The sequence below is a fragment of the Corynebacterium sp. MSK035 genome (assembly GCF_030232615.1).
GTDB classification, from domain to species: domain Bacteria; phylum Actinomycetota; class Actinomycetes; order Mycobacteriales; family Mycobacteriaceae; genus Corynebacterium; species Corynebacterium jeikeium_D.
Window position 1 is genome coordinate 1 of sequence record NZ_JASPJP010000013.1, and the last position, 57,671, is coordinate 57,671.

Below are 57,671 nucleotides of genomic sequence, written 5' to 3' on the forward strand. Positions count from 1 at the left end.
CAAAAAAGTATTAGTTAGTACATCGGCACACTATTGAGTTCTCACACAACACACACCCACGAAGACAACCACCCCAAACCAGGGCAACCACCACGTGAGCAGCGAGAGAAAACATTAACAAACAATTAACCAGAAAGTCAAACCAACGACTCCCAGCGGCTAACCGCACGAAAACATTTCCCCCACATCAACCAACCAAACACATAAACTGCCTGGCCACGCTGACCTCCAAATACATTACACACATGCCCCTATTTAAGCGAATCCGCTGGTAGAACCTGGAAAACGAATCACTTTAGTTAACTCTGTACGCCAGATTTGAGCCTTCCTACGGCTCGGGCGCTACTTTTCAGCAACTCAGCAATCGACCAATTACTTAGTCAGAGCCGCCTTGTCACCTGCGAGTCGTCGCCAAGCAGTGGCAGACGCGACCCCCATCAGCGCACCCGCACCCAGAAACACGCTGCCTGCACCCATCGCGGTAGCACCCAAACCAGCAACCGGCGGCAGGATGACCTGCGCCAAGCGGTTACCCATCAGTCGGATGGATAGCGCCTGAGCGCGCACCTCGGCATCCACCAGGGAGCTCACCCACGTCATTGACATGGGCATGACAAAACCCCACGCCAAGCCACAGATACCAACTGCGACAACCATCAGCCACGCACTCTGTAGCCACGGCATTGCCAAAAGCGGCAGGACACCGGCACAAACTGCAATGATAAGGACTCGATTGCGATTAGCTCGGTGCAAAACAGTCGGCATGAGGGCTCGGGAAATAATCGCGAGGCCACTACGCGCACCAAGGATTACCGTCACCTCGGCAACACTAAAGCCCAGTTCGCGTCCCAGCACCGGCACATATGCCGTCAACAGGTCAATGGCTACGATGACCGCAATTGATACAGCCATGGCGCTGGACATGCCGTCGATACGCAGGATGCTTAAGACCGATGCGCCGCTGGCTTCGGCCTGCCCCGGCCGCCTCTCGTCCATCCGGCTGCGGTCGCTAACAGTCGACGCCGGGGATTGCTCAGTTGAGCTAGCAGCTTGCACTTCGGCGGCTGCATTCGCTTCGTGCCGTCGATAAGCAGTTGCGACCGGCCAGCCGATGACCAGGGCGACCGCGCCGATTCCCGTCATCACCCAGAGCGCGAAAGTTGTAGCGGTCATAGTGCTGCCGTCGTGGTTGGGAGTGAGCAGACCTGCACCGACAATGCCGAGGAACTGCCCGACGGAAATTCCGAGCGTGAAATAAGCAAAGAGGCTATCGAGCCCGGCGACGCCGCCACGCAGGTGCGAAACCATGCCTTGAGCGGCGATGAGCGTGGTCATGTGGGCAAAACCCAGGGCCACGTAGCCGAGCAGAAGAATAGGTAGGTTCGGCGAGAGCGCCATTACTGCTGCCGCGATGACGGTGGCGACGAGACCGGAGTACATGACTTCGGTGGCGCGATGACTGTCGACAAGCTTGCCGGCGGGAAGCGCAATAATAAGAGGTACAAGTGAAAATGCGGCAGTGAACCAGCCGACGGTGGCGGCGGAACCGCCAAAATCGAGGACTCGCCAAGAAAGCAGCACGCGACCGCCGTTGAAAACCGCTTGTCCCAACACAGTAATGAGAACCAATAGGCCGAACCAGCGTCTCATACCTGTTTGTAACTCCCCTTCTCCTGTGTGGTCGTACTCTTCGCGGGGCGATTTCTTTGCACGTCAATACCTAAATTGATCGGTGCCTTCTCGTCGACTCGCACTCCTGCCAACCCGCGAAGAGCGGTCAAAGTGATGCGGCTTATTAAGAATAGTCCCTGAAGTTAAACATGTTTAGCGCATAGAATGAATTATTCGGGCATCCTTGTCGATGTAACCGGTTTGCTTATTTAGTTAATAAAGAATCAGGAATTAGGAGCCATGCTTGAACGCACATTGGTGTTCGTCGATACGTCATATTTATTGGCGAGCTTTTACAACTCGTGGGAAACCGGAGCCCGCGGGCAATTAGAAATCGACCTTAGAGAAGTAGTTAGTGTCCTTGACCGAATGATTAACCAGCAGCTGAACCAGCCAGTTCAGCGGCAACTTTGGTACGACGGCATCCCGGAGTCGGGGCCGCATCGTTACCAGCGCTCACTGCGCACGATCGATGGTGTGCAGCTGCGCGCAGGTCAACTCATTGAATGGGGTGACCGACGGACGCAGAAGGCCGTCGATACTCGGCTCGTCGCAGACATGGTTGTCGCCGGCCTGCGCAACCAAGTTTCCGATATCGTGCTGGTCTCGGGCGATGCGGACATGCTGCCCGGCGTCGCTGAGGCTTCGGCTGCCGGTGTGCGTGTGCATCTCTACGGCTTCGGCTGGGACTCCATGTCCGGTGCACTTCGCCATGCCTGCGATTCGACGACAATCCTCGATCCCCGCGAGGACTTCGCCGACGCCATGCAGCTCAATGTCCTCGAAGGCCCAATCCCGCCGGTCGTCCGCACGAATAAGCCGCTGGGCGATGCCGAACCAATCGAAGATCTCGGCGCTACCTGCGTGCCGGATACGCGCATCACTCCTCCGGGCGAGGGCTCGCTTGACGACGGCACGGAGAACACTCCCTCCGCCGCCGACGGTGACGCTGCTTCGCCGGAGGCCGGCACTCCGGAGGTTCCGCAGGACCAGCGCGTTGTGCCATCCCCCACGGCTGACAGCGACTCCGACTGTCGCAGCGAAGACAATGCCGCAGCCACGCCGACGGCCAAGGCCGACTCGCCGAAGTTCAACGAGGTCGAGCACGCGGCCAAGATGGGTGCCCGGGAAATCCCGGCGCAGGCTGAGCACCGCGCTGAGGTAGAGCGCACCGGCGGTTCGGAAGCTACACGGGTGGATTCCGCTGCTTCGGGCGTTTCGGCTGCCTCACCAGCGCAGCCAACGCAGCCAGCACAGCCTTCTCCAGCGACCATGCCCGGCGCGACAGTCAACACTGGCAGTGGGGCTGGTAACGACACTGTGAACAACACCGGAGCCGAGCATGCAGGCGCGTCTGCCTCCGATTCCGCGTCGTCGACTGCAACCGGCAGTGGGGAGTCGGCGACGGAGTCGTCGACAAGCGAAGACGGTGCCAACACGAGTACGCCGAAACCAAGCCCGCGGCCGAATCCTTCGATGATGGCGCCAAGGAGGAAGCTGCGTAGTCGATACGTGCCCCTGCCGAACGAGGTGTGGGCATCCGCGGGTTTTCAGACGCCGTTCGATGTGGGACAGCAGTACGCGAACTGGTGGTACGAGAATATTGCAAACGAGCAGGCGCGCGATAGTGCCCACTTGCTCTCTGGTGGTGGGCTGCCACCGGACATTGATCGTCCGCTGCTGCAGTTTGCGTGCGAAACCCTGCACGAATACACGCTGACGGAGACGCAGCGCGTCAATCTGCGCGATGGTTTCCACGCCGGTATCCGCGGAGTGCTGCTCGCGCGGAAGAACGGCGAATTGGAGTAATAGCGCGCCTCACGGATTCGGCAGTTTCGGTGGCTTCAGCACTGCTGGCGCTACTGTCGCTGCTGGCGCTGCTGGTGCGAGAAAGTGTCGGGGTTTATGTCAGTTTAGGGTGGTTTTTCCCGCTCAAACTGACATAAACCCCGACACTTTCTTGTTGGCGATTGTTGGCAACTGGTGAACGCTACTTCGCTTCGTCTGCGTCCGTTGTGGTGTCCTCGACAGCCTCGGCGGACTCGGCGGACTCCAGCTCGCCGGCGTTATCCTTCGCGGCAGAACCGGATTCGAGAGCAGCGTTTTCATTATTCATCTGGGCACGAATTTCGGCCAGACGCATGTCAGCAGCGGCATCGCGAGTCGAAGTCTCGATCTCAGCCATGCGACCTGCTTGTGAGGATTCCGCGAGCTCCTGAGCGCCCAACGCATTGGCGTAGCGGCCTTCAATCTTCTCACGGACCGAATCCAAAGTCGGCACATTCGGATCCTCGGAAATACCCTGCATGCTCTGGAGAGTCTTCGACGCGGTCTCTTGCATCTTGGCCTGATCCGCCTGCGACTCCAGCTTGCGGATATCCTGCTTAATCTGCTCGTAGCGAGCCTGCGACTGCTGCGCCTGACGCTGTGCCTCCTCAGCAGCAGATACGGCCTGCTGGTGGAGCTGCGTAGTATTTTCTAGCTCCTTTTCAACATTCACCAGCTGAGTGGCAAACACCTCAGCAGTGCTTTCCATCTTCTGTGCAGTGGCTTCATCGCCCTTGGCACGAGCTTGATCCGCATTGGCGAGTGCCTGCCGGGTGTTCTCGGTAATCTTGTCACGCTCAGAGGTCAACCGCCCCAGCTGCATTTCCAGCTGATTGCGGTTGCCGATGATAGCCGCAGCCTGACGCTGAATCTCCTGATGGCGCTGACGCTCGGCCTCAGCTGCCTGTGCAATCTGAACCTTAGGATCCGCATTGTCTTCGATCTTCTTATCGAACGAAGACATCATGTACTTCCAGCCCTTGGCAAATGGATTAGCCATGCAAATCCAACCTTCCTCAACATATGCGGAATAACTAATCGGAACCGAGAAGATTCCATCTCTTAAAAAATTGTACGTGAGCTAGCTCGCTCTCTCTCGGCAAACGGAAAGAGCTGGTTACCGACAAGCAAGACTCCCCCAGAGTTGTAAACTCTCTAAACATGGTTCATTGCCCTCAACGCGCGTACCGCGGACTGGCCGCGAGTCTCGCCGCGGTAATTACTCTGTCAGCAACTGCGCCGCTGGCTAACGCGACAGTCACCGCAACTGCTGACTCCACCGATACCGGTGCATTTTCGCAGGTAGTCGTAGCAGCTCCATCGTCAACGGAGCCGGCTAAGCCCTCCGACGCAAAAACCAAGAAGACCACCGAAAAGCCAGCTGAAAAGGCTCCCGAGAAGAGCACAGGGCGAACCGCAGAGAAGTCGGCGGAACAGTCGGCTGAGAAGTCGACCGAGAAAACCTCTTCACCGACATCGGAAACGTCCTCGACGGAGCCGTCGGAAAGCACTGTGAAAAGTGAGCCGAAGGAGTTTCCCCCACTTGTGCCAGGGGCGAAGACCCAGTGGGGCCTTGGCGTGCAAACTCGTCTCGACGAAGTGACCGAGAACTTCGATGCTAAGGGCGGCATGCTCGGCATGGGCATTCTGGATCGCCAGACCGGTGAGTTCATCTGCAACTCACACTGTGATGATGTTTTTCGCCTCGCCAGCCTGATGAAGGTATTCGTCGCCGACGTTGTGGCCTATTCCAACTACACGCAGCCGAAGAAGGGCGAGATCGTCGCTGGCGAGGGCGATATGCCGGTTGAGGGCAACCCCGACGCCATGCTGCGCGACGACATGATTCGATACTCCAACAACGAAGCAACTGACGAGCTGTGGGATTCCTACGGCGGTGTACGCATCGTTGACAATGTCCGACAGCGCTACGGCCTCTCGGATAAGACTGTCGGCTCACCTATGTGGGGAGCCACCACCAGTACGCCAGCCGACATGGTTGCCTACTTTGACCGGATGCTGAGCGAAGAAGGCGGGCTGAGCGACACGGAGACCAAATACATGCGTCAGCTGATGTACTCACTGCCGCGCTACTCCTACGGCGATGCAGACCAGAACTTCGGTCTGCGTGCAGCGCTACCGAAGGAAACGATTGCCAACAAGTCCGGTTGGTACGAAGAGCAGCACACCACTGCCGGATTCCTTGGCGACGATGACCGTTACGCTATCGCGGTTCTGGGCAAAAACCTGACCGCCAACGAACTCACCGAAGCTGTCAAGCACGTGTTCCCAGACGGGCAGGTTCTGCCAACAGGTGAGAAGGAGACAAAGCACGCCCGCACCAGCGCACCACTGTCGATTGAGGAGGACTCAAACAAAGTCGCTCCAGCCCTGTGGGCGCTAGTAGCAGCACTCGCTGGCTTTGGTATTGGCTGGCTCATTCGTGGCCAGCGCGCGGACTAGATACAAAAAGCCCCCCGCGCGCTTGAGGGCTAGTTCAGGCGCGGGGGCTTACGCGGAAGTGCTCCAAGTCGGAAAACGCACAGTATGCGGGCTGAACCGCAGAGTTTACTCGGTAGCGCTATCCTGTGCGGCCTGCTCGGCAATTTGCGCACGGACATCATCCATGTTCAGCTCCGAAGCCTGGCCAACCAGATCGCTCAGGGCGGCCTCCGGCAGCACACCAGAGTGCTGGAAGAGCAGGATTCCCTCGCGGAAAACAAACAGCGTCGGAATCGACTGAATGCCCAGGGCTGCCGAAACCTCCTGGTTGGCATCGGTGTCCAGCTTTGCGAACACTACCTCTGAGTGCTTCTCGGAAGCCTTCTCATAAATCGGGGCGAACTGGCGGCACGGACCGCACCAGGATGCCCAGGCATCAACGAGCACAATGTCGTTGTTCTGAATGGTCTCGGCGAAAGTCTCGTTCGTAATATCAACAGTTGCCATGGGTCTAACTCCTCTTACTCTTTAACGTCGTGTTCTAACTTCACGTTCTTTACGTAGGTTTTTACCCGTTAGTCTCCCACAACGCACGCGGGGGTCGTTTCATTCCCGCCGGGTTCGCGGGAACGTCGTAAAGCGGCGCGTGCTAGTGGTTGATGCGGACAGTGTTGGCCTGTTTACCCAGGCCATCGATGGTGATGACCATTTCCTGACCATCCTGAAGGTAGGTCTGCGGGCTCATGCCGTGGCCAACACCCGCCGCCGTTCCCGTGGAGATGACATCGCCCGGGTTTAGCTGCACGAACTGTGAGATGTAGGCGATCAACTTTGCCGGGGAGAAAACAAGGTCCGCAATCGGTGCATCCTGGCGCAGCTCTCCGTCGACGTATGTGCGCACCCGCGCGGAGTCCGCATCGAAAGCATCAGCCGTGAGCATCCACGGCCCGAAAGCACTGGCGCGCTGCAACGTCTTCCCCTGTAGCCACTGCGCGGTGGCATACTGGAAATCGCGCTGGGTGAAGTCATTCATAATCGCGTACCCAGCGATAGCGTCCTGTGCCTGCTCCTCCGACACCCGCAGGCAGGTCTCGCCGACGATAACCGCGAGCTCGCCTTCGTAATCGAGCTTCTCCGCGCAGGCCTCCGGCACTCGGATGTCATCCTTCGCGCCAGCGACGGCATCGGCAAACTTCGCGAATAACGTCGGCACCTCGGGGCGCTGGTGTCCCATCTCATCGATGTGCGCGGCATAGTTCAGGCCGACGCAGACGATCTTGCCCGGCCGCGTGATCAGCGGTGCGAACGCCCACGCGCTCTCCGCCATGACGTTGTCAGGGTTGTTCCCCGCCTCCGCCAAGAGTTCTTCCGCTTCACGACGCCACGTTGGCCGCGCTAACACATCTCCGAGACAGTGGTCATCAAAAAGGACCGCTACGCCGTCGCCGAGAACAGCGGCGCGGGTTGCACCCTGGTATCGCAACGTTGCTAGACGCATGGCTTTCTCATTTCTTCATGGCTATTCTCTGTGTCACTTCTGCCGCCTGATCGGCTCCCGGTTCCACGCTACCGCCTTGTTGAGCTGAATTAGGAAGCAGGTTCGCTCTTAGGCTGCCGCGGAGCCTCGCCTTCAGGCAGGGAAGAAGGATTCTGACTGCGCTGAAGGGCACGCTGCCCCGGCGTAGTCATGCGCGCTACCCACGCAGGACGGACAAAGAGCCACCCGGCACCGATGGCAAGCAGCAACCTGTGCAGACCAAGACACAGCATCGCCGCAATAATAGTCACCAGCGGCGTCATGATGACCAAGTGTGGGTCCTTCGGCAGGATGAGGTCGCAAATAATCATGACCACAACCAACATTGGAATGTGCATGAGGAAGATAGGCAGCGTTCGGCCGCCAACCTTTTCAAAAGGCACAACTAGGCGAGTGTTCTGCAGCATCGCCATGACATTGATTGCAGCCAGTGCGCCTGTGGTGGACAGGTACACGCGGGTGAAGCCGACGTTGCCTTCGTTAAAGCTCGAGTAGGTCGCCTGCACCCAGATTGCCACCGACAGGAACGCCGTCAGCGTCACTAGCAGTGAGAGACCGCTGCGACGCTGTGCCATCCGGAAAATCCACGGCGCACCGTACATGCCCAGCACGTAGAAGAACAGCATTTTGCTGACGAAGTCCCACGACCAGCTGGACGAGGCAAAAGGTGCCCATGCACTAATGAGGCCTGTAACGATGAGCTGAATCACCGGATGTACCCAGCGAAATGCTCGTGTGAGAATTGCAAACAGCGCCAGCGCCCACAGGAACCACAGGTAGGAAGTTGGTTCGATGATCGCGTGAAGCGTGTTGTAAATTCGCGGCCCCCACGCGCTGTGGTCCGTGATCGGCGGCGGAGATACTATGCCATCGGCATCCACGTGCGTATATGGCATGAGGAAAAGCACGAAGTCACGCAGTGGCACCCAAATCACGTAGAGATAGACCATCACCCAGATTCGGCGATTGGCTAACTTATGCCACGACTCCTTGAGTGCCTTACCGGCGAACAGACCAGATAACAGGAAAAACAGCGGCATACGGATTGGTCCGAGGAAGAAGTTAATCCCCGCCCACTGCGCCGTGTAGTAACCGTGCGCTTGCAGCTCTGTGATGGCATGGCCAAGCACAACTAAAAGAATGCACAGCCCCTTAGCCGCATCTACCCAACCGACGCGCTGTTTCGGCGCACTCTTCTGCCTTTTCGCTTTGGCCTCCGCTGCCACGGGAGCGGCAGTTGGTGACATAGTGCTTCCCCGCTTCCCGACGACTCCGCGTAACCCTCAAAACCTTCAAAACCATCAACGCACGAAAACTCGCCCTATTGACTGTCACTCACCTTACCTAGCCACCCGGATTGCACTAATTCTGGGTGGCTAGGCCAGGCACCTAGAGAGAACCGCTGGGCTCCTCCGCCAGGTTGGCGAACCTGGAGTAATGCAGCTGGTGGGCCACAGCAATGCTTCCGGTCGGTCCACCACGGTGCTTTGCGACGATAATATCCGCCTCACCAGCACGTTCATGGTCAGCCTCCTGCGAGTCCGGCCGGTAAATCAGCATGACGATATCGGCATCCTGCTCCAGCGAACCCGACTCACGCAGGTCCGAGACCTGTGGCTTCTTATCTGTGCGAGCTTCCGGACCACGATTCAGCTGCGAAATTGCAATCAGCGGTACCTCGAGCTCCTTCGCCAACAACTTGAGCTGACGGGAGAACTCCGAGACCTCTTGCTGCCTGGACTCGACTTTTTTACCCGAGCTCATCAGCTGCAGGTAGTCGACCACGATCATCTTCAGATCGTGCTTCTGCTTCAGCTGACGTGCCTTCGCGCGAATTTCCATCATGGTCAGGTTCGGCGAGTCATCAATAAACAGCGGAGCATCACGAATCTTGTCGCCGACCTCGACCAGCTTTGTCCAGTCCCGCTCATCCAGGTCACCGGAGCGCAAAGATGCCATGTTGATCTTCGCCTCTGCGGACATGATGCGCATCATGATTTCGTTGCGCGACATTTCCAACGAGAAAATTGCGCTGGTCATGCCGTTGCGAATCGAGGCCGAACGCATGAAGTCCATTGCAAGCGTGGACTTACCCACACCCGGACGGGCCGCAATAATCACCATCTGACCTGGGTGAAGGCCATTTGTCAGCTTGTCCAGGTTGGTAATCCCCGTCGGCACACCCTGCGCCAGACCGCCGTTTTGGGTAATAAGATCCAGTTCCTCCAGCGTGTCATCCAGGACATCGGCGATGGGAACGTAGTCATTCTTCGTGTTCTCACGTCCAACGCTGAAAATGAGCTGCTGCGCCTCATCCACCAGCTGCTCCGGCTCCGTGTCCTCCGCGCCCGCATAGCCAATCTGGGCGATTTTCGTGCCGGCCTCTACCAGGCGACGGATTGTCGCCTTCTCCGCAACAATGCGGGCATAGAACTGCGCATTCGCCGCCGTTGGCACCAGGGAGGCCAAGGTGTGCAGGTACAGCGGACCACCGATGCGCTCCAGGTCTCCAGTTCGATCCAGACGACCTGCCAGCAAAATGGGGTCAATTTCCGAGGACTCACCGTAGAGGTGCAAAATCGCCGAGTAAATCGTCTGGTGCGCTGGCCGGTAGAAATCCTCCGGCGTCAGCTGCTCGTACACATCCGCAACGACCTCTGAGTTCAGCAGCATCGCGCCGAGCACACTCTGCTCCGCCTCGATATTGTGCGGCGGGGTGCGCTCAAAAGTCGCGCCCGCGACCGCACTCGCACGAGCGCCACGACCACGGTCTCGCTCCCAGTCCCGCGCCCCAGATCCGCTTGCCGACGATCCGTTGCCCGAGCTCTGCGAGAAGGAATACTCCTCCGGTGGCGCATCCTCTACCGGCGGTTCCGGGGGCAGCGGAACGTCATCGAAGGAATCATCGTGGGAATTTACCGAGTAGGAGGACGCCTCGTCCCCTGCTCCGGAATGACCACCATCACCTACAGGCTGACTCATCGTGAGCAGCTCCTCCCCTTCTGGACCACTTAGGTGCCTTTTCAACCCTGTTGCTGACTGACCGTCACACTCAATATGTCTGTTCCGACCGCCAGCAGTGGACACCTGACTACCTACCGCAGTTATACCTGTTCGAGCGGATTGATGGACCTGTAAAAGTACCCTTGGAGTCCCCAGAAAACAATCTTCTACGGTGTTTATCCCCGAAGTTATCCACAGCACCTGTGGATAAGCCTGGGGAGAACATGTGCACAATCAAGAAAAGTCCAGGTGAACGGTCCGTAACCCTAAACCGCCGCTTGAATGTTAACGGGGGTAGCGGAGTTTCAATCCGAAAATATTCTATCTACGCAGGTCAGTGCGTATTTGCCTTAATCCTGCACAAATGTAATCCTCTGCTACCCCTTTAGCATCGATGCTGCTCATGCGGAGATTATTAACGATGAATTAATAAAAATCTCGCGCTCTCCAGAAAAGTTATCCACGGCAGCCAGGCAAGTTACCCACAGGTCTATCCACAGCAATCGTCGTTAGCCTGTGGACAAGTCGTAGACGCTCTTTCCAGCACCTGCGTAAAAGGCTTTAAACCAGCCTTAAACCACGAAAAGCCCCGACCTTTCACTACGAAAGATCAGAGCTTCACGTGTGCTGTTGTCATTGGGCCTCAGAGCCCGCGCAGTCTTTAAACGCGGTGCTCGTCAGCCGCCGTCAAAGTAAAAACTCTAAACCGCGAACTTACGCGGCGACGACCTGTACGGAAACATGCGCGGTAATCTGCGGGTGCAGCGCGATGTCAACGGTGTGCTTACCAAGGGACTTGATCTGGCTCGGAGCAAGCACGACTGCGCGCTTGTCGATAGCCTGACCGGAAGCCTTACGAACTGCATCGGCGATGTCACCCTTGGTGACAGAACCGAACAGCTTGCCATTTTCCGAAGCCTTCACAGCAACGGAGACGTTGTCGAGCGAATCAATCTTCTGCTTGACTTCACGTGCATGGTCGAGGTCGCGGATAGCGCGAGCCTCCTGGGCACGACGAATGCCCTCGATCTGCTTTTCTGCGCCGCGGGTGGCAACAATTGCCAGTCCGCGAGGAAGCAGGTAGTTACGTCCGTAGCCGGCCTTGACCTCAACGATGTCGCCTGCGACACCGAGCTTGTCAACGTCGGCGGTGAGGATCAGCTTCATGATCCCTGCCTTTCGCTGGATATGTCTTTAAAAGATTTTGAGAATTGTGGATGCTAAATCTGCTGCAAACTAGTCACGTAGTGCCGTGGCTGGAAGGAGTTTAGAACGGAGGCTCATCGCCGCCGAAGCCGCCACCGGCCGGAGGAGCTGAGTTCCACGGATCTTCCGCAGGAGCTCCGCCACCAAAACCGCGATCGCTCTGTCCACCCTGGTTGCCCTGGTTTCCACCAAAGCCACCGCCGAAACCACCACCGGCATTTCCACCCTGGCCGCGGTTGCCGCCGCCAAAGTTTCCACCGCCGTTGCGTGGAGTGCGCGTGACCTGAGCTCGAGCGAACTTCAGGGACGGGCCCACCTCATCGACCTCAACCTCAAAGACGGTACGACGCTCGCCCTCGCGGGTCTCGTAACTGCGCTGGCGCAGACGACCCTGGACGATGACGCGCATGCCCTTGGAGAGACTTTCGACAGCGTTCTCCGCTGCCTCACGCCACAGGCTGCAGGTGAGGAACATGCCCTCGCCGTCAACCCACTGGCCATCTCGGTACACCCGCGGAGTCGACGCAACGCGGAAATTCGCCACGGCGGTGCCATTCTGGGTGTACTTAAGCTCCGGGTCAGCAACCAAGTTGCCAACCACCGTGATTTGTACGTCTCCCTGAGCCATGCTTCTTCTCCTCGGTTGTATTCTGTCGAGCTGATGATGGGGCTTTCGCCCGCTATCCTACGACTTTCGCATTACCGGTGTGTCCCATTCGAGCACTCTGGTTACGCAAATATGACGCAGATTAACGATCAACCCGCAGCACCTTGGTGCGCAGGATGCTGTCGTTCAGATTCAGACGACGGTCGAGTTCCAGCACGGTTGCGGACTCGCAGGTGAGGTCGACGACAACGTAGATGCCGTCTTCCTTCTTCTCGATCGGGTAGGCGAGGTGGCGCTTACCCCAGATGTCCACCTTCTCCACCTTGCCGTTCTCCTTGCGGACAACGTCGAGGTACTTCTCCAGGGACGGGCCTACGGTGCGCTCATCCTGAGACGGATCGATAATAATCATTACTTCGTAGTGACGCACGGACCTCATCACCTCCTATGGTCTAGTTCTTGTATTTCGGCTACACAGCGTGGTGCGCTGGCACTGTCTTTCATGCCAACCGCTATGCAGCAGGAGGATCGTTGCGTCAAGCAACCCTGCCAGGGTACCGCAGGCAGAGGTATATGTCCTAATCGCAGGCGCCATCGGCAAGCAGTACTGGCAAGCGGTGTCAGGGCGCCGAATAGAAAGAGACGCACACAGAGCTACTGCGTGCGCCTCTTTGAATTGTGAAGTTGTCGCGTGCTTGGTGGGCAGTTAACGCTCTAGCAACTGACTACCTGGCCTGCGTCCTACATTGATGTCGAGGAAGCATGTGCCAACGCAATAATCACCGGAATGACTGTCGCGAATAGGAAAGCTGCCAGGCACAGAGCCCAAATGATTGCCGGTTTCCACTTCTGCATGAAGCCCCAAAAGGCCGTGCCGAACATCAGGAAGCCAATCGCGACGCAGACGATGGTGAAAATCACCCACGTGTCCACTTACTGTCCACCTCCAGGGTTACCGGGGTCTCCGCCGCCTTCATTGCCACCGCCGAAACCACCGCCTCCCGGAATCGGGATGGGCAGTAGGTCAGCGATTCCGCCGCCACCGCCTCCGCCATCGCCACCCGGAACCGGAAGCGGTGCAGGCTGCTCCTCGGAGGACTCAGAGGTCGACTCCTCGGCCGACTCCTCTTCTGTGGTCTCCGGGGCATAGCCCTGGTCATAGCCAGAGTCAGAGGTCGACGGCGCCTGGTACTGCGGCGCACCTGCGACACCACCGATTGGCTCCGGCTTGGTGAAGTACTCAAAGTCCTCGTTAGACAGTGCGTTATCCATGGTGTACTTCCACAGATCGCCCGGGGTTTGCGAGCCGTACATGATGCCACCATAGGAGTTGTAGAGCGCCGAACCATCGACGTTGCCAACCCACACTGCAGTCGACAGCTGCGGTGTCGAACCGATCATCCACGCATCCTTGTTCTGGCCGGTGTCACCCAACTGCGTAGTACCGGTCTTGGCGGCCGACGGGCGACCACCACTCAAGGGCTTGTTGCTGTAACCGGCAATAGGCTCCATGGCCGATATCATATTGGTGGCCACTGCCTTGGAAACTCGACGGTCGCCCTTGTCAGCGTTGGACTCGTAAACAATCTCGCCCTTGGAGTTTTCGACCTTCTCTACGAAGTGAGTCTGCTGATAGACGCCATCGTTAGTCAGGGTAGCCAGACCAACGGCCATATCCAGCGGACGTGAGAGGTACTGACCCAGGGCGATACCGTCCTGCGAGTGACCGTTGTCGTCCATCAGAGTCTTTTCAATACCCGGGATGGACTCAGCCACGCCCAGACGATGAGCCATTTTGGCGGTGTCATCCGGACCATTCTTCAGGTCGCGCTGCAGGCGAATAAACGGGGTGTTCAGCGACTGCTTCAGGGACTCATAAAGCGGAAGCACGCCACCGCCGGCACCGCCGTCGTTGTGCAGAGTGACGTTACCGGACTGCACAGGTGCCGAAGAGTACTGCGCGGTCAGTGGAATACCTTGATCGAGAGCTGCTGCCAGCGCAAAAATCTTGAAAGTAGAGCCGGTCTGCAGACCGCTGTTTGCGTAGTCCCAACCAGTCGGATCGTCGCCACCGTAGTAGGCGCGGACAGCACCGGTCTTCGGCTCCACCGAAACGATGGCGGCACGCAAACCCGTTGACTGATCGACGTAGTTTTCCATCGCATCCAGGGCAGCCTGCTGCACCGTCGGGTCAATGGTCGTCGTAATGCGTAGACCGCCAGTGTTGACCTCCTGCTCGGAGATACCTTCGCGCTCCAACTCAGCCAGAACCTGATTCTTAATCATGGCAGCCGGGCCGGGCTCCGGAGCCTGCTTCGGCGCCAACGCCGGATCGATGGTCTCCGGGTACTGCATTCCCGCGCGGTCCTGCGGCGAGACGATGTTCATCTCCACCAGGCCATCGAGGACGTAGTTCCAACGCTGCTCAGCCTCCGGGCGGTTAGTCCACGGATCCAGTGCAGATGGACGCTGAATCGAGGCTGCCAGCACAGCACCCTCTTCGGCATTCAGCTCACCGACTTCCTTACCGAAGTAGGCCTTCGACGCTGCCGCGATACCGTATGCGTTACGACCAAAGTAAATCGTGTTGAGGTAGGCCTCAAGGATTTCGTCCTTAGTCCACTCCCGCGCCATCTTCGCCGACATGACCAGTTCCTTGGCCTTACGGGTCAGCGTGCGCTCATTGCCCACCACAGCATTCTTGACGTACTGCTGCGTAATGGTCGAGCCGCCACCGGCACTGGAATTACCAGTCACGACTCCCAGAGCCGCACGGGCATAACCAGTCAAGGAAAAACCCGGGTTGGTATAGAAATCACGATCCTCAGCTGCCAGCACTGCATTGCGTACAGCATCCGGCACCTTGTCGATAGTGATGTTGCTTCGGTTACCGCCCTCGGGGACGATGCGCGTGATTTCCTTTTCACCACTGCGGTCATAAATCACCGCAATCTGGCTATTGGCCAACTCCTCTGGCTCCGGCACGTCCGTTGTCGCATAAGCAACACCGAACACAACTACCGGCAACAGCACGACCAGCGCCACGGCTAGACCGAGCCACGCTAAAATTCGCCGCTTATTATCAGTCGGCTGTTCTTCTTGCGCCATCGAGCTTTCCTCTTCATGGTCATCTGGTTCATGGTCATCTGGGGCGTACTGCCCCTTCTCCGGGTCCGGCTCGCTTGCCGACGTCATCTCTGAATCGGTAGCCAGACCCTCGTCACTGCCACCGACCGAAACAGCATCAATGCTGTCGCTGGAATCGTCGTCAAGCGATGCGTCATCGGAGCGTGCGTGCGTATTGAAGGAATCAGCATCCGGCTGATCCCACCACTCGCCTGATGAATTAGAACCCTGGCCCTCGTGAGGGCTGTTAGGACCGCCTGGGCTATCGGGTCGATCATTGCTCACGGGTGCTCTCCCTAGTTTTCTGACTCTTCTCGAGCTGCCTGAAGTGTCCGGGTCAGGAAACTCCACTTGCAGTCGGGGCACACCTCAACTTCTTTGACGGTGCACGAACCATATTCATTAACTATTGCGGATAATTCGTTTTCAGTACAAGCAGAGCCGGAACGACGGCCCAAGTTTTCTCCGAACACCCAGAATACGAGTCGGAGGTCGAATTTGCGACATACTGGGCACTCTTCCTGGGGCTTTCTGCCGTGAAAACGCGCGGCAGCGACCAGCCGAGCATCGGCATCACAGAGTGATTTCCGTGAAATCTCCCCTGCACGCCACTGCTCCAATAACTGCTTCTTGAGCAAGGAGTGATCGATCTCGCCCTGCCATGTCATCACGAAGACAGATTAGCAGGCGCGTGCGGGCTGATTTCACCCCCGCTTTATCGGTAAACACATGCCCCCTCACGGTTCGGGCATCGGCAAAAAACGCATAAAGGTATAACGTCACGCTCGTTACCTCAATGCGTGCACCCACTCACGGCCGCACCGCTGGCGTAAGGCCCTGGCGCGGGGTCCTGATGCTAGGTCCTGATGCGAGTTCCCGGTGTGAGTTCCCGGCGCGAGGTCAAAGCCTCCGAGCACATAGTTTCAAGGAGAATTACCAAATGAGTTCAATTCGCGTCGCTATCGTCGGCGTCGGCAACTGCGCTTCCTCCCTGGTGCAGGGTGTCGAGTTCTACCGCGATGCAAAGCCCGATGAGACCATTCCTGGCCTCATGCACGTCGTCTTCGGCGACTACCACGTCTCCGATGTCGAGTTCGTCGCAGCTTTCGATGTTGACGACAAGAAGGTCGGCAAGGACCTCTCCGAGGCCTTTGTTTCCTCCGAGAACTGCACCATCAAGATTGCCGATGTCCCGACTCTCGGCGTTGAGGTTCAGCGCGGCCCGACCCTGGATGGCGTTGGCAAGTACTACGCGGACACCATCGACGAATCCCCGGCTGAACCGGTCGACGTTGTTCAGGCGCTGAAGGATGCCAAGGTCGATGTCCTGGTCTCCTACCTGCCGGTCGGTTCAGAACAGGCTGACAAGTTCTACGCACAGTGCGCCATTGACGCTGGTGTAGCTTTCGTCAATGCCCTGCCGGTCTTCATCGCTTCCGACCCGGAGTGGGCCAAGAAGTTCGAAGACGCAGGGGTTCCGATTGTCGGCGACGACATCAAGAGCCAGGTCGGCGCAACCATCACCCACCGCGTCATGGCCAAGCTATTTGAGGACCGCGGTGTTCGCCTCGAGCGCACCCTGCAGCTCAACGTCGGCGGCAACATGGACTTCAAGAACATGCTCGAGCGCGACCGCCTCGAGTCCAAGAAGATCTCCAAGACCCAGGCCGTCACCTCCAATCTCACCGGTCCGCTGGCCGGCAAGATCGACGACCGCAACGTCCACATCGGCCCGTCGGACTGGGTGGACTGGCTGGATGACCGCAAGTGGGCCTACGTCCGACTCGAGGGCAAGGCCTTCGGCGAGGTGCCGCTGAACCTTGAGTACAAGCTCGAGGTCTGGGACTCCCCGAACTCCGCTGGCATCATCATCGATGCTGTTCGCGCTGCCAAGATCGCCAAGGATCGCGGCATCGGCGGCCCGGTCTACGCCGCTTCTTCCTACCTGATGAAGTCCCCGCCGAAGCAGCTTGCCGACGATGTTGCGCGAGCACAGCTCGAAGCATTCATCAAGGGCGAAGACTAAAAGGTACAAGCACTCAAAAGTACAAGCGAGCAGCTCCGAGAGCATGTGCCTTGAAAAGTGCCAGCCGGTTACCCATGCGGTAGCCGCTGGCGCTTTTGTGCTTCTCTAGCCTCCCCGCGCCCTCCCACGCTCTTCTCGTCCTCCTCGCCCTACTCGCTGCTGCGCCCATCTCGTCCCCGCCATGGATGCGTGCGCTGCAGTCGTCGTAAAGCTGACAGCAATACACCCGCGAGGGTTGATCCGCGAGATATATCACAAGCCAAAAGGGTTCGCGAGAGTAGCCGCATGGCTACCTCCAACCCAAAGTTCTAAGTACAGAAGAAGTGACACTTTAGGGGGTTTCTGCCAGCACCGAAAAAACCTTATACGCAGATAGGTTTAATGCTTTGTACTGGGGCTTTAGATGATTGGTGGAAGATTCCTGGTGATTTCATTGCCGAAATCACCAGTTGTAGAAAAATAAATAGCACCCCAAATAAATTTCGTATTGGCAACTAGCACTGTTCGCATATAACATCGTCGCTATGACATTATCTTCGGGCTCGATTGGCAATCCTGATGCCGTTACTCCTCTGTCGCTCGCTAAGCGCATTCGCCCTCTTCTGACTCGCGCTGAGCTGCTCTACAGCCGCCGCTCCTCGGAGTCCCAGCTCAGCCGCGCGCAGCTGTCCATCATGATGACCCTGGAGGCACTGGGTGCCTGCCGTATCAGCCAGTTGGCTGAGGCCGAGGCCATCCGCATGCCCACCGCCTCCAACGCCGTGCACCACTTGGAGGTCGCCGGCATGGTGGAGCGCGTCCGCGACAGCAAAGACCGTCGTGGCGTCCGCGTTGAACTGACCGACCGTGGCCGTGAAGAGCTGCACCGCGTTTCTGAAGAGCGCGATCAGCAGATGGCTGAGATGTTCAGCACGCTGAGCCAGGAAGAGCTGGAATTTGGCGCTGGTCTTGAGACGATTCTGTCCAAGATCCTCGAAAACTACCCGGAGCACCCAAAGACAAACCCAAACGTCTAGTCTCTTTTCCAGCTAGCCCTGCCCGCTTTAAGCCCACAGGCAGGATACATAGCTTTTACACTTCCTCGGTGCCGTTTTAAATATGCCCGCCTATCCACGTAGGCTATTACCCAGAAGCACCACTTGGATATTTCTGAGTAATCACAGGAGGATTAGCGATGGCTTCCCGCCCGCTTCGTATCATGATTGCGTGGCGTCCAGGCGAGTACGGCACCGAAACGCTTGCTTACGCCGCTTGGTTAGCTCGCACCACGAAGGTGCAGATTCGCGTTGTCAGCGCACTGTCGCGCGGCTGGCCGCTGACCTCACTGGCTCGGTTGAGCACCAATGACTCCTGGGTTTCCCACGAAACCGAGTCTCTTGAAAAAATCATCAAGGATGAGCTAAAGCTCGCTGGCCTGCGCAAGGGCATGCTTGACGACGATGCCGTGCGGATCATCGAATCCTCCAGCGAATCCACAACTATCTGCAACGAAGCCGAAGAATTCGAAGCCGATGTGGTTTTGCTTGGCACCCGCCGAAGCAATACCAAGGACTGGGCCGCCAAGAACCGCAGTCGCTTTACTGCGGGATCAACCTCGGATGCGCTGCTGCATTACTCGCCAATCCCGCTGGGATTGGCGATTCCCGGCGCGAAGCTTTCTAAGCACGGTGTGACCCGTGTCAGCATTTGCTACATTGACACCCCACAGTCGCACCACGCATTGAATAAAGCTGCTGACCTGGCATATCGCTGGGAAGTTCCCCTGCGTTTGGTCTCGTTTACGCCGCGTGGTGCGACCATGTACCCGACGGAGAACGGCTACGGCCCCTCCTCTGACCTGATGATTGAGTGGCGCGAGCAGGCTATGGGGCTGCTCGACCGCGGTATGGACCGCGCGCATACCCGTTACCCAGACCTTTCCATTGATGCGGAAGTAGCCTCCGGCAACGGTTGGGAAGAGGCCATTCAGTCCATCAAGTGGAAAAAGGGAGACTTGCTCGTTTTGGGTTCGTCTACTCTTGGCCCATTCGGGCGAATTTTCATCGGCTCGTCGACTAACCACATCGTTCGTCACAGCCCGGTGCCAATGCTGATTACTCCGGCCTAGTATGGCAGGCACATCAGACGGCATTTAGAGGCGAGGGGAGCAGATGGTGGATAATTCACCGAAGCGCAGTACACCAGAGCGCAATGAGGATGAAATCTTCGACGAGCTTGAGCGCAAGATGTATTCCGGCAAGCGCGCCTACATCTACACCGCGGGTGTGATTCTTACGACGCTGCTCGCGGGCCTCATTATTGGCATCGCCGGCGCCATTGTCGGTGGCCCCACCTGTGATGCGGGTAAGTCCAGCTTCCTCTGCTCCCGCACTTGGGAGATCCTTTTCCCCGTTGTCCCGGGCGTAATCTCCCTGGTCGGCTGCCTTTTGGGCTTCTGGCAGACCTACGTGGAGTGGAAGAACTTCCGCAACTGGCGCGCGTGGCTCGCTATGTGCTGGGTGCTCATGCCCTTCACTTTGATGTGGATGCTCTCCACATTCGGCGTCCTGATTCTGGGCGTTAAGTAGGGGTAAGAGGCGGCCAGCCTCGGAGCCACCCCTTGAGGCTTTTGCGAGAAAGTCTCAAGCGAGAAAGTGTCTGGGTTTATGTCAAATTTGAGCCGATTTTAGGCTTCAAACTGACATAAACCCAGACACTTTCTTGTAGGCATTAGCCTCCCGGCTACTTCTTCACAACTAGATTGACCATCTTGCCCGGAACGACAATGACCTTCACGATATTGCCACCGGCGTTCTCCACAGCTGCGACAACCTTTTCGTCGGCACGCGCGGCGGCCTCGATGTCCTCGCGGGAAGCATCGGTAGCCACGTCAATGCGAGCGCGAACCTTGCCGTTGATCTGAACTGGCAGCTCAACGGTGTCGTCGACCAGCCACTTTTCGTCAACTGCCGGCCACGGACCGTGTGCCAGGGACTCGGTGTGGCCGAGACGGCTCCACAGTTCCTCCGCGATGTGCGGTGCCACAGGGCCAAGCATGAGGGCCAGCGGTTCCACGGCGGCGCGCGGGGCACCGGTCGAACCGTAGGTCTTAGTCAGGTAGTTGACGTACTCAATGAGCTTTGCGACGGCCGTGTTGTCACGCAGCTCTGCGTAGTCAGAGGTAACCCCTTCCACGGTGCGGTTGAGCGCCTTGAGGTCGTCGTCGGAAAGCGCTGCGTCCGTGACGGCGAGCTCACCGGAGTCCTCATTGACCACCAGGCGCCAAGCGCGCTGGAGGAAGCGCTGCGAGCCGACTAGATCCTTCGTCGCCCACGGGCGGGAGGTGTCCAGCGGACCCATGGCCATCTCGTAGACGCGCAGGGTGTCAGCGCCGTAGTTGTCGCAGACCTCGTCGGGGGAGACGGCGTTCTTCAGGGACTTGCCCATCTTGCCGTACTCCTGGAAGACCTCCAGGTCAGAGCCGTCTTCGGCGCCGCCCGGGATGAGGAACTTACCATCGCGCTCAACAACCTGATCCGCCGGCTGGTAGACACCACGGGCATCGGTGTAGGCGTAAGCCTGGATGTAGCCCTGGTTGAACAGACGGCGGTACGGCTCCTTGGAGGTCACGTAGCCGAGGTCGAAGAGGACCTTGTGCCAGAAGCGGGAGTAGAGCAGGTGCAGCACTGCGTGCTCGACGCCACCGACGTAGAGGTCGACGCCGCCTGGGTCGTCCTTACCGTGAGTCTCCGGGCGAGGGCCGGTCCAGTAGCGCTCGTTTTCCAGGTCAACGAACTCCTCAGCGTTATTCGGGTCGATGTAGCGCAGCTGGTACCAGGAGGAACCTGCCCAGTTCGGCATGACATTGGTGTCACGGCGGTACTTCTTCTTGCCATCGCCGAGATCGAGCTCGACATTGACCCAGTCAGTGGCCTTGTCCAGTGGAGCCTTTGGCTCGGTGTCAGCATCGTCCGGGTCGAAGGTGACCGGCTTGTAGTCCTCGACCTCTGGCAACTCGACCGGAAGCATGGACTCGGGCAGCGCGTGGGCGTGACCGTCCTCGTCGTAGACGATGGGGAAGGGCTCGCCCCAGTAGCGCTGGCGGGCGAATAGCCAGTCGCGCAGTTTGTACTGGACCTTCTCGTGACCAGCACCTTCCTTCTCCAACCACTCAATGACGGTGGCGATGGCGGTGTCCTTGTCCAGGCCATTGATGTCCAGGCCGGAATCATTGGCGGAGTTCACGCACGTACCGTTACCGACGTACGCCTCCTTTGCAATGTCACCACCTGCAACAACCTCGCGGATTGGCAGACCGAAGGCAGTGGCGAACTCGTAGTCGCGCTCATCGTGGGCCGGGACAGCCATGATGGCACCGGTGCCGTAGCCAATCAAGACATAGTCGGAAATGAATACCGGCACCTGCTCACCGCTCACCGGGTTGGTGGCGTAAGCGCCCAGGAAGACACCGGTCTTTTCCTTGTTCTCCTGGCGTTCCAGGTCGGACTTGGAGGCAATTGCGGCGCGGTAAGCGGCGACGGCCTCGGCTGGGGTTTCCTTGCCGAAGGTCCAGCGCTCATCCACGCCCTCGTAGGAACCGCTGCCGGCTTCGACCAGCTGATCCACCAGCTCGTGCTCAGGAGCAAGCACCATGTAGGAGGCTCCGAAGAGAGTGTCCGGGCGAGTGGTGAAGACCCTGATCTTGGTGGAGACCTTCGGGCCGACCTCGGCTGTGAAGTCGACCTCGGCACCGCGGGAGCGGCCGATCCAGTTGCGCTGCATGGACTTGACCTTGTCCGGCCAGTCCAGCAGCTCCAGGTCGTCGACCAGGCGGTCAGCGTATGCGGTGATGCGCATCATCCACTGGCCCAGCCGCTTGCGGAACACCGGGAAGTTACCGCGCTCCGAACGGCCCTCGGCGGTCACTTCTTCGTTGGACAGCACAGTGCCGAGGCCCGGACACCAGTTGACCATCGAATTCGACTGGTAAACCAGACGGAACTCATCCACGGCTTCGCGCTGCTCGGTCTCGCTGAGCTCAGCGTAGACGCGACCGTCCTTGGTAGCCATCTCGCCCGACTCCAAGAGTGGAATCAGCTCATCGATGCGACGGGCCTTCTTCTGATCCTCATCGAACCAGGCGTTGTAAATCTGCAGGAAAATCCACTGCGTCCACTTGTAGTAGTCCTGGTCAGTGGTCGCGAAAACACGGCGGCGGTCATGGCCAAGTCCCAGGCGGCCCAGCTGTCGCTCCATGTTGGCGATATTCGTTTCCGTCGTCACGCGCGGGTGCGTACCGGTCTGGATTGCGAACTGCTCCGCCGGCAGACCGAAGGCGTCGTAGCCCAGGGTGTGCAGCACGTTTGCGCCCTGCATGCGGTGGAAGCGCGCGAAGACGTCGGTGGCGATGTATCCCAGCGGGTGGCCTACGTGCAGACCGACACCGGACGGGTACGGGAACATGTCCTGGACGAAAAGCTTGTCCTTCGGCGGAGTCGAGCCGTCGGCAGCTGCCAAATCGCCCACCGGGTTGGGGGCGTAGAAGGTGCCGTTATCTTTCCAATACGCCTGCCACTTTCCCTCTAGCTGAGTCGCCAGCTCGGGGGAGTAGCGGTAGTCGGTGGCTTCTGCCGAGGACGAGGACTTTTCGCTGTTGGTCATGGTCTCACAGTCTAATAGGTGCGTTTGGCACGTGCTCAACCACCTATATAAATTGGAAGCATGATTGTCATCCCTGTAATTACCCTGGTTCTGGCTGTTTGCATAGCCGTTGTCGCTGGTTTGGCATGGTCGGCGAAGCTACCGGGTAATAACTGGATCGGAATTCGTGCGCCTGAGGCTCGAAAGTCCCAGGAAAACTGGGATATTACGCACCGCGTTGCCGGCCCGCCGTGGGCTGTGTCCGCTGTCGCTTTCCTCGGTGCCACCATGCTCGGCTTCCTCGCCATCCGCCCGGAGGCCTCTGGTTGGATGTGGCTGTGGTACGCCGTCGCTCTGCTCGCCGGTATCGCCATGCTCGGCATTGGTGCGGCTATCGGCTCGCACACCATCGCGCTTTACGACGCCAAGGTCTCCGCCGAGTCCGGCTCCGGTTGTGGGTGCGGTGACGGTGACAGCGGCTGTGGCTGTGACTCCGCCGCCACTGATGCCGCCGACACTGCGGCTGATGATGCCTGCTGCTCCGACAACCCGGCAGCAGACTGCGGTGTCTCCGGTGGCTGCAGCTCCTGTGGCCTGGAAGGACTGTGCACGGACAAGGGCTCATCCGCGAATGCCACTTTCAAGCCTGTGGACAAGGATGCGCTGCGCAAGGCAGCTGAGCAGAAGAAGTAAAAAATTATTGCAGAGAAAAGCTTCTGCAAAATAGTAAGACAACATCTGGTTGCCCACTAAGCTATTTGTCCATGTGGCAACGAATTGTGAATTGGCGTCCAGATCCCCTCATCGTCGGTATCGTTGCTGCAGCGATACTGGCGATTATTTTTCCTGCAAGCGGCACTACCGCTGAGGTTTTCAGCTGGGCCACAAAGATCGCCATTGGCTTCTTGTTCTTCCTCTATGGCGCGCGCCTGAGCCCGCAGGATGCGTTGGCCGGTGTTAAGCATTGGCGGCTGCACATAACCATTCTGGCTTTCACATTCGTGCTGTTCCCAATCCTCGGCCTGCTGATGAAACCCCTGGATTGGATTCTTTCTCCTGGCCTCTACCTGGGCATTTTGTACATGACGCTGGCACCGTCGACGGTGCAGTCGAGTGTGAACTTCACGTCCATCGCCAAGGGCAATGTCGCCGGCGCCATCGTCAGTGCCTCGGCATCTAACCTGCTGGGCATTGTGGTCACACCGGTGCTGGTGATGCTGTTGATGGCCACCGGTGGCGGCATTCATGTGGATTCGTCGGTGTTCTTGGATATTTCGCTGCAGTTGCTGCTGCCATTCGCAATCGGCCAGCTCACTCGCCGTTGGACCCTGAAGTTTGCCGCCGCGAAGACGACTAAGAACGTTGACCGCCTATCCATCGCAATGGTCGTTTACGCAGCCTTCTCCGAGGGCATGGTGCAGGGCATCTGGTCGAAGGTGCCGGCAGGGGACATTGTCATCCTGTGTGTGCTTTCGGTCGTGCTGGTGGAATTCGTTTTGCGGTTGTCCGGATTCATCGCAAATAAGATGGGCTTCGACCGCAAGGACCGCATTGCGATTCAGTTCTGCGGTTCGAAGAAGTCCCTGGCCACCGGTCTGCCCATGGCTGCCGTTATCTTCGGTGCCGATGCCAGCCTCTACATTTTGCCGCTGATGATTTTCCACCAGATTCAGCTGATGATCTGTGCGGTCTACGCCGCTCGCTGGGGCAAGGAAGCAGAAGCTGAGCCGGAGCCACAACCCGCTTAACGCGGTCTAGCGCATGGACCCGAGGGGCGAATCCGGCTTGGCACATATACTGGGGCGCACAACATAAGGTTCGGTTTTAAACGAGCAAACGAAAGTGTGAGATTCAGCATGGCTAACGAGAATCCGGCTCCGTTCTCCCCGGAACAGCGCGCCGCAGAAGAGACCGCGATCAATGAGTTCTGGTCGTGGTGGAACTCTTTTGGCGCCGATGCGCTCGACTCGATGTTTAGTGTCCAGCTCGGTATCGATGGTGCCCCGAACGCCGCCGATGTGGACATTATTGATGTCCAGAAGGAGGTCGGCGGCCGCATCGCCGCTATTAATGACCGGCTCATCTGGGGGTTTGAGGCTGGCGCTCCGTATTCTCGCCACCTTCTGACTGTTAGCGCTGCCGGCGATCCGGAGCTGCGCCCGGTCGCTCGCCGTTGGCTGGAGGCCGCGCCTGACGACGGCGCGGTGTGGTCTTTCACCGACCTCCGCCAGGCGGATCCGGCGATGAAGCTGTCGCTGGGGGATGTCGCAGCTACGTTGGTTGCACAGGGTGCTCTCGAGGCCGATGCTCCCGCCGAGGTCGATCCGGCAGACGCCCGCGTGGCTGTTAGCAGTGGTCATGGGGCAGTGGACGTTCGCCTATTCCACCCGCTGTTCCCGGCAATTGCTCAGTTGGAGGACGGTGAGCGCTTGGTAGCTCAGCTAGGTTTCACACTGCTGCAGCTGGCTCTGGGAGAGGAGGACTTCGGCCTGTGGCTGCGCGGTTTCGCCTTCGCTGGCGAGGAGCCGGAAGATGCTATCCCGCTACCGGAGCTGGGCGGTGTCGTCGAGCAGCTCGCGGAAGAGTGCCCGGAGTGGCTCACCATTGATGCCGAAGCCAACGGCCAGCCGCTCGTCGTCGCTACTCGCGCTCCGATTACGCAGCTGGTGAGCCCGACTATGACGCAGCATGTGCTGATTCAGCTCATGCTCGCTCACATTGACGACAAGGGCTTGCCGACGGACGAGTCGAAGGAATCCCTCTCCGAGTTCAATACCGCTGCCGCTGAAGCCATCGCTGAGGACAAGGGTATTTTTGTTGCAACTGAGCAATCCGATGGCATGGCTCTGATGCACTTCTTTATTGACCCGGCATCTGATGCGGAGGCGGGTCTGCAAGCTGTTGCGGAGACGTGGACCGAGGGAGAGCATGTCATCGATACCGCTTACGATCCAGCTTGGCAGCGCGTCGGTCACCTGCGCGTGTAGATTGGTTTTTTGTTATGAACGCTCGTCATCGTCTTACTCCACGGCCTTCCCGCGCGATTCGCATGGGTCTTACCGGTGTCATCGCTGTCACCAGCCTTCCGCTGGCAGCTGGAAACGTCGCTGCGGCTCCGCAGCCAAAACTGACTCCGCAGGGCACTATTGATGCTCCGGGGCGAACCCAGATCAGCTTTACCCACACCCCAAGTGGCACGCACTACGGTACGGCGAACGAGAATGAAGCTCGTCCGGGGCTTTCGATTGTCAAGCTCTACATTGCGGACTACGTCTTCAAACATGGCACAGAAGCGGACAAGGCGAAGGCCACAGAGATGATTCGCTACTCCGATGACAATATCGCCAGTGAGCTCTATGGCCGTTACCCGGATTCCATCAACGCCACTGCGCGTGAATACGGCCTCAGCAACACCCACGATGCAGGTCACTGGGGAAATTCAACTACGTCCAGCGCGGACACTGTGAAGTTCCTGGAGGCCAAGAAGCGTGAGAACACTTCTGACCCGGTTCTGGTTGCTATGAGCACCGCGTCACCTGTGGCAGCGGATGACTACCGTCAGGATTACGGCACCGCCACGCTGCCGGGTGTTATTGGCACAAAGTGGGGTTGGTCCGATGACCGCCAGAGCGTTCACGCCTCGGCATCCATTGGACCTGACTTCAGCGTCGCTGCTAACACCTACGGCACGAAGGAAACTCACACCAGCGATGTTCAGAATGCCTTCGACGGCACGCTGGGCACTCCATCGCTGCCGGACATCCCAGGCGTCCCGAACCTGCCCGAGAGCCCAAATCTCGGCGAACTACTGAATCTGCCGGAATCCCCGCAGCTGCCCCAGATTCCGGGACTACCGGACTTCACTGGTCAGGTACCGGCACAGTTCTAGCCACTGCCGCTAGCCACTGGTCCGCTGGCACCGTCCCACACACAGCGCACCTCACGCGACAAGGTTCACGAGGACCATATACAGCGCCGTGCCTACAAAAATCGAAATCACGGTGTTGCGCCGCCACCAGTGCAGGCCAACGGTGACGGCCAGCGCTACGGGCACGGCCCAGGCAGCGCCGGGGTCGCCACTCTCACCGCTGAGTCCTAGCCGCCCGAAGACGGTGTAGGCAACCAACGCCACCATGACTCCAACCGGCATGGTCGTGCCGAGGAACTCGAACAGGGGAGACCCCTTCAGAGTGCGCACGAATGCAAACGGCAGCGCACGCAGCGCAAGAGTCACCGTACCCATCGCAAAGAGCGCGGCAAGCACATAGCCGGAATCGGGCATCGCGGTCATGCTCGCTCTCCCTCCGTCGTACGCTGATTGCTTGCCGACGTCATGCGCATCACCCGATCCACCCGCGGTGACCACACGCGCAACAGCAGCAGGCCGAAGTACATCAGCAGTCCGATAACCAGCATCTGGTTCGGGTTAATCAGCCAGCCCACCAGCGTGCAGACGATAGCGGACAGGGGCAGTGACCAGTCCTTAGAAGTCTCAAACGCGTCCATGGCCAGCACCGTAAAGAGCGCCACCAGTGCGAACTCGGCACCGCGGATACCCTCGGGCAGTGCTGCGCCGGTTAGCGCCCCGACAATGCCGGAGCCCACCCACAATAACTGGCAGAGAATCTGAATCGTCAGCAGTCGGTGGCCCGACATCTTTTCGGTCGGATTTGCTGCAGAGACGATGGCATACGACTCGTCGGTAAGCGCGTATGTGGAATATGCGCGGCCGAGACGAGACTGTATCCGGTCGCGTGGGAACGTCAGTCCGTAGAAGACGTGGCGGAAGTTGACCATAAAGGACGTCACGGCACAGCCGAGCAGACCCGTATGCGCCATAACCAGGCCGACAGCGAGGAATTCCATCGACCCGGCGTAGACCACGAAGGAGAAGATGGGGGCCCACCACCAGCTAAAGCCAGTTTGTGCGATGAGCAGGCCGAATGCGAGCCCTAGCGGAATGAGTCCCATGCCCACGGGCAGTGTCTGCCGGATGCCGGCAGCTATGTCGGTGCGGTCGCTGTTTCCTGTGGCGCTACTTCCTTCAGCCCTGTTTCCTTCGGTATTGATGTGCTCACTCATCTAGTTGTCACGTACATCTACGGGATAGGTGCCATACAGTGGCAGCGGCCAGGGCTGACGGCGCATGCAATCACCCCAGATGTCCGCGGCAGCAGGCGCGAGTACATCTGAGGGCAGGGCAGGGGCGACGTACCAGTCACCGCGCTCGAGCTCGTCTTCCAGCTGCCCCGGATCCCAGCCTGCGTAACCGGCGAAGATGCGTGCGCCATCTATGCGGTCGCGTACGCCCTCCGGCTCCGCACCGAGGTTGACCAGCGCAAACCTGTGAGCGATGCGTTCCATCAGCGGGGCACCGGTAATACTGTCGGTCTCCTCTGGGAGGGTGGCACCATTTCGCACCACACCAATGCAGATTGGCTGTGTCTGGTTGACCGGACCCCCGACGTAGAGCACCGGCGGCTTGGCCATCAGCGGCGCCCAAGGCTCGAGCACATTGTGCACCGGCGTCTGCGAACGCTGCGTGAGATCGACACCAAGGGTGCCGTGTTCATCGTGCTCAATAAGGAAAATCACCGAGCGGGAAAACTCCGGCGAGAGCATGCCGGGTGCTGCGAGCAGCAGCATCCCGGCAGCCGGGTCGTTGCGCTCAAGGCTGGTAAAAAGCCGGTCGCCGTAGAGATTTTCCGGATTAATCGATGCCATTAGCTCTCACTTTCGCTTTCAGCCTGCTCACCGGACTGCTCGTACCACCATTTCTTCAGCGCCAAGATAGCATCTTCACGCTCCAGCGGACCGGACTCCAATCGCAGCTCTTTCAGGTAATTCCAGGCCTGTCCGACTTCTTTGCCGGGCTTCAGGTCCAGAATTTCCATGATTTCGTTGCCATCCAGGTCGGGGCGGACGCGTGCGAGGTCCTCCTGCTCGGCGAGCTCCTTGATTCGCGCTTCCAGGCTGTCGCAGGCTCGTGCGAGGCGTGCTGCTTTACGACGGTTTCTCGTCGTACAGTCGGCCCGCACGATTTTGTTGAGTCGTTCCAACAGATCTCCGGCGTCGTTGACATAACGTCGCACCGCCGAGTCCGTCCACTTGCCTTCGCCGTAGCCGTGGAAGCGCATGTGCAGGTAGACCAACTGCGAGATTTCGTGGTTGGTCTTCTTCGGGAACTTCAGTTTCCGAAGGCGGCGCCGCACCAGCTTCGCACCAACCACTTCGTGCTGGTAAAAGGTGACGTTTCCCTGCTCGTTGTAGGCACGGGTAGCGGGTTTGCCGCAGTCGTGCAGCAGTGCCGCCCATCGCAGTACGAGGTCCGGTTCACCGGGTTCTTCCTGGTCAATAGCTTGCCGCATGACCTGCAGAGAGTGTTGGTAGACATCCTTGTGCTGGCGGTGTTCATCCTGCGTCATGCGCATGTCGGAAATCTCCGGCAGCACGCGGTCGGCCAACCCCGATTCCACCATCAGGTCGATACCTCGGCTTGGGTCCGCACCCAGGATGAGCTTGTTCAGCTCGGTGGAGATGCGCTCGACCGTGATGCGGTCAATTTCGCTGGACATTTCCTTCAACGCCTTGAGCACACGCGGTGCCACGTCGAACCCCAGCTGGGATGCGAAGCGGCAGGCACGCAGCATCCGCAGGGGGTCGTCGCCAAAACTGACCTCCGGCGCCCCCGGGGTGTCCAACACACCCGCGACAAGATCCTCGAAACCTCCGAGCGGGTCGAGGAAGGTGCGGGTGCCGTCACCATGGAGCTCCACGGCGATGGCGTTACAGCGGAAGTCACGGCGAATTAGATCGCCCTCCAGCGTGTCACCGAAAGTGACCTCCGGATTGCGGCTGACCTGGTCATACGTATCCGCACGGAATGTGGTGATCTCCACCTGACGGCCATGCCGTTCCGCGGAGAGTGTGCCGAATTCAATGCCGGTATCCCAGACAATATCCGCCCAGTCATCGAGGATCGCGCGCGTCACTTCCGGGCGCGCGTCGGTGGTGAAATCGAGATCCACGCCCAGTCGCCCTAAGAGAGCATCGCGCACAGAACCGCCCACGAGGTACAGGCGATGGCCGGCTGCACTAAACGCAGCTGCCAGCGAATCGAGGATCTCAGACTCCTTGGCGATCGCCTGATCCGCCACTGCCAGCATTGCCGTCCTGCGCACCTTTGGGTCCGCGTCAGCAGCCGCCGGAGTAGCACCGGGAGGTGTAGTCCCCCCGGGCTGGTCACCATTTGTCGTTGAAGGAGTCGATTGTGTCACGACCGACACAATACCCGCTTATACCTATAAACCCGGTAGTCTAAGTGGAATGAACAACGTGGTACGCAATGACAACTCGGCGGCGAAGAGCCGTCGACGTCGTCGGCGACCGCGCAGAAGAGGTGGCGTTTCCTCGTCCACCAACACGAGCAACGCTACTACCAGCGGAAATTCTGCAAAACGTAGTGGCTCCAGTGCCAATGGCCCCAAATCGGCCAAGCCAAACTCCGGTGGCGCCAAGAAATCTTCCAAATCACCGAAGTCGGCACGACCCTCGAAGCAGTCGAACAACCGCGGTGGCCGTAAGAACGGTCAGGATAGGAACAATCGCCGTCGTCACGCACAGACGAAGCGCACGAACAATCGCCGCGCGCACTCGTCGCGCGCGCAAAATGCAGCGCCGATGCAGACCTCGATTGAGACTTCGGCGGGCGGACTGGTCGTCTCGGGGCTTGCCGAGGCGGTCGGAGATGGCGGCAAGGTCAACCTGTCACGGATTTATGTCGCGCTCATTGGTCGGCACGATCGTCGCGGGCGCCTGCTGTGGTCGATGCCTAAGGGCCATGTCGAACCCGGCGAAGCTTTCGCTTCCACCGCCGAACGTGAGGTGTGGGAAGAAACGGGCATTCGCGGCGAGGTCATCGAAGAGCTCGGTGTGATTGACTACTGGTTTGTCTCCGATGGCACGCGGATTCACAAGACCGTGCACCATCACCTTCTGCGCTACGTCGATGGCGATTTGAACGACGAAGACCCCGAGGTCACCCAGGTCATGTGGGTCCCTGTAGACACCCTGGTGGAACGGTTGGCCTACGCTGACGAACGCAAACTGGCCCGGCGCGCGCACAATCTGCTGCCCGATCTCGCCCGCGCGGAAAAGCGAGCAGGCCGGCAGACGCCGAGGTGATTGCGCATGTTCAGGTTGCAGTTGCCAAGAAATGTTGTTCGTAAAGTCACGGCCGCTTCCGCAGCGCTCATACTGTGCTTGCCGACGACCGTTGCGCCCCCAGCTTTTGCGCAAGATGAGCAGTTGTGGGGCAGTGGCACCAATCGTGTCGGTGAACAGGGCCCCCTTCGGCTTTCGATAACCAGCTTCACTCCGCATGTCGCGGCTCTGCATTCGACACTGACCATCAAGGTGCAGGTGCACAACACCTCCGATGCGGATATCAGCAATGTTGCGCTGCGCCCACAGCGGGCCGGCGCACTGGCTTCCTCTGCAGATGCGCGGACGATTCTCGCTGAGCCTGAATCAGTGTTTGATGTGGCTGGGACCTTCAGTGCCCCCATCGAGCTGAAAGCGGGGGAGAAGCGTGAGGTTACGCTAAGTGTTCCTATCTCCGCACCGTCCCCAGAAGGACTCGACATCACGGAAGCCGGCACGTTTCCGCTGCTCATCAATGCTAACGGGCAACCGGCAGATGACATCGACCGCCTGCTGGCGGAAACACGCGCACTGCTACCGGTGACGGATCCGCAAGCCGCAGGTGATGAGCCGGAACCGCCTGCCGGTGATGAGAACGACAACGATGAGACCGACAATTCCGATGCGCCCACCCGCCGCGACCCAGTGCCGTTTTCGCTGATTTGGCCCATCAGCCAGCCAGTGCCACTGGTCGGCGGTGAGACCGGTGACGCACCCTCGTCGCCGAATCTCATCCTCACCGACAATTCTTTGGCCGAGTCTCTCGAACGCGGTGGCCGCCTCGACGGTTTGCTCACCTCGTTGGAAAAGGGCTTTGCCGGCCCGGATGGGCAGAGGTTGCGGGAATCGACCTGCATCGCCATCGACCCGGAGACCCTCGACGCAATCTCCAGGATGACCCGCGAATACTGGATTGGCACCAGCCGCCCAAGTCCTGTGGAGTCCTCTCCGCGACTGCGGGATTCCTGGGGAAACGCGGATGACACCAATCTCACGCATATGCCCGCCAGTGACAATGCTGCCGCCTGGCTCAATCGGCTGCACGATCTCACACAGGACACCTGCACACTGTCACTGCCGTGGGGCGGCACCGATGCCAGCGCCGTGGCTCGCGTGGGGGATCACGAGCTTTCGATGGAGGCACTCGCCGCTGGTCGGCAGACTATCGCCAAGCATTTGGACGTTCAGGCACTGCCGGGCCTCTATTTGCCGGCCGAGGGATACGTGACGTCGGAAAGCGCCCCGCTGTACTCGGCGGCCACGGCCCTGAACGGGACCACCCCGGAGCGCGCATTCGAAAACCGCGTAGATACCAGCGAGACGATGCCACCCTCGCCCACTCCACCCGAAGCCGCGCACGACACCACCGTGTTAGTCGCAGACAACACCGCCTTCACCGCCGATGGTCAGACACTGCGCCCCGGCCATAGTGGCGTGCTTGCCGACGGTAGCCGCGCCTTCGCCCTCCCTGGGGCACTGACAACCTCTCTGGCTGCAACAGGACGGTCTCCCCAGACTGTGGCGTATTCGAATTTGCTCGGACGCTACGATTTCCGAATCGACTCCGAGGCTGCACGGATGCAGACAGCGATTGGCACTCTGTTCCAATCACTGACTGATTCGGATGACCCTCGCGCGGCTGTGGTGGCAGCACCACCGTCCGGTTGGGATCCACGCGCTAGCGACGCTGAAGATTTCATGGCCGCGGTCCGGAAAGCCGTGGACGATAACCTGGCTGAGCTGACTCCGCTGATGGACTCCATCACCACTTCAGCTCACGACCTGGATGCGGGCTCGGTTACTCCAATTGACGAACTTGCCGATCCCGCGCCAGTGAGTGAGACGCTCGTGGAGAAGGCTCAACTGGCCTCCCGCGAAATCACGGACCTGACCACAATCATGTCCAACGATCCCAATGTCGCACTGACACGGTATGAATTCACCCGTCCCCTGCGGCACGACTTGCTGCGCTCGTTTACAACTCTCGGCCGGCGAAATCAGCTGCAGTCAACTGACGTGCAGCGGCGGAGCGAAGAACTCAGCGACCAGGCACTGATTATGAATCGACGCCTGCGCAATTCGGTGACGTTGGTAGCTCCCGGCGGTGTCTACACCCGCGCAACGCAGCTGTCGCCGATTGCGGTGCTGGCTCGTAATGGCCTGCCGCTGCCGGTTCCCGCGTTCGTGCGCGTCGGCGCTGGAGATTCGGTGTTGGAGGAGAAGTATGAGGCCGCCATCCCCGCCAAGGGGTCGGTGACTGTTCAGTTCACTCCGAAGTCGGGTGATGATGCAGAATCCACTCCGGCAACCAATGCTCCAGAGGGAGACCGGCCACGGGATAGTGGAGACAACTCCCACAATCTGTTGCTGTGGCTCGAATCACCTGGCGGCACGCCGATTTCTCGATCAGTGAGTATTTCCGTGCAATCGGGCGCTTCGGTTGGGGTTTTGGCTATCGTGACCCTCGTCATCGTCACTGTTGGTGGGTTTTTTGCCGCAAAACGGTCACAGTACTTTCGGAAATAGACCCCCTTTTAAGCAACAATAGGACATGTGACTGACTCAGACGCGCATAAATCTGGACTTCGAGGCCGCATTCGTCGCCCCGCGCCACCGGCTCCGGTTCCGGCGGCGCGGCCAACGGCTGAATCTCAGCCGGCCGAAGCGGCCCCGGACCTAACTCGCGTATCCGGCCATAAGGCAAATGCCGATACCGCCACTGACGCGATGACGGAATCGGCATCACCATCGCCAGCAAAGGCGGCAACTGCGACAGCAACCGCTTCCAGCGATTCCTCCGCAGGCTCGACGGCGGACGCAAATCAGGGACAGTCGAACTCGGACATCGTCGCCTCCACGGGCTCGATGGCAATCGCTACCCTGATTTCGCGCATTACGGGTTTTTTGCGAAACCTGCTCATCGGCGCGACGCTGGGTCCGGCTGTGGCTTCAGCCTTCAACGTCGCCAACACACTGCCGAACCTGATTACGGAAATCGTCCTCGGCGCAGTGCTGACTTCTCTGGTGGTGCCAGTGTTGGTGCGCGCGGAGAAGGAGGATCCAGATCACGGTGCCGCCTTCATTAGACGTCTCTTGACTGTCTCTATGACGCTGTTGGCAGTGGTGACGGTGCTGGCGGTGATAGGTGCGCCACTGTTGACCAGATTGAGCCTTAACGAGGCCGGTAAGGTCAACGTTCCGCTGGCAACGTCATTTGCGTTCTTACTATTGCCGCAGATTATCTTCTACGGCATATTTGCGCTGCTCATGGCGGTGCTAAACACCAAGGGAATCTTTAAACCCGGTGCGTGGGCACCTGTCGCCAACAACGTCGTGGCCATTGCCACGCTCTTGCTATATCTGTTCCTGCCCGGCCAATTGAGTCCGGATTCGGACGGTTCACTCTCCGATCCGCACATCCTGCTTTTGGGTCTTGGTACCACCCTGGGTGTCGTCATTCAGGCAGCCATCATGATTCCCTACCTCAAGCGCGCGGGCATTGATTTGCGTCCGCTGTGGGGTATCGACGACCGCATCAAACAGTTCACCGGCATGGGTGTCGCGATTATTACCTACGTGGCAATTTCCCAGGCTGGTTACTTCATCACCACCAATATTGCCTCGACTGCCTCCAAGGCCGCGCCGACGATTTACCAGCAGGCGTGGCTGCTGTTGCAGGTGCCCTACGGCATCATCGGCGTTACCTTGCTGACCGCCATCATGCCGCGACTGTCCCGCAATGCAGCCGACGGCAATGATGGGGCAGTGGTCCGCGATCTGTCCATCGGTACGCGCCTGACCATGATTGCGCTGGTGCCGATCGTCGCATTCTTCACCGCATTCGGCCGCCCCATCGCCGTCGGTCTTTTTGCGTATCTGGAGTTCCCCCGCGAAACCGCAGAGATTCTCGGCTGGACGCTGTCCTTCTCGGCGTTCTCGCTTATTCCATACGCCATTGTGCTTTTGCACTTGCGTGTTTTCTACGCCCGTGAAGAGGCCTGGACCCCGACTTTCATCATCCTCGGCATTACCACCGTCAAGGTGATTCTGTCGTTCTTCGCTCCTCGTCTGGCTTCTGACGATGAGACCGTCGTCGTGTTGCTCGGTGCCGCCAACGGTTTCGGTTTCGTCGCCGGCGCGGTAATTGGCTTCTTGCTCTTGCGCCGCACTCTCGGACACTTGGACAGTAAGGCGACCGTCCACACCGTGCTGTGGGCACTGGGGGCGTCGCTTGTCGGTGTCGCCGTTGCTTGGGGCGCATTCGCATTGACCGACCTTGTGCTGTTCGATTTCTTCGGTTCCTTCGGCGTGCTGCTGCAGACCATCGTCACCGGCGTGGTCTTCCTCATCGGTACCGGCCTGGTGCTCGCTCAGGCTCCATTGGAAGAGGTCCGCGTTCTGGGTGGCTTCCTCGGCCGCATCCCGGGTCTACGCCGCTTTGCTCCGCAGCCTCATGCAGCCGACAATGCCGTCGCCGACCGTGAGGATATGGAGCGCGAACGTGGCTTCGCCGCTGATGCTTTCTCGATTGCCCCGTCGAACCTGATCGGCGAGGCCACGGGTCTGGCAAACGAGGGCTTCACCGCTTCGCCGCTGCTGCCACCGATGCCGACGCAGGGTTCTCGCCCAACCCGCTATGTACCCGGCGAGATGGTCTCAGGTGGTCGTTTCCGTCTGCGTTCTGAAGTCGCAACCTACCCAGGTCTGCGCCTGTGGCGTGCCATGGATATGGGCGATCCCGACAACTCAGATGTCGCACTTGTCTTCGTCGACACGATTGCACTGCCGTACTACGACACTTCGCCATCGGTTGCCGCCCAGAAGATTGCCACGACGACCAATGAGCTGCGTGACCTGGCTGGCACCGGGATGTCCCGCATTCATAGTGTGGCGAAGACACGCACCGAGGTGCTCATCGTCGCCGACTGGACCAGCAGTATCGGTATTGAGCGGTTCGATCAGGCCGCCCACCCGGATGCCCTGGCACTCGCAATAGCATCACTTGCCGAGACAATCGCCGACGCCCACGAATCTGGGCGCTGCCTTGGCCTGACAAACAAGCCTGGACAATTGCGCATCAGCAGCGACGGCCACATCTACGACGCTTTCCCCGTCGTTTTGCCCGATAGCTCGCAACGTTCGGACTACAACGCGTTGCTTTCTGTCATCGACGAGCTGTTCTACAACGTGCCAAATATCCCCTCCGATATTTCTGCTGCCATCGACCGCGCGAAGCAGGTTCGCCCGGAGAACTTCAACCAACAGGAGTCGCCAGCTCGCACACTCGCGGAGGATTTGCGCACTGCAGCGCTCGGCCCCGACTCTTCGGAGTTTCTCGCAATCGACCCCGACACCGGTGCGCGCGAATCCGTCGATGCCGACGGTGTAGCCCAATCAAACGCTCGCCACACCAAGAATCGCACCCGCGCATTCAGCACCGGCGCAGTCGTTGTCGGTGTAGTCATTGTCGGTGCACTTGTCGCCGCGGGCATCTTTGGTCTGGTTAACCGTTCCTCGGACGCACCGATTAACTCCGAGTCCGTACGACGCGGCCCGGCTCCGATCACGACGCTTTCGCTTGCCGACGCTAACGAGTGGCAGGCCGACAGCGACAACCCGGCAGCCGGTCCAGACAATCCGGACATGGCTGAGCTGACCATCGATAGTGACGAGGAAAGCTTCTGGGTAACTTCGACTTACCTCAGCCAGTTCGGCAATCGTCCAGAGGACTTCAAACCTGGCGTTGGTATTCGGGTCACTCTGGATGAACCGGCAACCATTCGAGAACTTAAGGTCGCGGCGACCCCGGGCGCACACATTGAAGTTCGCGGCCTACGAGATGCTGACTCGACGAACTTGGATGACACAACGGTTCTCGGAAGCGCTACTGCCACCTCAGATACGACGACCATTGAAATCGATAGCCGCGACACTGAGTGGAAGAACCTTGTTGTCTGGATCTCCGGCTTGCCGACGGCTGCGGAAGCGGTAGCCGACAGCGACTCAGACACTGACGCTGATACAGATGCTGATGCTGATGCTGAGTCGCAGAATTCCGATGCGGACAACCCACTTGTCGGCGACCGCAATCTGGCTGAGCAATCTCCGGATTCGTTGCTGCCAGTTGCTATTGGCGACATTCAGGTGCGTGGTACGGAATAACGCTCTGAGCTTGCCTTAGGTGGCAACAGTTCAAGTTGTCCCAAGTTATCCACAGCTACTGGGACGTTTTGAAATTCATCCACAGCCCGCGGTCTCCACAGCAGTTTTGCCAAGCGGAGAGCGCGGGTTTCGTGTTTGCATAGGAGCCATGAACTTTGGGGGAAGAAATCGAATTGGGGACAGTCACCGTAAGGCCCGCATGGGTCGGCGACTGGGGGATTGTGGCGTCGTCGGTATGCAAAAGCATGCATCTGCGGACGAGGTCGATCGTGAATTATTGAAGGCGCACCTGGCGGGGGATCGTCGCGCGTTCGCGGTGTTGGCACGGCGTTATTATCCGCAGTTGGTAGCGATGGCGCGGCGCTATCGTCGGGATGATTTCGATCCCTTGGATGGGGTACAGGAGGGGCTGGCGCGGGCAATTGCGGGGGCGGCGAATTTTCGCGGGCGTTCGACGGTGGCGACGTGGCTGACGTGCATCGTGAAGAATGCGTGTATTGACCACAACCGCGGTCGTTTCGGGGAGATCCCTCTCTGCGATAAGGAGGAGGATTTTGAGACGTTTATGAGTTCACAGCCGATTCCCTGCCCGGATGTTCCGCTACGTGTGACTATGGCCGCCGCATTGGAGCAGCTGCCAACGGATCAACGGGATGCCCTGCTGTACTTGGACATCTTTGGATATTCGCTGCAGGAGACCTCTCGCAGTATTGGGCAGCCGAGCGGGACGTTGAAGTCTCGGCGGGCGCGGGCGCGTCGTACGCTTCGGCGACAATTGGAAGAAGTGCAGGTGGCCTAACAACTGCGGAGCAGGGGAGAGGCTGGGGGAATAGAGATGGCTAACCTCACGTTGGTTGAGGTGGCTGGTTCCGGTAATTTCTTTCCCGGAGCTGAAAAATTTGCTTACTACTGAGCATCACTGTGCGCCATGTGATGTGAGAGATAAAAATTATAGGAGTCTTCATGAGCGATATCGTTCACGACCTGATCATCGTCGGTTCCGGTCCCGCCGGTTACACGGCTGCCACCTACGCAGCCCGTGCCGACCTGAAGCCTGTGGTGTTCGAGGGCATCGAGTTTGGCGGCCTGCTTATGACGACTACCGATGTGGAGAACTACCCAGGTTTCTCCGAGGGCATCATGGGCCCAGAGCTGATGGATCAGATGCGCGCACAGGCAGAGCGCTTCGGCGCTGACCTGCGCATGGAGATTGTCGATCGCATGGATCTCACCGGCGATATCAAGTCTGTCTGGGTTGGCGAAGAAGAGCACAAGGCTCACGCTGTCATCCTGGCAACCGGTGCCGCTCCGCGTTATGTGGGTGCTCCGGGTGAGCAGGCGCTGCTTGGTCATGGTGTCAGCGCTTGTGCCACCTGTGATGGTTTCTTCTTCCGCGACCACGATATCGCCGTCATCGGCGGCGGTGACTCCGCAATGGAAGAGGCAACCTTCCTTACCAAGTTCGCCCGCTCGGTGACGATTGTCCATCGCCGCGATGAGTTCCGTGCGTCGAAGATCATGGTCGAGCGCGCGCAGAACAATGACAAGATTCGCTTTGCGACGAACAAGGTTGTGTCCCAGGTTCTTGGTGAGGACAAGGGTTCGGTTACCGGTCTCGAGCTGGAAGACACCGTCACTGGTGAGAAGTCCGTCCTGGATGTGACTGCCATGTTCGTAGCAATTGGCCACGAGCCACGTTCGCAGATGGTTCGCAATCAGCTGGATTGCGATGAGAATGGCTACATTCAGGTAGCCGCTCCGAGCACCCAGACCTCTCTCAAGGGCGTCTTTGCGGCGGGCGATGTTGTTGACTCGCATTACCAGCAGGCAATTACCGCCGCTGGTTCTGGCTGCAAGGCTGCGCTGGATGCTGAGCACTACTTGGAAACTGTTGCTCGGTAGCTGACAGCAGGGCAGTCGCACTAGCTGGATAAACACCTAATAGTTGGGGTATCGCAATTGTTGGATAAGCCCTACGATTGCAGATATCCAACTATGGGGAATATCCGATAGCCGGTAAGCCCAATTGTTGTTAGCTGTAGCTCAATCAGGGCGCAGCAGGACGTGTTATAGCCCGGTACGCCCCGTACTCATCGAGCACTTGCAGCGTTCTCAAGAACACCATTAATTAACAATTTAGTACTTCACTCGCACCACCGGAAGCCCTAATTTTTGACGCCTTGAGCGCCAAATCCGTACGCGAGGCTGAAGAAGCTAGGTTGAAAAATTAGAATCAAGACCACAAAACAAAACCACTAAGAACTCAAACGAGCTCATTCTAAGGAGAAGAATTTCATGGCTCCGGTAACCGTCACCGCCAACACCTTTAAGTCCGATGTCCTCGAATCCGATAAGCCGGTGCTTGTTGATTTCTGGGCAGAGTGGTGTGGCCCGTGTAAGAAGATTGCTCCCGTTTTGGACGAGGTTGCGACCGAGCTCGATGGCAAGGCCGTCATCGCCAAGGTCAACGTTGATGAGGAGCGTGCACTGGCTGGCATGTTCCAGATCATGTCCATCCCAAGCCTGCTCCTATTCAAGGACGGCAAGAAGGTCGAAGAGATTCGCGGAGTCCGCCCGAAGGGCGAAATCACGTCGCTCATCGAAAAGCACCTTTAAAAGAACTTGGGGTTGCTCCTTATCCGATACGAGGTTACGACTGCCCACCCGCCACTTCGCTATTGCCACCTTCGTTGGACACACCCCATTATGATGTGACTGAAGTTGTGGTTGTGATTTAGAGTTAGTCCTGGGGTTCTGCCGTCGGGCTAGCCGACGCGCCCTCGTAACAATCAATTCGCGCCTGCGACCTGGTAATCTTGCTGGAAATGGCGGTTTACGTCTTCCTTAATACCGTGAAGGAACCAGGTTGCCGCCAACTTGAGAGGTATTGCTGACCATATCCTCTGAGAGTGCGCGAGATTTCTTAACTGAAGTTTCGTTTAGCTCACTGGCCAGTAATACTGATTAAGTGTTGTGAGGACCCACAACGGCCTAAACATAATTGTGGAGTTCGGAAGGGAGTTTTCGTGCCAGAGTTTCTGAAGGTGGGCGATAGGTCACCTCGTGTAGCCGAGGTACGTTCTACCCTGGCTCGTCTTGGGCTTCTGCCCAATTGGGAGGGCTCAGCCGCGGAGGAGAACTCGCCTCAGTGGTCTGGTGACGATGACCTCTTTGATGAGGATATGCGCAACGCTCTCCTGGCGTTCCAACAGTCCCGCGGTGTCTATGCCGACGGGATCATCCGCGACAGCACCCTGCGCCTACTGCGAGAAGCCTCGTACACTCTGGGCACCCGCGTACTGTCCTACGATCCACTGTCACAAATGACCGGTGAGGACGTAGGCGTTCTCCAAGCTACCTTGCAGGAACTCGGCTTCCACGATGCCCGAGTAGACGGCCACTTTGGCCCGAAGACCGATGCCTCTGTACGTGAATACCAGCTCAATTACGGGCTGGAGCCCGACGGTATCTGTGGTCCCGTTACTCTCCGGGCGCTCAGCTACTTGGGCAGGAGGGTTACTGGTGGCTCTGTAAACGCCTTCCACGAGAAGGAAATACTGCGCACGATGGGGCCGAAGCTCTCTGGAAAGCGCATTGTCATTGATCCAGGTCTTGGGGCAGGGGAGCCCGGCATTGTGGTCGACGGCCCTTACGGTCAGATTTCTGAAGAAGAGATTCTTTGGGATTTGGCCTCTCGCATTGAGGGTCGCCTTGTCGCGGCAGGTGCAGAGACTATTCTGTCTCGTCCTCGTACCGACAATCCGTCCATCGAGGATCGCGCTGAGATGGCCAACGCATTTGGCGCTGACGTCTTCATCTCCCTGCAGGCCGACCACTATCACAACAACCGCGCCAGCGGTATTGCGACTTTTTACTTTGGCTCGATGAAGGGCTCCAACTCCATTCTGGGCGAACAGCTCTCTGGCCTTATCCAGCGAGAGATTGTTGCCCGTACGAGCCTGGTAGACTGCCGCTCGCACGCCCGTACCTGGGATCTCCTCCGTCTGACCAGGATGCCCACGGTGGAAGTCGCCGTTGGTTACCTGACCAACGAGGATGACGTCGCAATTCTTTCTTCCCCAGATCAGCGTGACGTAATTGCCGAATCTATCGTTGTCGCTGTAAAGCGTCTGTACCTGGGCGATGAAGAGCAGCAGCCAATGACCGGCGCTTACAGCTTTGCGCAGCTGATTGAAGAGGAAAAAGCCTAAACACGGCTGATCAATCAAACCCGGCGCTAAAGACTGAACAGCTTTGAGCGCATAAAGGGTTCTTTCGCACTTAGATCCAACGCATGGCCGATTTCTTCGTCCCAATCCAATTCCGCATCCAACTCGATACGGAGTTTCGGATGAATCGGATGTGGAGTGACCACCCGAAACCCGGAGTCAAGAAGGGTTCGCGTACGAATCAAATCACCGGCGTTATGGTTAATCGCCGCCAACGAATCTGAAATACACGGCTTAGGATTTAGCTTTTCTTCAAGTTGCGCTTCGAAATCAGCGATTAGGTTCTCCGTACCGTCGTCAGGCGTTGGCGACGACGGCGTAAATGCCGACATAGAATCCGCCGTGCCACTGCAACCAAACGCTTCTACCGCTGAAATCCCGCGCAGCGCGAGCTTGTGCAGAGCGGTCACAATGAGCACGCGGAGCATGTCATCGTCAACCTCTAAAGCGTTGTAATGCAGACTCGTCAGCGCAATCGCATCCAGCGATATTGGTCCGGAAGGCATGGAAAATGTCGTCGGGCAGAAGCGTGGCGGAGCAAAGAGCAGCGTGCCGACGGTCTCAGGTTTCCCATCGATAAGTGATGCCGGTGGCTTTCGTCGTAGCGAATATCCGCACGGTCCCCAGGAAAGGTAGACGGTATTGAGCCATGCTTCCTTCTCCAAGCGCACCTGGGCGGCTAAATCAGGGCTTAAATCGCCATTTAAGAGGTTTTCACTAGCTCCGCCTGGCCGAGTAGGGGGTTGGCCGTCCGAATGCTTTAAATCACCGTTAGGCGCTTCATCCTCTTCTGGCGTGCTGGGGTCCAAATTAGGTTCGCGCGGCTCAGTCGAGAACTGGGGTAGGGCAGTTGCTGTACGGATATGCTCCATGCCCTGTTCCCAAAACAGGCTTAACATCGTCTCTGGATAGATTCCCTCGATGTCGGCCAGCGAAATTTTCTCGATGAATACTTCAGTCACAGTAACCGGGTTTACTCTTCGTCGAGATGCATCAGTGACATGATGCGATCAAAGTCCTCGAGGTTGCCGAATTCGATAACGATTTTGCCCTTACGCTTGCCCATCTGGGCAGTCACCTTCGTATCAAAAGAATTGGACAGGCGGTCAGCCCAATTGTGAAGGACCTCCGGCTGCGGAGTGGGCTCACGGTGCTGCTTTTTCGGTCGCTCGCCGGCATTGAGTAATGTCACTGCTTCTTCGGTCGCACGGACGGATAGTCCTTCAGCAACAATTCGCTCGGCGAGGCGCTGCTGTTCTTCCTTACCTGCCTTAACTCCAAGCAAGGCACGTGCGTGACCAGCCGACAGAACACCGACCGCTACTCGTCGCTGTACCTCCACCGGCAACTGCAAGAGTCGAATCATGTTGGTAATAACGGGCCGCGAGCGACCGATTCGATCCGCCAGCTCTGCCTGAGTTACACCAAACTCTTCGAGTAGCTGCTGGTACGCAGCGGCCTCTTCGAGTGGGTTCAGCTGAACGCGATGGATGTTCTCTAGTAGGGCATCGCGAAGCATGTCCTGGTTTGGAGTATCGCGAACGATGGCGGGAATCGTGTCGACCCCAGCTCGCTGAGAAGCACGCCAGCGACGTTCACCCATGATGATTTCAAACTCGGGTTGCGGCGCGTTCGGATCTTCCTTGCGCGCTGCCTCGAGTGCGGCCGCACGACTATCCTCAGAGATTGGTCGTACGATAATCGGCTGCAATAGACCGAACTCACGAATAGAGTGAGCGAGCTCATTTAGGGGCTCCTCATCGAAGACCTCTCGTGGCTGCTTCGGGTTCGGCGTGATCAGCTTCAAGTTGATCTCGCGATAGGTCGCGCCAAACTCGTTTGCGGCCGAAGCGTCAACATCGGTAGCCTCGGCGCTGCCATGGTCCGCTGCTCCCGACGTCGTCGAGGGCAATGTTTCACGTGAAACATCACTAGACTTACCAATAACCTTATCGTCACTGTGACGTTTCTGCGCCTCATTGGTATGAGGTTTGCTCTGGCCGGATTTTGCAGATTTTCCGGCGTTTTTGCCTTCAGTCAACGAGGTGCCGGATCCCGTCGCGGCTGCCCCCAGTACGTCGGCAACTCCGCTACTTCCAGGCTGCTTCGTCCCCTGGGTACGGCGGGGACCGAAGATAATATCCGCGGCACTCTCACCTACCGAGGGGTTAGCCGCCGGAGCAGTTGGGATCAGCGCGGCGATACCGCGACCGAGCCCTCCCTTGCGGTTCTCCTTTTTTTGATTCGACATCGGTAACTACTCCTAGTGGCTTTAATTTGTCTCAGTGGAATTGGACGGGGTAGGGGAGGAAGCTGGTTTTTGCCCAATCGCACTTCCACCCGGAACTGCGGAATAGTCGCCACGCGTTGCCAATTCCTTCGCGGCGTCAAGATAAGCAACTGCGCCCCGAGACCCTGGATCGTAGGAAATTACGGTCTGCGAATATCCCGGCGCCTCCGATACCTTCACGGATCGAGGGATGAGATTACGTAGCACAACCTCACCGAAGTAGTTACGAACCTCATTGGCAACTTCTTCCGAAAGCTTGGTGCGGCCATCGAACATAGTGAGCAGCACAGCAGAAATATGTAGCTCCGGATTGAGATGCTGACGAATCATCTGCACGTTATTCATCAGCTGAGTCACACCCTCCAAGGCGTAAAACTCACACTGAATCGGAATCAAAACCTCGTTGGCGGCAGTCATCGAATTCAGAGTCAACAGACCGAGCGAAGGAGGGCAGTCAATAATGAGAAAGTCAAAGCCGTTGTCAATCAGGTACTGATCTGACACTGCATCGAGAAGTCGGCGCTCACGGTTCAGGAGCGAGACCAGCTCAATCTCGGAGCCCGCCAAGTCCAACGTCGCTGGCACACAAAAGAGATTCTCAGATTCAGGGGAACGCTGGATGACATCGTCAATCTGTAGTTCGCCAATTAGAAGCTCATACGTCGACGGGGTCCCGGAAACATGCTCAATCCCCAGGGCCGTAGAAGCATTTCCCTGCGGGTCATTATCGATGACTAGCACCTTGAGACCATGCCGCGCGAGCGCCGACGCGATGTTGACTGCCGAAGTGGTCTTGCCCACGCCACCCTTCTGGTTGGCGATAGTAATACGGCGCGGGCGTTCGGGGCGTGGAAGCGATAAACGGTTCGGGGCCTTAACTTGCGCTGCCCGTTGAGCTGCCGCAGCGATGGGTGTGTCTTGCCAGGACTTCCGGCTCATTAACTATTCCCCTTACAAGCACAGCAATCACCAATCATGGCCACTGGAGTGCGAATAAAAACTTAGTAACTATCTGCAAAAGCGTAATCATCAAGCCCCAACAAGCGTTAGACGCCGACGATTGTGGAAATGTTTCACGTGAAACATCCACCTTGGCCGGTAGGACTTTGCCATACCGCGATACTTATCCCACTCTAGCCCGACGGCACTACGCGCCTCAATGTCGAAACCAAAACACAAGCGAACCGGCAGTGGAGTAGGGGAGGGGGACTTACAACCTACTTCTTCTGAATAATCACGGCGTACGTCGAAGTTCCCAACACGGAACCGCCAACCTCTACAACGCGGGGATTAGTTCCCTTCGCCTTGGCAATAAGCTTTGCGTCCCGATCAATCTCCTCTTGCGCAGTTCCACCCTTCAGTGCAACCATCGCGCCTCCGGATTTAACTAAAGGAAGCGACCAGCCCGCCAATTTCCCAAGAGGGGCAACAGCGCGAGAAGTGACGACATCTACTTGGCCAACCTCAGCGCGAACCACTTTCTCCTCAGCGCGGCCGCGAACCACGGTCACATTGTCCAGCTCGAGATCTTCCACAACTTCGTTCAAGAAAGTCGTACGGCGCAGCAATGGTTCTACAAGAACCACCTTCAAATCTGGTCGTGCAAGAGCAAGCGGAATCCCGGGCAAGCCTGCCCCCGAACCAATGTCCGCAACTACAAGCCCTTTGCCTATCGCTTCTCCAACTACCGCAGAATTGATAATGTGCCGATCCCACAGCTTTGGAGTTTCACGTGGCCCAATCAAACCTCGGACTGTAGCCTCCTCAGCCAACCATGAGTGGTAGCGGTATGCTCGATCGGCATTCCCTCCAAACACGGTATCTATCACCGAACGCAGATCCGCATCGACCAAACCTGCGGAGGCTTCTTGATTATCGACGTCTTTCGCGGAGTTACTCAACAGTTCCACTAACCTTTCCAATGGGGCAGCTGTGCCGTCACCCGTCGAGCTTTTCATTACCCCTAGTGTACGACAGTGCAACAGCGATGTTTCACGTGAAACATTGATCAAAGTTGGATGCCAAACTCCAGGCCCCGGAGAAAATTACATGCCTGTAATAACAGTGACGTTGTTTGCTCGATAGAGCACGAAGGCAAGCAAAAACGCCCCGCATCAACTGCGGGGCGTTTCGATTAATTAACTTATGTAGACGAAGGGCGATTCCACTTCAGCTATTTCTTTTTCCGCTTCCGGTTCTTCCGATTTGCGGGTTTCTGTCCTGGCGCTGGCTTCGAGGCTGGGCCCTGCTGTCCCTTCCCCGAATTACCATCCGGAAGATGGCTAGAAGCCTTGTTCGCTGCAGAAGCCTCACCAGACTGCAACTGCTGCGCTTTCTGCGCTGCCTGGCGCTTGCCGCCCTTCTTCGGGTTGATTGGCTTCTGGCCAACCTTCGGAGCGAGCTTCTCCTGTGCCTCGCGCTTGGCAGCCTTCTTGGCTGCGACAGCTTCCTTCTCTTCCTCATCCAGCTTGCCGAAGATGTAGCGCTGCTGGAAGTAGGTCCAGACGTTGTTAGTCACCATGTAGACAAGAAGACCGATGTGCCAGAAAGCACCGGTAACAAGAATCATGATTGGGAAGAACCAAAGCATCATCTTGTTCATCATGTCCATCTGCTGCCCCATAGGGCCTTCCTGGCGCTTCACCAGACCGGCTTCCTGGCGGGCACGCGTGCGCTCAACAGACATACGAGCGTTGAAGTGCGTTGCCAGTGCCGCGACAACAATCAGCGGGATAGCAACGATCATGATGTCCATGCGGGTGAAGTCTGCAGGCGTACCAGGCACGGTAAAGGCTGCGTATTGATCCTCACCCATTCCAACCGAACTGGACAGTGGAGCATTGAGCACACGAGCCAGGAGGAAGGACCGCACCTCATCTACACCGAAGATGTAGTTAGGCGTATTCCAATTCTGCTCCACCGACATGCCGAGCGCATTGCCCGACGTACCCGTTCGGTTAAACGAACGCAGCACGTGGAAAAGACCGATGAACACAGGCATCTGAACCAGAATCGGCAGACAGCCGCCGAGCGGGTTGACACCCATTTCCTTCTGTAGCTGGCGCATAGCAAGAGCCTGAGCCTGCTGATCATTCTTGTACTTCTCCTTGATCGCCTGCATCTCAGGAGCGAGTTGCTGCATCTTGATGGCAGAACGCTGCTGGTTCAGCATCGGCTTAAACAGGAGGATACGGATGGTGACCACAAGCAAAATAATGGCCAGCACCCACGAGATACCCGAGGAGGGATCGAATAGGAAACCTGAGGCCTTATGCCAGAACCACAGGATGGCCGAAATCGGCCCATACACGAAATTGAGCACGGTCTAAGATCACTCCGTTCTTTAGGGGGCAGCGCACTCGCGCCTTCGTCTACAAAGCCCGGTCAAAGGCTAAGCATTACTAGAGGTTACCTGTGCATTCGCTTTAACCACGAACCCAGGCCGGGGAATGTAGCTGGAACTGGATCCCAGCCGCCCGGATGCCAGGGTGCGCAACGGAAGATACGCAGGAGAGTCAGCCACAGGCCACGAATAGCTCCGAAGCGGCGCACGGCCTCAAGACCATATGCGGAGCACGTCGGTTCAAAACGACATGTGCTCGTTGGCTTCAGATTAGAGATACGGCGGCGGTAGAAGAGAATCGCCCTCTCAGCCACACGTGCACCGGGGGCCTGGGCGAGGGGGCCGTCGTCAAGCGAATTAGCGCCGACGTTCGTATGTAGCGAGTGCCGATTGCACATCGTGGGACAGCTCCTGGCTGGTGGCTGTGGCAGAAGCGGGCAGCGCGCGAACGACAATGTCCATAGTGGACGGGAGATCCTGCGCGGCCGCAGCCATAACATGGCGGAGCTTGCGGGATACAGCGTGACGAGTCACGGCGTTGCCCACAGCTTTAGATACGACAAGACCGACACGTGGACCACCAAACCTGGCAATCTGCGTATCGGTCTTATCTTCACCGCCAGAAGCGGCGGTGTCACGAATATGCAAGACCAACGTCTTGCGTCCGATTCGGCGTCCACGTCGTACGGTGACCGTGAAGTCACGCGAAGAACGCAGCTTATTGCTCTGAGGGAGCACCGAAATCGGTGTCCTCTTACTTAAGCGGACAGGCGGGCACGGCCCTTGCTGCGGCGTGCTGCCACAACGGCGCGACCGGAACGGGTACGCATACGGGTACGGAAGCCGTGCACGCGTGCACGACGGCGGTTATTCGGCTGGAACGTCCGCTTCGACACGGTTGACACTCCTTGAAACTCAAACGACCACGAGTCCACGCTGAACACACCGCAGTAAACTCCTCGCTTCGAGTGCGAGGCAGCGATGCGTCTGACGCATTCCCGTGATGCACGGAAAAATTACTTACCGACAGATTGAAAGCTACATGCGTTCTGTCGGGTCCAAGCACAAGCTCGGACTCATATCTCAATGGATATGAAACACCCAGATAGGTTACGTCGAATCGAGCGAGAAATTCAAATCAACACGCCGGATTTACCTGGAGAATCATTTTCCAAGTTTTCCGACGGTACCGATGTTGACCTGTGGAAATACTGACCTATGCACTGCAATCCACAGGGTGTTTATCCCATTAGCTGTGGATAACTTCCACACCATGAATCACAGCGAGCAGGGGAAATAACGTGTTTACCTAGGTAAACGCAGACTAGGGGGCTATTTTTCATTGTGGGCAAACTGTGGATAAACTGTTAGTCAATTAGCGACAAGGTTTATCCACAGGTGTGGACAAACATGTGGAAGTCCTGCTCGGGGCGTATAGCACCTTGTGTAGAAACACCCCACAGGGCGAATTACAATAAATAGCCCCCAAATGGGCAGATATGGCGCTCTCGCCATGCCAAAAACACTCCACAAAAACAGGTCGCCTCGATAAATTTGATGAACGTAAACATGTAAAAGGACATTCACACAGTGAGCGAACAACCAGAATTGCCAGGTGGACTCTGGGAGCAGGTCGTTTCTATCCTGACTTCACCAGAAGGTGCGCCGGAGTTGGGCATTGCACCACTACGCCCGCCACACAAGGCACTGCTGCGGTCAGTGACGCACACTGGTGACTTTCCAGGTTTTTTCCTGCTCAGCACTCAATCGCCAGTGGTGCAGGCACTGGTAAAAGAAGAGCTCAAGGGCATTATCGAGGCCGTCTTAGCCTCGCTGACCGGCGAGGAGTTGGAAACGGTCATCACCGTTGCCGATCCTGCTGACGACGCTGAAGATAGCCAGGCAGCAGAGACCACTCAACCATCTGCACAGCACTCGGGGCAGATGCCATCTGCAGCTTCGCGTCCGCAGCAGGCTCAGCGTCAACAGCCAAACCAGCAGCACCAGCAGCAATCTGGCCGCAACTACCCGTTCCCCAGTGCAGATACGAACGACTTCAATCTCCACGAGCAGCACCAGGGATCGACGCAGACGCCACAGGTGTCGCAGACGCACCAGCCGAATGTCCATAATCAGCAGAGTGCCCAGTCACAACGCCGATCGATGGACGCCGTAGATTCGATGGCCCAGGGGCTTTCGCACTCATCTGCCGAGAATCCGATGACTATTGCTGATCAGCGCCAGGTCACAAGTCCTTTCCGTTCCGAGAGCCACGGCACTCCAACCGAGATGAGCATGCCTTTCGAGGAGCCCACCCTCAACCCGAACTACACCTTCGAGACCTTCGTTATTGGTCCGCAGAACAAATTCGCCGCCGCAGCCGCCGTCGCTGTTGCAGAGTCTCCGGGGCGCACCTACAACCCGCTGTTTATCTCCGGCGGTTCGGGTCTTGGCAAGACGCACCTGCTCCACGGCATTGGTCACTACGCCAAGCATTTGTACCCTAACCTGCGGGTTCGTTACGTTTCCTCGGAAGAGTTCACCAACGACTTCATTAATTCCGTGCGTGACGACGCCCAGGAATCCTTCAAGCGTCGCTACCGCGATTTGGACATGCTCATCATCGATGACATCCAGTTCTTGGAGGGCAAGGAAGGTACACAGGAAGAGTTCTTCCATACGTTCAATGCCCTGCACCAGTCCAATCACCAAATTGTGCTGTCGTCGGACCGCCCACCACGCGAGCTTAAGACCCTGGAGGATCGCCTTCGTACCCGCTTCCAGTGGGGGCTCAATCCGGATCTGCAATACCCGGACTTGGAGACGCGAATCGCAATTCTGTCGAAGAAGGCACAGCTGTCTGATTTGGTCGTTCCGCATGATGTACTCCAGTACATCGCGGAGAACACCTCGTCTTCTATTCGTGAGCTCGAGGGGCGTCTCCTGCAGATTAGTGCTCACGCATCCATGATTCATGAGCCTGTGACCTTGAAGTTTGCGCAGGAGATCCTCGGTGCCGACGAAATCGAGGTGCAGATTACCCCGGAGATCATCATCTCCACCACGGCTGAGTACTTCGACTTAACGGTTGCGGATTTGGTGGGCCCGGGTAAGACTCGCCCGGTCGCTCATGCACGCCAGATTGCTATGTACCTGACGAGGTCCTTCACTGAGCTTTCGTTGCCGTCGATTGGCCGGGAGTTCGGAAATCGTGACCATTCGACGGTTTTGCACGCTGAACGCAAGATTGTTAAGGAAATTCAGGAGAAGAAGCCCTCAAAGGACCAGGTCAACGACCTGACTACACGCATTCGAGACCGAGCTCGCGGCACGGCTTAAAAACCTTGGGCTCGGCGTGCGGAATTCTTGTTATTAACTGCGGTTTTTCCGTGCACAGAGCTGTGGACAACTCGTAAATTTTGTGGATGAAAGATGAAGCCCGAACACTATCCACAGACACCCCAAGTTATCCACAGTTAGACGCACTGGTTATCCACAGTGCGAAATCAGTGAAGACCAGCGGGAATCATGTAATTTCACAATGTGCACACCCCCTATTACTACTCCCGACTTTACAAATCTCTAGAAACTTCTAGATAAAAGGGGGCCTGCGCACAACCTCTGGCAAGCAACCTCTCGCGCACAACTTCATAAATGCCAAGAACGAGCAAGAACTAGGATTAAGCACTAGACGGACTACAAGAATCCCAGTGAGGTCTTTGGCAGTCTGCAGTAGAGTTGTACGATGGAATCTTTGTAACTCCAGTCATGTGCGCTGACATAGCGTGCTGACAACACAAAAGACGGCTAATAACAGACATCCAATACCGGTGGAGGAACGATGGAGCAGACCGAAGTCCGTATTCGCGCGGCTAAGGACGATCTCGCGGGTGCGGTGAGCTGGGTTGCTCGTAACCTGCCTGCACGCCCGACTCAGCCGATTCTGCGTGGCATGATTTTTCTCGCGGATGACAATGGTCTGCAGCTCGCTGGCTATGACTACGAGGTCTCCACTCAGATTCGTATTAGCGCAGAGGTCGATGAGCCCGGTCGCTTCGCCGTCAATGGCAAGTTGGTTTCTGACATTGTCTCTAAGCTGCCGAATAAGCAGGTAGAGATGCACTTTGATGGCACGAAGGTCATCGTTCGCTGTGGTTCTTCCCGCTTCGAGCTGCCAAGTCTGACCTTGGAGGATTACCCGCAGCTACCAGAAGCTCCGGCTGCTACCGGCACTGTCGATGCCGCTCTGTTGGCTGAGGCTATTGGTCAGGTCGCTATCGCTGCCGGCAAGGATGAGTCGCTGCCGATGCTGACCGGCATCCGGATGGAAACCGAAGGTAACGAGGTCACTCTCGCTGCCACCGACCGTTTCCGCCTGGCGGTTCGCAGTTTCGAGTGGGAGCAGATCCCGGAGGGGGAGACCAAGCTGCTCATCCCGGCAAAGACATTCGCGGAGACTGCCCGCACTCTCGATACCACTTCCAGCGAGCCAGTGACCTTGGCATTCGGCGACGGATCCGATGATCGTGAGGTCGGCTCCGAAGGTCTGCTGGCTATCCTCGCCGATCCTCGTCGCACTACCACGCGATTGCTGGACGCCGAGTTCCCGAAATTCCGTCCGCTGTTGCCGAAGCAGCATTCCTCCATGGCTGTTGCTCGTGTTGACCAGCTGCAGGATGCCATCCGTCGTGTGTCCCTGATGGCGGATCACGGTGCGCAGATTCGCATGGACTTCTCCGATGGCCAGGTTGTCCTTTCCGCTCATGGCGACGAGGTCGGTCACGCAGAAGAGACTGTGGCCTGCAACTTCTATGGGGAACCACTTCTGATCGCCTTCAACCCGCAGTACCTGCTCGAGGGGCTCAGCGCTGTTCGCTCCCACCGCGTTCTGCTGGGCTTTACGCAGCCGTCGCGTCCCGCGATTCTCATTCCAGAGCCGGAAGCTATCCCGGAGCTCGGTGAGGACGGCTTCTACCCAACGCCGGAGACCGACTTCACTTACCTGCTGATGCCTGTGCGCCTGCCGGGCTAGTTTGCGGCTATGCACATTCGGTATTTGTCCTTGCGGGACTTCCGCTCCTGGCCGGAGTTGGAAGTCGAGTTCACGCCTGGAATTACCGTATTTACCGGGCAAAATGGCTACGGCAAGACCAATATTGTCGAGGCCGTTGGATATCTCTCCACGCTCGGCTCGCATCGAGTGTCTACGGATGCTCCGCTGGTTCGTTCGGGGACCCCGTCGGCACGCATTTCGGCGACGGCGGTCAATGATGGCCGCGAGCTGACGGCGCATCTGCTCATCAATCCGCATCGCGCGAATCAAGCGCAGATTAATCGCACGCGGCTGAAGTCTCCGCGGGAGCTGCTGGGAATCGTTAAGTCGGTCTTTTTCTCGCCCGAGGATCTCACGCTGGTCAAGGGCGAGCCCGCTTCCCGTCGCCGATACATCGATGACTTGCTCGCTTTACGACGGCCACTGTCCGCCGGTATCCGCATTCAATATGACAAGATTTTGCGTCAGAAGAATGCGCTGCTGAAGTCGGCGGGCTCGACGCTGCGCCGTGGCTATTCTTCCTCGGAGGGGCAGGCCGCACTGAGCACGCTGGATACCTGGGATGCGCAATTGGCGCAGGTGGGAGCGGCGTTAATGGCTGCGCGCATGGATTTGATCGCCGAGCTTTCCGAGCATGTCAGCGAGGCCTATGCCACGCTTGCCCCGCACTCGCGCCCAGCCACGATTGCCTATGCGCCGAAGGTCGACAGTCTGGATGGCGGGCCATTGCCCAGCGAACCGGAGCTGCTCGAGGCACTGCTGCTGACGAAGATGGCGGAGCGCCGCACCGCGGAGATTGAGCGCGGTTCCTGTCTCGTTGGTCCGCATCGCGATGATCTCAACCTCATTCTCGGCAATGACCCCGCCAAGGGCTTCGCTAGCCACGGCGAGACCTGGTCTTTTGCACTCGCGCTGCGTCTCGGCGCGTACTTTTTGCTCCGTGCCGATGGGCCCGACCCGATCTTGGTGCTTGACGACGTGTTTGCGGAGCTCGACCGGCATCGTCGGGAAGCTCTCATGGAGATCGCGCAGCAGGCTGAGCAGGTGTTGATCACCTCGGCGGTGGGGGAGGAGTTGCCTCAGGCACTGGTCGAGGATTCTTCTGTCACTCATCACACGGTGACGGTGGCGCAGACTGAGCAGGGGCGAATCTCACTGCTGGATGAAAACCCAGTCGCGGAAGAGTGACGGGTATGGTCGAGAACATGGAGCCGGATAACTCACCGGAAGAAGAAAAGGACCTGATCAGCGACGCTTTCTTCCGCATGCGCGATGCCGCTAAGGAGGGCGGTCACAAGTTACCGAATCTCCAGCGGCCACCGAAGAAGAAGGGCTCGTGGTCTGGCCTCGATAGCCGTGTGCCTGTGAAGGCCGCGGAGGGGATTGTTGCGGACGTCGATAAGCAGCGGGCAGCGCAAGCAGTGGTGCGAGATCGTGCCGGTACGGTGATTTCACCGAGCCTATTGAAGGAGGCGGGGATTCGGCTGTACCGGAAATATGACCGTCGACCTGCGCCGATTGGTGCGGTGCTGAATAAGGCAGTAGTCGATCGCGGCTGGCAGATCCACATTGCCCACGGTGTGATCATGACGGAGTGGGATTCGATGGTCGGCAAGGTTGTCGCGGAACACTCCCAGGTCAAGGAGTTCAAGGACGGCACTTTGGTGGTCGAGTGCCAATCGACAGCATGGGCAACACAGCTGCGGCTAGCACAGAGACAGGTTTTGAAGTCGATTGCGGAACGCGTCGGGGATGGAGTGGTTGAGGAAATTAAGGTGCTTGGGCCAAAAGCGCCGAATTGGCGCAAGGGCAAATTGCACATCGAGGGCCGAGGACCGCGTGATACTTATGGGTAAAGGTCGGTAAACGGTCTACGAATAGCCGTCGGTATGCGTAAAACTGCGAAATTTGGTCCTTTGAGCGCATCGGCTATATCCACAGTAGGGGACTACGTTGGGGTAAGATGGGCAGGAGAAAACCGGCAGGCGGTTCTTGAGACGTTATCGACTTCCAAACTAGCCAGACCTATCTAGTAGTCCTATGTAGTTCTGGCTGGCGCTGATAGCGCTTGACCGCCGGCCTATTTTTCGCGCGCTGACGAATGTTGTGCGGGGAGAGAACCAAGAATAGGAGACGCGCCGAACCGTGGCTGCTACCGAACATCAATATGACGCCTCATCGATTACCATCCTCGAGGGCCTCGAGGCCGTGCGTAAGCGGCCGGGTATGTACATTGGCTCAACTGGTGAGCGTGGCTTGCACCACCTGGTGTGGGAGGTTGTAGACAACTCCGTCGACGAGGCGATGGCGGGTTACGCCACCGATGTTGAGGTCACTCTGCTGGAAGACGGCGGCGTTCAGGTCCGCGATAACGGCCGTGGTATTCCTGTCGAAATGCACCCGTCGGGTATGCCGACGGTGCAGGTGGTTATGACTCAGCTGCACGCCGGCGGCAAGTTTGACTCCGAGTCCTACGCTGTTTCCGGTGGTCTGCACGGTGTGGGTATTTCGGTGGTTAACGCGCTGTCGACGCGTATGGAAACCGAGGTCATCCGCGATGGCTACACCTGGTACCAGAACTTCGACCAGGCCGTTCCGGAAGAAATTATCCGAGGTAAGAAGACTCGCGGCTCGGGTACCACGCAGCGTTTCTGGCCGGACCCGGAGATTTTTGAGACCACCGATTTCAAGTTCGACACCATCTCTCGCCGCTTGCGCGAGATGGCGTTTTTGAACAAGGGCCTGACCATCACGTTGGTGGACAAGCGTGTCTCCGAGGAGGAGCTCGAGGCTGAGGCTCTGGCGGAGCAGGCGGAGACCGAATCCGCTGAAATCGCCAAGGATGCGGTTGAGGAGCAGAAGGAGAAGGCAGAGAAGACCACCAAGCCGAAGGAGCGCCGCAAGGTCTTCCACTACCCGAATGGTCTGCGGGACTATGTCGAGACTCTGAACAAGTCGAAGAACATCATCCACCCGACCATCATTTCCTTCGATGCTGCAGGTGACGGCCACGAGGTCGAGATTGCAATGCAGTGGAACTCGGGTTACTCCGAGTCGGTGCACACCTTCGCCAACACCATTAACACCATTGAGGGTGGCACGCACGAAGAGGGCTTCCGTTCTGCGTTGACATCGCTGATGAACCGCTATGCGCGTGAGCACCGCCTGTTGAAGGAGAAGGAAAACAACCTCTCCGGCGAGGACTGCCGTGAAGGTCTTGCTGCCGTGATTTCGGTGAAGGTCGCCGATCCGCAGTTCGAGGGCCAGACGAAGACGAAGCTGGGTAACACCGAGGTGCGTTCCTTCGTCCAGCGCATGACTAATGAGCACATCGGTCACTGGTTGGAGGCCAATCCGGCTGAGGCCAAGGCCATTGTTAACAAGGCCATTGCTTCGGCACATGCCCGTCAGGCGGCTCGTAAGGCCCGTGACCTGGTACGTCGTAAGTCCGCGACCGATCTTGGCGGTCTTCCGGGTAAGTTGGCGGACTGCCGCTCGAAGGACCCGAAGCAGTCCGAGCTGTTCATCGTGGAGGGTGACTCCGCAGGTGGTTCTGCAAAGGCAGGCCGAAACTCGCTGTTCCAGGCCATTTTGCCGCTGCGCGGTAAGATCTTGAACGTCGAGAAGGCGCGCCTGGATAAGACGCTGAAGAATAACGAGGTCCAGGCCATTATTACGGCGCTGGGCACCGGTATTCACGACGAGTTCGACATCGAGAAGCTGCGCTACCACAAGATCGTGCTGATGGCCGACGCCGATGTCGATGGTCAGCACATTGCCACGCTGCTACTGACGCTGCTGTTCCGCCTGATGCGTCCGCTGATTGATGAAGGGCACGTCTACCTCGCCCAGCCACCGCTGTACAAGCTCAAGTGGGCCAAGGGTGAGCCGGGCTACGCCTACTCCGATGCTGAGCGCGACCAGCTGCTGGAAGAGGGGCTGGCTGCCAACCGCAAGATCAACAAGGACGATGGTGTTCAGCGTTACAAGGGTCTCGGTGAGATGAACGCCGCTGAGCTGTGGGATACCACCATGGATCCGGATCACCGCGTGCTGCGTAAGGTCGCCCTCGAGGACGCGCAGAAGGCGGACGAACTGTTCACCATTCTGATGGGCGATGACGTCGCTTCACGACGTTCGTTCATTACCCGTAATGCGAAGGACGTTCGCTTCCTCGACGTCTAAGCCGGTACCTGGTTTTAGTTTTCGCCTTGTCGGTTCCCCTGACAAAACCTCAGTTCAGCCATTAATGTTTATGAAATGGAAGATACTCGGGGAAGCATGGTCAACGGGGAACCGCCAGTCGAGCCACGTATTGTGCAGGAGACATTGCCAGATGGCTCCGTGACCCCGATGGCGCTTCGGTTTCCCGAAGGTTCGCCTCGGGGCATTGTCGTTATTTGGCCGGGCTTTGGCATGGGTGCTCGCTACTACCGGCCGATTGCCCAAGAGTTACAGCGTCGAGGTTTTTGCGTCCTGACCTCGGAGTTGCGCGGCCAGGGTAACCAGACTGCGGTGGCCACCCGCCGTCACAATTGGGGCTACCAGGATCTCGCATCGGTGGATTACCCGCTGGCCGTGGCGCGTGCCCGCAAGGAGTTTGACCACCTCGCGGCAGGGGAGAAGCTACCCGTCTACTTGCTGTGTCATTCCATGGGCGGCCAGATTGCTTCTCTGTATTTGGCCCGACCGGAAGCGGATGTGGCCGGCGTGGTGATGGTCGGATCCGGCACCCCGCACTATAGGTGTTTTACTGGCAAGGAGTACAAGCGGCTTCGCTACGGCGCACCGTTTATGCAGGTGATGTCCCAGATCCTGGGCTATTGGCCAGCGGGCAGGCTTGATTTGGCCGGCTATGGCCGCCAGGCTCGTAACCATGTGGTGGAGTGGGCGCGGTTCTCGCGCACGGGCTTTCTGCGACCGCGCGGTGCGGATATCGACTATGCCGCTGAGTTGCCTAAGGTGACCACCCCGGCGCTGCTGCTGAACTGTGGTGGTGACCGTGACTGCCCGGAGGCCTCCGCACAGGCGCTGGCACGGATGCTGCCGAATTCGGCAAAGTACGAGTTCATTGAGCAGCGGCTGGGCCACAATCGCTGGGCGCGTGAGCCGCAGGCTGTGGTTGACCGTTTCGAGCGATTTATCGAGGAGAATTAAGCGGCAGTTCGCCGGCTGGTAATCTGCGCTTCTTAACGTAGATGCCTATGGCAACTTCACCTAAAAATATATCTGAATTTTCCCGTCGGCACTTCCTGCAGACCGCCGCAGGAGTCGGTGCTGTCACCGCTGCGAGCACGCTGCTGCCGCCATCATTGCGCCATGCACTCG

49 protein-coding genes (1 of these 49 running past the window's edge) are annotated in these 57,671 nt (G+C 58.1%); 24 read left to right on the forward strand and 25 right to left on the reverse strand.

The annotated features are described in order from the left end of the window. Positions 1 to 372: 372 nt before the first annotated feature. On the reverse strand, positions 373 to 1,650 hold the full coding sequence (locus QP978_RS08440) for an MFS transporter (protein ID WP_069358885.1): 1,278 nt from the start codon (positions 1,648 to 1,650) through the stop codon (positions 373 to 375). Between the two features lie 261 nt (positions 1,651 to 1,911). Here QP978_RS08440 and QP978_RS08445 point away from each other — a divergent pair, with 261 nt between their 5' ends. Further along, entirely contained in the window at positions 1,912 to 3,480 is a 1,569-nt protein-coding gene (locus QP978_RS08445; protein ID WP_070549570.1) for an NYN domain-containing protein, read from the forward strand. 181 nt (positions 3,481 to 3,661) lie between these two features. Here QP978_RS08445 and QP978_RS08450 read toward each other — a convergent pair whose 3' ends face one another. Then, positions 3,662 to 4,498 (reverse strand): PspA/IM30 family protein, encoded by an 837-nt coding sequence (locus QP978_RS08450; RefSeq protein WP_049193093.1) that lies wholly within the window; start codon positions 4,496 to 4,498, stop codon positions 3,662 to 3,664. A 161-nt stretch (positions 4,499 to 4,659) separates the two neighbouring features. Between QP978_RS08450 and QP978_RS08455 the strand changes: the two genes are divergently transcribed. After that, the gene (locus QP978_RS08455; protein WP_070643195.1) at positions 4,660 to 5,961 is read left to right on the forward strand and encodes a serine hydrolase; all 1,302 of its coding nucleotides are present in this window, start codon (positions 4,660 to 4,662) and stop codon (positions 5,959 to 5,961) included. Between the two features lie 105 nt (positions 5,962 to 6,066). On the opposite strand, the gene trxA (QP978_RS08460) is transcribed toward QP978_RS08455, so the two are convergent. The 10 genes from trxA (QP978_RS08460) to QP978_RS08505 all read right to left on the reverse strand — a co-directional run bounded on the left by trxA (QP978_RS08460) (position 6,067) and on the right by QP978_RS08505 (position 16,087). Then, a complete protein-coding gene (trxA, locus tag QP978_RS08460) occupies positions 6,067 to 6,447 on the reverse strand; it encodes a thioredoxin (protein ID WP_016421700.1) in 381 nt (126 codons plus the stop codon). Positions 6,448 to 6,589: 142 nt separating this feature from the next. After that, complete coding sequence (locus tag QP978_RS08465) at positions 6,590 to 7,438, reverse strand: fumarylacetoacetate hydrolase family protein (protein WP_070602147.1); 849 nt, start codon at positions 7,436 to 7,438, stop codon at positions 6,590 to 6,592. An 89-nt stretch (positions 7,439 to 7,527) separates the two neighbouring features. Continuing rightward, on the reverse strand, positions 7,528 to 8,724 hold the full coding sequence (locus tag QP978_RS08470; RefSeq protein ID WP_284857064.1) for an acyltransferase family protein: 1,197 nt from the start codon (positions 8,722 to 8,724) through the stop codon (positions 7,528 to 7,530). 142 nt (positions 8,725 to 8,866) lie between these two features. Beyond that, a complete protein-coding gene (dnaB, locus tag QP978_RS08475) occupies positions 8,867 to 10,459 on the reverse strand; it encodes a replicative DNA helicase (RefSeq protein WP_049170075.1) in 1,593 nt (530 codons plus the stop codon). 735 nt (positions 10,460 to 11,194) lie between these two features. After that, positions 11,195 to 11,647: a 50S ribosomal protein L9 gene (gene rplI, locus QP978_RS08480; protein ID WP_005511982.1), complete on the reverse strand. Its 453-nt coding sequence runs from the start codon at positions 11,645 to 11,647 to the stop codon at positions 11,195 to 11,197. A 100-nt stretch (positions 11,648 to 11,747) separates the two neighbouring features. Further along, positions 11,748 to 12,314 carry a single-stranded DNA-binding protein gene (locus QP978_RS08485; protein ID WP_005511984.1) on the reverse strand — a complete coding sequence of 189 codons (567 nt, stop codon included), beginning with the start codon at positions 12,312 to 12,314 and terminating at the stop codon, positions 11,748 to 11,750. Positions 12,315 to 12,435: 121 nt separating this feature from the next. Further along, a complete protein-coding gene (gene rpsF / locus QP978_RS08490) occupies positions 12,436 to 12,723 on the reverse strand; it encodes a 30S ribosomal protein S6 (RefSeq protein ID WP_005511978.1) in 288 nt (95 codons plus the stop codon). A gap of 311 nt (positions 12,724 to 13,034) precedes the next feature. Next, complete coding sequence (locus QP978_RS08495) at positions 13,035 to 13,226, reverse strand: hypothetical protein (protein WP_016421704.1); 192 nt, start codon at positions 13,224 to 13,226, stop codon at positions 13,035 to 13,037. Beyond that, complete coding sequence (locus tag QP978_RS08500) at positions 13,227 to 15,704, reverse strand: transglycosylase domain-containing protein (RefSeq protein ID WP_016421705.1); 2,478 nt, start codon at positions 15,702 to 15,704, stop codon at positions 13,227 to 13,229. A gap of 11 nt (positions 15,705 to 15,715) precedes the next feature. After that, positions 15,716 to 16,087 carry a DUF5318 family protein gene (locus QP978_RS08505; protein WP_224433683.1) on the reverse strand — a complete coding sequence of 124 codons (372 nt, stop codon included), beginning with the start codon at positions 16,085 to 16,087 and terminating at the stop codon, positions 15,716 to 15,718. A gap of 272 nt (positions 16,088 to 16,359) precedes the next feature. Here QP978_RS08505 and QP978_RS08510 point away from each other — a divergent pair, with 272 nt between their 5' ends. The 4 genes from QP978_RS08510 (at position 16,360) to QP978_RS08525 (ending at position 20,012) form a co-directional block, all read left to right on the forward strand. Continuing rightward, the gene (locus tag QP978_RS08510) at positions 16,360 to 17,445 is read left to right on the forward strand and encodes an inositol-3-phosphate synthase (RefSeq protein WP_284857065.1); all 1,086 of its coding nucleotides are present in this window, start codon (positions 16,360 to 16,362) and stop codon (positions 17,443 to 17,445) included. Positions 17,446 to 17,969: 524 nt separating this feature from the next. Beyond that, positions 17,970 to 18,461: a MarR family winged helix-turn-helix transcriptional regulator gene (locus tag QP978_RS08515; RefSeq protein WP_070429059.1), complete on the forward strand. Its 492-nt coding sequence runs from the start codon at positions 17,970 to 17,972 to the stop codon at positions 18,459 to 18,461. A 158-nt stretch (positions 18,462 to 18,619) separates the two neighbouring features. Next, positions 18,620 to 19,552, forward strand: coding sequence for a universal stress protein (locus QP978_RS08520; protein WP_070628763.1), 933 nt, complete (start codon positions 18,620 to 18,622; stop codon positions 19,550 to 19,552). A 43-nt stretch (positions 19,553 to 19,595) separates the two neighbouring features. Further along, complete coding sequence (locus QP978_RS08525; protein WP_048733161.1) at positions 19,596 to 20,012, forward strand: hypothetical protein; 417 nt, start codon at positions 19,596 to 19,598, stop codon at positions 20,010 to 20,012. Between the two features lie 154 nt (positions 20,013 to 20,166). Here the strand turns inward: QP978_RS08525 and leuS are convergent, their stop codons facing one another. Next, positions 20,167 to 23,085, reverse strand: a complete 2,919-nt coding sequence (gene leuS / locus QP978_RS08530) for a leucine--tRNA ligase (protein WP_048733159.1) — start codon at positions 23,083 to 23,085, stop codon at positions 20,167 to 20,169. Between the two features lie 60 nt (positions 23,086 to 23,145). Here leuS and QP978_RS08535 point away from each other — a divergent pair, with 60 nt between their 5' ends. The 4 genes from QP978_RS08535 (at position 23,146) to QP978_RS08550 (ending at position 26,953) form a co-directional block, all read left to right on the forward strand. Further along, positions 23,146 to 23,757 carry an SdpI family protein gene (locus QP978_RS08535; protein WP_016421712.1) on the forward strand — a complete coding sequence of 204 codons (612 nt, stop codon included), beginning with the start codon at positions 23,146 to 23,148 and terminating at the stop codon, positions 23,755 to 23,757. Between the two features lie 71 nt (positions 23,758 to 23,828). Then, positions 23,829 to 24,812 (forward strand): bile acid:sodium symporter family protein, encoded by a 984-nt coding sequence (locus QP978_RS08540; protein WP_016421713.1) that lies wholly within the window; start codon positions 23,829 to 23,831, stop codon positions 24,810 to 24,812. 108 nt (positions 24,813 to 24,920) lie between these two features. Next, positions 24,921 to 26,051: a DUF695 domain-containing protein gene (locus QP978_RS08545; protein ID WP_284857066.1), complete on the forward strand. Its 1,131-nt coding sequence runs from the start codon at positions 24,921 to 24,923 to the stop codon at positions 26,049 to 26,051. 14 nt (positions 26,052 to 26,065) lie between these two features. After that, complete coding sequence (locus tag QP978_RS08550; protein ID WP_049170092.1) at positions 26,066 to 26,953, forward strand: serine hydrolase family protein; 888 nt, start codon at positions 26,066 to 26,068, stop codon at positions 26,951 to 26,953. A gap of 51 nt (positions 26,954 to 27,004) precedes the next feature. Here QP978_RS08550 and QP978_RS08555 read toward each other — a convergent pair whose 3' ends face one another. The 4 genes from QP978_RS08555 to QP978_RS08570 all read right to left on the reverse strand — a co-directional run bounded on the left by QP978_RS08555 (position 27,005) and on the right by QP978_RS08570 (position 30,230). Beyond that, positions 27,005 to 27,355 carry a branched-chain amino acid transporter permease gene (locus tag QP978_RS08555; protein ID WP_049170093.1) on the reverse strand — a complete coding sequence of 117 codons (351 nt, stop codon included), beginning with the start codon at positions 27,353 to 27,355 and terminating at the stop codon, positions 27,005 to 27,007. Beyond that, on the reverse strand, positions 27,352 to 28,035 hold the full coding sequence (locus QP978_RS08560) for an AzlC family ABC transporter permease (protein ID WP_049170132.1): 684 nt from the start codon (positions 28,033 to 28,035) through the stop codon (positions 27,352 to 27,354). Before QP978_RS08560 ends, QP978_RS08555 begins: the two co-directional genes overlap by 4 nt. A gap of 111 nt (positions 28,036 to 28,146) precedes the next feature. After that, complete coding sequence (locus QP978_RS08565) at positions 28,147 to 28,788, reverse strand: YqgE/AlgH family protein (RefSeq protein ID WP_016421725.1); 642 nt, start codon at positions 28,786 to 28,788, stop codon at positions 28,147 to 28,149. Further along, entirely contained in the window at positions 28,788 to 30,230 is a 1,443-nt protein-coding gene (locus tag QP978_RS08570) for a CCA tRNA nucleotidyltransferase (protein WP_016421726.1), read from the reverse strand. Before QP978_RS08570 ends, QP978_RS08565 begins: the two co-directional genes overlap by 1 nt. A gap of 160 nt (positions 30,231 to 30,390) precedes the next feature. On the opposite strand from QP978_RS08570, the gene QP978_RS08575 reads away from it, so the two are divergent. The 7 genes from QP978_RS08575 to QP978_RS08605 all read left to right on the forward strand — a co-directional run bounded on the left by QP978_RS08575 (position 30,391) and on the right by QP978_RS08605 (position 41,639). Then, on the forward strand, positions 30,391 to 31,248 hold the full coding sequence (locus QP978_RS08575) for an NUDIX domain-containing protein (protein ID WP_284857067.1): 858 nt from the start codon (positions 30,391 to 30,393) through the stop codon (positions 31,246 to 31,248). Positions 31,249 to 31,254: 6 nt separating this feature from the next. After that, positions 31,255 to 33,792: a hypothetical protein gene (locus tag QP978_RS08580; protein WP_070546007.1), complete on the forward strand. Its 2,538-nt coding sequence runs from the start codon at positions 31,255 to 31,257 to the stop codon at positions 33,790 to 33,792. Positions 33,793 to 33,819: 27 nt separating this feature from the next. Further along, a complete protein-coding gene (locus QP978_RS08585) occupies positions 33,820 to 37,428 on the forward strand; it encodes a murein biosynthesis integral membrane protein MurJ (RefSeq protein ID WP_070439191.1) in 3,609 nt (1,202 codons plus the stop codon). 235 nt (positions 37,429 to 37,663) lie between these two features. After that, a complete protein-coding gene (locus QP978_RS08590) occupies positions 37,664 to 38,227 on the forward strand; it encodes a sigma-70 family RNA polymerase sigma factor (RefSeq protein ID WP_224783764.1) in 564 nt (187 codons plus the stop codon). A 164-nt stretch (positions 38,228 to 38,391) separates the two neighbouring features. Beyond that, positions 38,392 to 39,330, forward strand: a complete 939-nt coding sequence (trxB, locus tag QP978_RS08595; protein WP_005511625.1) for a thioredoxin-disulfide reductase — start codon at positions 38,392 to 38,394, stop codon at positions 39,328 to 39,330. A gap of 393 nt (positions 39,331 to 39,723) precedes the next feature. After that, positions 39,724 to 40,044 carry a thioredoxin gene (gene trxA / locus QP978_RS08600; protein WP_016421730.1) on the forward strand — a complete coding sequence of 107 codons (321 nt, stop codon included), beginning with the start codon at positions 39,724 to 39,726 and terminating at the stop codon, positions 40,042 to 40,044. Between the two features lie 410 nt (positions 40,045 to 40,454). Further along, positions 40,455 to 41,639: an N-acetylmuramoyl-L-alanine amidase gene (locus tag QP978_RS08605; protein WP_048733139.1), complete on the forward strand. Its 1,185-nt coding sequence runs from the start codon at positions 40,455 to 40,457 to the stop codon at positions 41,637 to 41,639. A gap of 26 nt (positions 41,640 to 41,665) precedes the next feature. Here the strand turns inward: QP978_RS08605 and QP978_RS08610 are convergent, their stop codons facing one another. The 8 genes from QP978_RS08610 to rpmH all read right to left on the reverse strand — a co-directional run bounded on the left by QP978_RS08610 (position 41,666) and on the right by rpmH (position 48,186). After that, the gene (locus QP978_RS08610; protein WP_284857068.1) at positions 41,666 to 42,619 is read right to left on the reverse strand and encodes a hypothetical protein; all 954 of its coding nucleotides are present in this window, start codon (positions 42,617 to 42,619) and stop codon (positions 41,666 to 41,668) included. Positions 42,620 to 42,630: 11 nt separating this feature from the next. Continuing rightward, positions 42,631 to 43,908, reverse strand: a complete 1,278-nt coding sequence (locus tag QP978_RS08615) for a ParB/RepB/Spo0J family partition protein (RefSeq protein WP_016421733.1) — start codon at positions 43,906 to 43,908, stop codon at positions 42,631 to 42,633. A 21-nt stretch (positions 43,909 to 43,929) separates the two neighbouring features. Continuing rightward, positions 43,930 to 44,886 carry a ParA family protein gene (locus QP978_RS08620; RefSeq protein WP_016421734.1) on the reverse strand — a complete coding sequence of 319 codons (957 nt, stop codon included), beginning with the start codon at positions 44,884 to 44,886 and terminating at the stop codon, positions 43,930 to 43,932. 278 nt (positions 44,887 to 45,164) lie between these two features. Continuing rightward, complete coding sequence (gene rsmG, locus QP978_RS08625) at positions 45,165 to 45,800, reverse strand: 16S rRNA (guanine(527)-N(7))-methyltransferase RsmG (RefSeq protein WP_231367212.1); 636 nt, start codon at positions 45,798 to 45,800, stop codon at positions 45,165 to 45,167. Positions 45,801 to 46,120: 320 nt separating this feature from the next. Then, positions 46,121 to 47,269: a membrane protein insertase YidC gene (gene yidC, locus QP978_RS08630; protein WP_284857069.1), complete on the reverse strand. Its 1,149-nt coding sequence runs from the start codon at positions 47,267 to 47,269 to the stop codon at positions 46,121 to 46,123. Positions 47,270 to 47,355: 86 nt separating this feature from the next. Further along, positions 47,356 to 47,688, reverse strand: a complete 333-nt coding sequence (yidD, locus tag QP978_RS08635; RefSeq protein WP_080972909.1) for a membrane protein insertion efficiency factor YidD — start codon at positions 47,686 to 47,688, stop codon at positions 47,356 to 47,358. After that, a complete protein-coding gene (rnpA, locus tag QP978_RS08640; RefSeq protein ID WP_005511651.1) occupies positions 47,648 to 48,028 on the reverse strand; it encodes a ribonuclease P protein component in 381 nt (126 codons plus the stop codon). Before rnpA ends, yidD begins: the two co-directional genes overlap by 41 nt. A gap of 20 nt (positions 48,029 to 48,048) precedes the next feature. Continuing rightward, entirely contained in the window at positions 48,049 to 48,186 is a 138-nt protein-coding gene (gene rpmH, locus QP978_RS08645; protein ID WP_005511646.1) for a 50S ribosomal protein L34, read from the reverse strand. A 694-nt stretch (positions 48,187 to 48,880) separates the two neighbouring features. Here rpmH and dnaA point away from each other — a divergent pair. From dnaA to QP978_RS08680, 7 genes are all read left to right on the forward strand, one after another. Next, positions 48,881 to 50,629 carry a chromosomal replication initiator protein DnaA gene (dnaA, locus tag QP978_RS08650; protein ID WP_048731378.1) on the forward strand — a complete coding sequence of 583 codons (1,749 nt, stop codon included), beginning with the start codon at positions 48,881 to 48,883 and terminating at the stop codon, positions 50,627 to 50,629. Positions 50,630 to 51,131: 502 nt separating this feature from the next. Next, positions 51,132 to 52,322 carry a DNA polymerase III subunit beta gene (gene dnaN / locus QP978_RS08655; protein ID WP_048731377.1) on the forward strand — a complete coding sequence of 397 codons (1,191 nt, stop codon included), beginning with the start codon at positions 51,132 to 51,134 and terminating at the stop codon, positions 52,320 to 52,322. A 9-nt stretch (positions 52,323 to 52,331) separates the two neighbouring features. Then, positions 52,332 to 53,531, forward strand: coding sequence for a DNA replication/repair protein RecF (gene recF, locus QP978_RS08660; RefSeq protein WP_048731375.1), 1,200 nt, complete (start codon positions 52,332 to 52,334; stop codon positions 53,529 to 53,531). A gap of 5 nt (positions 53,532 to 53,536) precedes the next feature. Continuing rightward, positions 53,537 to 54,199, forward strand: a complete 663-nt coding sequence (locus tag QP978_RS08665; RefSeq protein ID WP_049170117.1) for a DciA family protein — start codon at positions 53,537 to 53,539, stop codon at positions 54,197 to 54,199. A 289-nt stretch (positions 54,200 to 54,488) separates the two neighbouring features. Continuing rightward, entirely contained in the window at positions 54,489 to 56,528 is a 2,040-nt protein-coding gene (gyrB, locus tag QP978_RS08670; RefSeq protein ID WP_016421743.1) for a DNA topoisomerase (ATP-hydrolyzing) subunit B, read from the forward strand. Positions 56,529 to 56,624: 96 nt separating this feature from the next. Then, complete coding sequence (locus QP978_RS08675) at positions 56,625 to 57,500, forward strand: alpha/beta fold hydrolase (RefSeq protein WP_016421744.1); 876 nt, start codon at positions 56,625 to 56,627, stop codon at positions 57,498 to 57,500. Positions 57,501 to 57,547: 47 nt separating this feature from the next. Further along, on the forward strand, positions 57,548 to 57,671 hold the 5' end (the start) of the coding sequence (locus tag QP978_RS08680; protein WP_284857070.1) for an alkaline phosphatase family protein. Its footprint extends 1,829 nt past the window's final position; the window shows 124 of its 1,953 coding nt (coding positions 1-124); its start codon is at positions 57,548 to 57,550; its stop codon lies off the right edge, out of view.

Excerpts from the sequence above, each read along its gene's own strand:
- QP978_RS08555 (WP_049170093.1), bottom strand. The coding sequence starts at position 27,355 with ATGACCGCGATGCCCGATTCCGGCTATGTGCTTGCCGCGCTCTTTGCG.
- QP978_RS08565 (WP_016421725.1), bottom strand. The coding sequence starts at position 28,788 with ATGGCATCGATTAATCCGGAAAATCTCTACGGCGACCGGCTTTTTACC.
- rplI (WP_005511982.1), bottom strand. The coding sequence starts at position 11,647 with ATGAAGCTGATCCTCACCGCCGACGTTGACAAGCTCGGTGTCGCAGGC.
- QP978_RS08560 (WP_049170132.1), bottom strand. The coding sequence starts at position 28,035 with ATGGGACTCATTCCGCTAGGGCTCGCATTCGGCCTGCTCATCGCACAA.
- QP978_RS08665 (WP_049170117.1), top strand. The coding sequence starts at position 53,537 with ATGGTCGAGAACATGGAGCCGGATAACTCACCGGAAGAAGAAAAGGAC.
- QP978_RS08570 (WP_016421726.1), bottom strand. The coding sequence starts at position 30,230 with ATGCTGGCAGTGGCGGATCAGGCGATCGCCAAGGAGTCTGAGATCCTC.
- recF (WP_048731375.1), top strand. The coding sequence starts at position 52,332 with ATGCACATTCGGTATTTGTCCTTGCGGGACTTCCGCTCCTGGCCGGAG.
- QP978_RS08545 (WP_284857066.1), top strand. The coding sequence starts at position 24,921 with ATGGCTAACGAGAATCCGGCTCCGTTCTCCCCGGAACAGCGCGCCGCA.
- QP978_RS08515 (WP_070429059.1), top strand. The coding sequence starts at position 17,970 with ATGACATTATCTTCGGGCTCGATTGGCAATCCTGATGCCGTTACTCCT.
- dnaN (WP_048731377.1), top strand. The coding sequence starts at position 51,132 with ATGGAGCAGACCGAAGTCCGTATTCGCGCGGCTAAGGACGATCTCGCG.
- QP978_RS08520 (WP_070628763.1), top strand. The coding sequence starts at position 18,620 with ATGGCTTCCCGCCCGCTTCGTATCATGATTGCGTGGCGTCCAGGCGAG.
- QP978_RS08590 (WP_224783764.1), top strand. The coding sequence starts at position 37,664 with ATGCAAAAGCATGCATCTGCGGACGAGGTCGATCGTGAATTATTGAAG.
- QP978_RS08505 (WP_224433683.1), bottom strand. The coding sequence starts at position 16,087 with ATGACATGGCAGGGCGAGATCGATCACTCCTTGCTCAAGAAGCAGTTA.
- QP978_RS08580 (WP_070546007.1), top strand. The coding sequence starts at position 31,255 with ATGTTCAGGTTGCAGTTGCCAAGAAATGTTGTTCGTAAAGTCACGGCC.
- QP978_RS08450 (WP_049193093.1), bottom strand. The coding sequence starts at position 4,498 with ATGGCTAATCCATTTGCCAAGGGCTGGAAGTACATGATGTCTTCGTTC.
- QP978_RS08465 (WP_070602147.1), bottom strand. The coding sequence starts at position 7,438 with ATGCGTCTAGCAACGTTGCGATACCAGGGTGCAACCCGCGCCGCTGTT.
- QP978_RS08540 (WP_016421713.1), top strand. The coding sequence starts at position 23,829 with ATGTGGCAACGAATTGTGAATTGGCGTCCAGATCCCCTCATCGTCGGT.
- trxA (WP_016421730.1), top strand. The coding sequence starts at position 39,724 with ATGGCTCCGGTAACCGTCACCGCCAACACCTTTAAGTCCGATGTCCTC.
- QP978_RS08550 (WP_049170092.1), top strand. The coding sequence starts at position 26,066 with ATGAACGCTCGTCATCGTCTTACTCCACGGCCTTCCCGCGCGATTCGC.
- QP978_RS08615 (WP_016421733.1), bottom strand. The coding sequence starts at position 43,908 with ATGTCGAATCAAAAAAAGGAGAACCGCAAGGGAGGGCTCGGTCGCGGT.
- leuS (WP_048733159.1), bottom strand. The coding sequence starts at position 23,085 with ATGACCAACAGCGAAAAGTCCTCGTCCTCGGCAGAAGCCACCGACTAC.
- QP978_RS08675 (WP_016421744.1), top strand. The coding sequence starts at position 56,625 with ATGGTCAACGGGGAACCGCCAGTCGAGCCACGTATTGTGCAGGAGACA.
- trxA (WP_016421700.1), bottom strand. The coding sequence starts at position 6,447 with ATGGCAACTGTTGATATTACGAACGAGACTTTCGCCGAGACCATTCAG.
- QP978_RS08620 (WP_016421734.1), bottom strand. The coding sequence starts at position 44,886 with ATGAGCCGGAAGTCCTGGCAAGACACACCCATCGCTGCGGCAGCTCAA.
- QP978_RS08510 (WP_284857065.1), top strand. The coding sequence starts at position 16,360 with ATGAGTTCAATTCGCGTCGCTATCGTCGGCGTCGGCAACTGCGCTTCC.
- trxB (WP_005511625.1), top strand. The coding sequence starts at position 38,392 with ATGAGCGATATCGTTCACGACCTGATCATCGTCGGTTCCGGTCCCGCC.
- yidD (WP_080972909.1), bottom strand. The coding sequence starts at position 47,688 with ATGTGCAATCGGCACTCGCTACATACGAACGTCGGCGCTAATTCGCTT.
- QP978_RS08455 (WP_070643195.1), top strand. The coding sequence starts at position 4,660 with ATGGTTCATTGCCCTCAACGCGCGTACCGCGGACTGGCCGCGAGTCTC.
- QP978_RS08440 (WP_069358885.1), bottom strand. The coding sequence starts at position 1,650 with ATGAGACGCTGGTTCGGCCTATTGGTTCTCATTACTGTGTTGGGACAA.
- QP978_RS08525 (WP_048733161.1), top strand. The coding sequence starts at position 19,596 with ATGGTGGATAATTCACCGAAGCGCAGTACACCAGAGCGCAATGAGGAT.
- QP978_RS08535 (WP_016421712.1), top strand. The coding sequence starts at position 23,146 with ATGATTGTCATCCCTGTAATTACCCTGGTTCTGGCTGTTTGCATAGCC.
- QP978_RS08445 (WP_070549570.1), top strand. The coding sequence starts at position 1,912 with ATGCTTGAACGCACATTGGTGTTCGTCGATACGTCATATTTATTGGCG.
- QP978_RS08485 (WP_005511984.1), bottom strand. The coding sequence starts at position 12,314 with ATGGCTCAGGGAGACGTACAAATCACGGTGGTTGGCAACTTGGTTGCT.
- dnaB (WP_049170075.1), bottom strand. The coding sequence starts at position 10,459 with ATGAGTCAGCCTGTAGGTGATGGTGGTCATTCCGGAGCAGGGGACGAG.
- QP978_RS08470 (WP_284857064.1), bottom strand. The coding sequence starts at position 8,724 with ATGTCACCAACTGCCGCTCCCGTGGCAGCGGAGGCCAAAGCGAAAAGG.
- QP978_RS08575 (WP_284857067.1), top strand. The coding sequence starts at position 30,391 with ATGAACAACGTGGTACGCAATGACAACTCGGCGGCGAAGAGCCGTCGA.